Raw genomic sequence first — 57671 nt, 5'->3', positions numbered from 1 at the left:
CGCAATATCCTGACGCTGATTGAAACCGGGGCCATTGAAAATGGCAGCGGCTTGCCTTCAGAGCGTATGCTGGCGGAAGCACTGAACCTCAGTAGAACAACGGTGCGCCGCTGCTATGAAGAGTTACGTGCCAGTGGACAAATCGATAGCGATGGCCGTGCAGGCACACTGGTCAAAGCAGCGCCAAAAATCTGTCCGTCCTTGGGTAAATTAAAAGGCTTTACCGAAGAAATGCGTGAAGTAGGCATTACCGCTTCCACACGCATTGTTTCGCATGAGGTAGTCACTGACCGTACCATCGCCTCTATTTTCCAGCGTCCCTCTACCTCGACATTCTTGCGCCTGATCAGAATCCGCCTGGGCAATGAAGTGCCGATGACGCGCGAAGTGGCCTGGTATGATTTAACACTGGCGCCTGGCATGGCAGACTGGGATACCTCAGGATCGGCATACAACCACCTCGAGCAGCAATGTTGCATTAAGCTGAGCTGGGCAGAGCAGTCAATAGAAGCCGTGATGAGTAGCGATGAAGAGTCCAGGGTGTTTGATTTCAGGCAAAGCAGCCCGTGCTTGCTGCTCAAACGCAAGTCTTACTCGCAACAACAGCAACTGGTGGAGTACGTGGAGGGCACCTTCCGTGGTGATGCCTATACTTACCGGATCAAACTGGAAGTGTAGCCTGGCGCTGATGCATGAATGTGCTGACCTGCGCGGCGTCAGGCAAGGCGCCCAGCACGCCCGGCTGTTGGGCAACGATAGCGCCGCAAGCGTTGGCAAACTGTAATGCTTGTGGCAACGCATCTCCACGCGCCAAGGCCACACACAGCGCCGCAGCAAAAGCATCCCCGGCCCCCAGCGTGTCGACTGCCGCGACTGCAAACGCGGGTGAAATAATCCACTCCCCGGCGTGCGTCATGGCCACGCTACCCCATGCCCCCAGCGTCACCACCAGCAACTCGCCTGACCACGTTTGGTAAAACCGGCTGATCGCTTGTTGTAATGCATTGATTGCGATCTCAGGCGTCTGCGTCATAAGCTCGGCAGGCCATGCCAGCAACTGTGCTGCCTCAGATTGATTTAATATAAGCATGCTGGTCTGCGCAAGCAAAGCAGGCGAAATTGCCTGCCAGGGAGAAGGATTCAATACAGTCTGCCGCCGGGCTTGCCTGGCTAATGCAAAAGCGCTTTCAATCGCCGCCAATGAAGTCTCAAACTGTGCATAGACCAGTGTTGCCGCTTGTATAGAGGACGCCGCATTGGCAACATGCGCTGCCGTTAACAATCGGTTAGGACCAAGATAGACACTGACCATATTGGCGCCGTCGGCGCCAATCAAACCTGCGCCATGGCCTGATTGTGGCGACAGCCGATAAGCGTAAATCGGTGCAATAGCGTGTTGTTGCAACACTTGCAAAGCAGCCTCTGCTGCGGCATCTTCACCAAGCGCGATGATGACCGATACTGGTGCTCCCAGTCGACGGGCGGCCACGGCCACATTAAAGCCCTTACCGCCAGTCTCGCTAGCCATAGCAGTCGCTGCCACTGACTCGCCTGCCCGTGGCAAACGCTCAACCGACCAGCAGCAGGCCTGAATAAAGCTGGCAACAACAAAAAGTGACACGCTACGCGTCAATCTTCTTTAATGACATCCACATCATAAACATAATGACTGGTCTCGCCAAAGCAGCTTGAAGGCACGCCTTTATGCTCTTTGTACATGACGCGTACCCGCTCCCCGGCCAGTTGATTCACTTTGCTAATCACGGCAGGATCGCGCACAGTAAAGTAAAACTTCTCGGCCTGTGTGCCCGGCACAGTCACCAGTACCAACTCGCCTTCCCAGGTTTTACACACCCAGCCTTTATGAGCCAGTTTTTGCACATAGCCGATGCGCTCACCATCAGAGTAGACCCAGCTCAGGCTGCCCCAGGTATAGAGACCAAGCAAGACGACCGGCAACAGGATTATCCAGAAAACCCATTTTAAAAATTTGGCAAAAGCCGACATGTCACTACTCCGCAAGTTTTTTATCGTTTGTTCATCGCATTATCTTATAAAATGTTGCGCTGAACATAATAATTCCTGCCGATATCTATTCATGACTCTTGCTGCCAATCCCGACACCGCACCTGTGGTTCTCTGCGCCTCAGCACGCCTGGCGCAAGGTATCCGGCAATGGCTGCAACAGACGTATCAGCAACAAGGCCATGTACAGTGGCAGGCACCGCAGGTGTTTCCGTTACAAGACTGGGTGAATCAACGCATAGAACACGCACTATTGTGCGGGCAAATTGATATCGCCCAGGCGCCACTGGGCATGTTATCTACCACGCAGGAAGCCTTGCTTTGGGAGCAGGCGATTCAGCATTGTTTACGCCAGCATGCGGCTATCGATTTATTTAACACCAACGGCCTGGCCAGCGCCGCCATGGAGGCCAACCGCTACCTGATTGAGTGGAATATCAGCCTGGACATGGACGATGCCAGCGAAGAGACGCGCCAGTTTTTGCAGTGGCGCCAGCAGTTTCAATCCTTATGCAAACAAAGTGGCTACCTGGAGGGCGTACGTTACCAGACCTGGCAACTGGAACAACTCCATCAGCACACTTTGACCTTACCTGCCAGCATACAACTGGCTGGTTTTGACCGCATCAACCCGCATGTACAAACCCTCTTAGAAACGCTGCAAGCGGCAGGCGTGCACATTAGCGCCTTTGATCACGGCATGACCGCACAACACACACAGCGCATGACGTTTGCCGAGGCCATGGACGAAATGCGCGCGGCAGTGCACTGGGCACAACAGCAGTTAAGCGCTAATCCGCAAGCCACACTGGCGATTGTCGTGCCCGAGCTGGATAGCCTGCGTGACACCTTGGCCAACCTGCTGGATGACACCTTTCACCCAGAAGCGCTGCACCCTGCTCAGGCCGAAACGCCGCGCTGTTACGAGTTTTCGCTGGGTCTGCCACTGAGCCGCTGGCCGCTGGTACAGTGCGCATTGCATGTATTACGGCTAGCCTTTCAGGCCAGCCCCATGCCACAAGCCGAACTGTCGGTGTTGCTGGCCGATATTTACTGGTCGCAAGCGCTGTATGAAGCGGATGCGCGCGCTGCACTCGATGCCGAGATGCGCCGCCAGTTACCGCTGCAAGTGAGCGCGCAGACCTTCGCCCGCTTTGTCTCGCGCAAGCAGCAGGATGAATACCCGATTTTGTGCCCGGCCCTGCATGCCGATTTAACGGCTTTGCTGACACAAGCCAAACAAACACCGCGCAAACAAGTCCCTTCCGCCTGGGTGGCCAGCTTTACTGCATTACTGGCAGCCACACATTGGCCTGGCGAACGCAGCTTGTCCAGCCACGAACACCAGTGCCAGACCAAGTTTAAAAGCGTACTGACACAACTGGCAGCACTGGATGCCTGGCTAGGGCCGGTAGATGCCATGAGTGCGCTGCACAGACTCTCGCAGTTATGCCAGGCACAAATTTTCCAGCCACAAACCGTGCGGCAGCCCAACATCACCGTCATGGGCATGCTGGAAGCCAGTGCACAACCACTCGATGGCGTGTGGGTGATGGGCATGAACGACCATGTCTGCCCACCATTATCGCGCACCAATGCGCTGATCCCGGCTGAATTGCAGCGGCAGGCAGGCACCCCCAATGCGAGTAGCGAAGTGCAAATGGCCTTTGCCAGCCAGATTCACCAACGCCTGCTGCGCTCGGCCAAACAAGTCATTTTTTCATCGGCCCGGCAAGAGGGCGATCGTTTGTTGCGCATGAGCCCGCTGATACAAGCGATCCCAGAAGCCACCGAAACGGCAGGTGCCGCGACGCTGGCCGAAACCTTGGCGCGCAACAGCACGCAAGACTGGCAATGGCTGGATGACCACCAGGCACCACCTATACAGGAAGGTGAACATATTAGCGGCGGCACGGGTTTGCTACGTGCGCAAGCGCTGTGCCCGGCTTGGGCGTTTTACCAATACCGCCTCAAAGCGCGCAAACTGGACACGCCACACAATGGCTTGGACGCCATGCAGCGCGGTGACCTCATCCACCGCGTGCTGGCAGCTTTTTGGTCGCAGCAAACGACGCTGGATTGGCAAACGGTAGATGCCGACCACTTAAAAACCCAGCTAGACCAGATTGCCGCAGAGGTCATCACTGCCTTTAATAGCGAATTTGCCCAACCCTTCTCTGCCGTGTTTTGCCAACTGGAGGCAGAGCGTCTGAGCAAACTGGCACTGACCTGGTTATGGGAAGTGGAACGCGAACGTCCGCAAGCATTCGCCGTCACCTCGGTCGAACAAGTCTTCAAACCACTCATTGAAGGCATACAGGTCAAACTGGTGATAGACCGCGTCGATACACTGGCCGATGGCCGACTGGTGGTGGTGGATTACAAAACCGGCAGCATGCCTGACTTTAAAAACTGGGCGTCAGACAAAATCAGTGAACCGCAATTACCGATTTACGCCGCTTTTCTGCTACAGGATGCCGACATTGCAGCAGTGTGCTTTGGCAAGCTGCGCCTGACTGATGGCGGCTTCGCTGGCGTCGCCGCTGAAGATGACATCGTGCCTGGCATCAAAGCCTTTAACCACGAGAAAAACAAATTGTTTGACCCTGAGCAGTTCCCCGACTGGCGATCGGTACTCACACATTGGCACACACAAATCACGCGCACCGCCCTAGCACTTAAGGCCGGTGAAGCCGCCGTGGTGTTTGAGGCTGAACAAGACCTCGGTTATTGCGATGTACTGCCCTTGTTGCGCCTGCCCGAACGGCAATTGCAGTTTGAGCAGCTTCAGGCCGGAGGGGCAGTATGAAAATGACTGAGACTGACTTCCAGCAAGCCTTGGCGCTGGATGCTGCCAACCGCGAACGTGCGCTGGCTGTGGAGTCGTTTATTGTCGAAGCCCCGGCGGGTGCCGGTAAAACCGAGCTGCTGACGCAGCGCTTTCTCAAGCTGCTGCAAACCGTGCAGGCGCCCGAAGAGATTATCGCCATCACCTTTACCAATAAAGCCGCATCGGAAATGCGGGCGCGGATTCTCGATAGCTTATTGCTGGCAGACACGGGCGTGCCGCCAGAGGCGCCGCACAAACAAATCACTTATGCCTTAGGCCAACAGGCCTTGCGACGCTCGGCGGAACTGCAATGGCACTTGCTCGCCAGCCCGGCGCGGCTGCGTATTTACACCATTGACTCACTATGCGCCAACCTGGCGCGGCAAATGCCTTTACTGAGCCGATTTGGCACACAACCCGCCGTGACTGAAGATGCCTGGGCCTATTACCGTGAAGCGGCTGGCATGGCATTGCAAACAATGGATGACGAGCGCCTGGGCGAACCTGTGCGCCGCGTGCTGCGCTATATGGATAATGACCAGGCCAGGCTGGAAAGCCTGCTGATATCGATGCTGGCCAAGCGTGAACAATGGCTGCACTTAAGCCAGGCCAAAGACCATGAGCAAGCACAAGACGCATTGGTTTACCTGATAGAATCTGAATTGCAGGCAGTACTGACAGCACTCCCTGCCCGCCTGCAACAATCTCTGATGCCTATTGCGCGCTACGCCGCCAGCCAGTTGCCAGCTGAGCATGCGCTATCCGCTTTGCTGGACTGGCAAACGCCATTGACTGCCAACATAGAAAATTTACCAGACTGGCGTGCGCTGACCGAGCTGCTGCTCACCAGTAGCGGCGGTTTGCGCAAGCGGCTGGATAAAAACATGGGCTTAGCCGCCACCGACGAGGCTAAGCCCTATAAAGAAGCGCTGACCGAGATACTGGCGGGCCTCGCCCAACACGCTGACAGCGAGCGTAGCCTGGCACGCATCCGCCTGTTGCCGGATGCAAACGGCGAAGACGATGCCATGATCCAGGCGCTGAGCCAGTTACTCAATATTGCCGCCGCACAGCTATGGTTATGCTTTCAAGCGCAAAATGAAGTGGATTTCGTCGAAATCTCCCAACGCGCGTTTCAGGCGCTGCAAGAAGGCGATGAAGCCACCGAACTGGCCATGCGACTGGATTACCGCATCCAACATTTGCTGGTCGATGAATTTCAGGATACCAGCCCGATGCAGATTGACCTGCTTAAGGCACTGACACGCGGCTGGCAACCGGGCGATGGCCGTACGCTGTTTGCTGTCGGCGACCCCATGCAGTCAATTTACCGTTTCCGCAAAGCCAATGTCGGCCTGTTTCTCAATGCCGCCCTGCACGGCATAGGCGATATTGCGCTGACACCACTCAAGCTGTGGCGTAACAACCGCTCCCGCCCGCCGGTGGTGGACTGGATCAACCAGACCTTTCAAGGCATGCTGCCTGCAAGCGATGCGCCACAGCAAGGCGCGATTGCTTACCGGCCATTTGTCGCCACACGGGCCGAGGCCACGGGCGCAGGCGTATTTGTGCACCCCTTGATCACGCCAGTGAATAGCGAAGACGAAGAACCGGCCGATATCCGTCACCTCGAAGCTGAGCAGATTATCCGCATCATCCAGCAAACACGCGCCGACAACCCTGACGCGACCATCGCCGTGCTGGTGCGGGCGCGCAAACACTTGCATGCCCTAGTGACAGAAATGCGCCGCAATCATGCCGAGCTGAGTTTTCAGGCCGTTGAGATTGAAGAGTTGGCGAATCGGCAGATTGTGCAAGACTTGCTCACGCTCACGCATGCGCTGCATCAACGCGCTGACCGCGTGCACTGGCTGGCACTGCTGCGCGCACCCTGGTGCGGCCTGACGCTGGCCGATATGCATGCGCTCATCGGCCAGGATGGCCAGCGCAGCGTGCTTAGCTTATTGAGCGACGACCACATTCTCGCCCGTTTAAGTGCCGACGGCCAAACCCGGGCCCGCCATGTGCGCGAGGTGATGCAAAGCGCCTTGCAGTGGCGTGGCCGCACCACGGTCAGCCGCTGGGTGCACAACACCTGGCTGCGGCTGGGCGGCGCCAATTGTCTGTGGAATGAAAGCGACGTGCAGGACGTACAGGCTTTTTTTGCGCGTATCGCCGCACTGGAGCAACACGGCCAGTTTAACCCGCAAGCGCTGGCCGACGATGTACAAAAGCTCTACGCCGCGCCCGACGCTAAAGCGGACGCCAGCTTGCAGTTTATGACCATCCATAAATCCAAAGGCTTGGAGTTTGACACGGTCATCTTGCCAGGCCTGGATGGTAGCAATCCGCCTGATGATGCCAAGCTGGTGATTTGGGAAGAGGTTCCTATGGAAGACGGCCATACTGAACTGGTTGCCGCCCCGTTTGTGCCCACCGCACTCAAACGCCAGCAAGCGACGATCACTACGTATGACTACCTAAACGACCTGGACAAAACCCGCGCTGCCTACGAAGACGCCCGCGTGCTCTATGTCGCAGCCACGCGTGCCGAACGTCAACTGCATTTACTGGGCGCCGCCAAGCCGGACAAAAGTGGCGAACCGCAAGCACGTAAAAACAGTTTTCTGCATTTGTTATGGCCCGCAGTGCAGCAGTGGTTTAGCAGCGAACACGATATTGTCAGCCGCTACCCCAGTGCAAAACAAGAAGCGGATATCCGGCAGTTTGTGCCCAAGCTCATTCGTTTACGCGAAGCCAGCACTCCTGCCCTCTTGCAAACGACACACCACGAAACGCACACGGGTTATCAGGCCTCAACAGAAAACGATAGCGCCCACCGGCTGGAAGCCGATATTGGCACCCTCGCCCATTTGTACTTGCAACTCATCGCCGAGCAAGGCTTGGCCGCCTGGCAGACGCATGAAAAAAACGCATTCTTATCGCTGCAACACCCCATGCAACGCTGGTTTAAACAGCAAGGCTACAGTGATAGCGAAGCCAGCCTGGGCGCCAGCCACGTCGCTCAATTATTAACCACCACCGTGCAGTCCGAAGATGGCCGCTGGGTGTTACAGCCGCATACACAAGCGGCCTCGGAGTTGGCGATTGAGCAACTCAGCGCAGGTAAAAAGGTCATAGACCGGACGTTTGTCGCCGATGGCGTACGCTGGATTGTCGACTATAAATCCATGCCAGTATCAGCCAAGGATGATCTCACCGTATTAGCCAGCATATTCAAATTGCAATTGGCTGACTATGCGCAGTTATTCCAGGCAGAAGGCCTGCCGGTTAAAACAGCTATTTTGTTCTTAAGTGCAGGCAAGTTAGCGCCTGTCGATATCCATTAAGGAAACATGATGATAGAAAAACAAGCCATTTTAGACGCATTCAACTTCCGCCATGCCTGCAAAGAGTTTGACGCCAGCAAGCAGATTCCTGCCGAGGAATTTGAATTTATTCTGGAAGCCGCCCGCTTATCGCCGAGCTCTTTCGGCTTTGAGCCTTGGCACTTTATTGTCGTGCAAGACAAGGCGCTACGCGAAAGCCTCAAGCAACATGCCTGGGGCGCACCACTCAAACTGGATACAGCTAGCCATTTTGTACTTTGCCTGGCCATGAAATCACCATTTTTAGATCCCAAAGGCCCTTATTTGCCACAGTTTATGCGTGAGGTACAACATCACCCGCAAGAAGTGGCCGATATGCGCCTGGGCTTTTACACGCAGTTCCAGCAATCTGATTTTGACCTAAGTGACGAACGTAAACTGTTCGACTGGGCGGCCAAGCAATGTTATTTACCGCTGGCAAACATGATGACAGTCGCCGCCATGCGCGGCATCGATAGCTGCCCGATTGAAGGATTTAAGCAAAAAGAAACCGACGCACTACTGGCCGAACAGTTTGGTGTGAATCTGCAAGAGTATGGCCTCGCCTACATGGTGGCGTTTGGTTATCGCAAACACGAGCCGAGAGCGAAAACGCGTAGAGCCTTGTCGCAACTGGTCACCTGGAAGTAAGTTCGCGCTGTGACCGCGCAAATACCAACCTAGAGGACGCCGCTCACCTGGACACAACATTTAAATGGTTAAATCATTGGCCTTAAAGAGCTATTTAAATGACTTGCCTACCTTTGATACAGTCTGATTTCAATATAAAAAATCAGTGGGGTAATGGATGAAATCGGTATTAGCTCTGGTATTCGCTTACAGTGCACTTATGTTGGCGAGTATTGCCGCCAATGCAACTGTAGATAATGGGACCCTGGTGCGTGCCATTGGGCCTGCAGACCTCAGCCACAGCATGTTAAAGGTGATAGCCGTTGCGGATGATGATCAGGCTGACAGCTCAGAGGCAGAAACCATGCTCGCCTAAAAGCGGCAAGTGCTGCCATTGGTTGATGTTATAGATTAGACAGTTCAAATAAAAAGGCCGCATAACGGCCTTTTTATTTTTTTGAAGCCGACTGATTACTCAGCCTCATTTTTAAAATGCCTGCGCACATACCAGACCACGAATACCAGGCCCAATGCGGCAATCACATAATGCGACTCATGGAAGTACACTTTTAAATCCTCCCAATGCTCGCCTGCCTTCATGCCCACATAGCCAAGTACAAAGCACCAAATCAAAGAACCAACAAAGGTATATGCCACAAAGCGCGTCATATTCATGCGCGCCACACCGGCGGGGAATGCAATAAAGGTACGCACTGCAGGCAATAAGCGGGCAATAAAAATGATAATCTCGCCATGCTGCGCAAACCAGCGGTCAGCCATATCGAGGTCTTTTTTGCTGATCAGCACATATTTACCAAACTTCTCGACCAACGGACGACCACCATACATGCCCAGATAATAAGCCGGGATAGAGCCCACCACACAGCCAATTGCTCCAGCCAGCGCAATCCCCCACAAAGTCATTTCGCCTTTCGTCACCAAAAATCCGGCAAACGGCATGATGATTTCGGAAGGTAATGGAATACAGGCAGACTCAATCGCCATTAGTAATACGATACCGCCATAACCCATGGTGGAGATGACAGTAATGATCCAGGTGGCCACCGCAGCTAATAGTTTTTCCAACATTACATAAATTCCTTCAATAAAGTTTTGACTAATTCTACACGGTGATTGAGGTTACCCAATTGAACACTCACACGTAATTTATCGGGCCCATTCATGCGGCAGCGTTTGTCACGTTGCAGCAAGCTGATCAGCTTCATCGGATCCAGGTCAGCCTTGACATTAAACTGTAACTGGATGGCTGCATCTGAAGCATCAATCTTGATAATCCCCAATGGCTTGGCGGCGATACGCAGGCGGTGGCAGGCGATTAATGCTTCACCAGGCTCTGGCAGCAGCCCAAAACGGTCTATGAGCTCTTCCTGCATGGCGTCAAGTGCGTCGTCGTCTTCGCAGTTAGCCAAGCGTTTATAAATGACCAGGCGCTCGTGTACATCCGGGCAGTAGTTATTTGGCAACAGGGCTGGCGTATGCAGGTTGATTTCTGTCGTCACGCCGAGCGGCGCATCTAGGTCAGGTTCTTTACCAGCTTTGAGCTGTTTCACGGCATGATTGAGCATATCCGAATACAGGTTAAAGCCAATCTCTTGCATCTCACCGCTTTGGCTATCACCCAGCAGCTCCCCTGCCCCGCGAATTTCAAGGTCATGCATCGCCAGGTGGAAACCAGCCCCTAGGTCTTCCAGCAACTGGATCGCATCCAGGCGCTTTTGCGCTTGTGGCGTAATATTGCGGTCCGGGTCGGTCAGTAAATAGGTATATGCCTGATGGTGACTACGGCCCACACGGCCACGTAGCTGGTGCAATTGCGCCAAGCCGAACATATCAGCTTTGTTGATAATCATGGTGTTGGCGGTGGGTACGTCAATCCCGGTTTCAACAATGGTGGTACATAGCAGCAGGTTGGCGCGCTGCTGGTAAAAATCGCGCATAACATGTTCCAGTTCGCGCTCACGCAACTGGCCGTGACCAATCACGATACGGGCTTCAGGTACGATTTTCTCCAGTTTTTCCTTCATCACGTAGATAGTATCCACCTCGTTATGCAGGAAATACACCTGGCCACCACGCTTGAACTCACGCATGACTGCTTCGCGGATAATGCCGTCGGAATATGGCGTGTGGAAAGTTTTAATCGCCAGGCGTTTTTGCGGTGGTGTCGAAATCACCGAAAATTCACGCAAACCTTCCATCGCCATGCTCAGGGTACGCGGAATCGGTGTGGCGGTCAGCGTCAGCACATCAACTTCGGCGCGTAGCGCTTTCATCTGTTCTTTCTGGCGCACGCCAAAACGGTGCTCTTCATCTAAAATCGCCAGGCCCAGGTTCTTGAACTGCACGTCTTTCTGGATCAAGCGGTGGGTACCGATGATGATATCAATACTGCCATCAGCCAGGCCTTTGAGGGCTTCAGCTTGCTCTTTGGCAGTACGGAAACGTGAGATTTCAGCAATCTTGATCGGCCATTCGGCAAAGCGGTCACAGAAGTTCTGGTAATGCTGCTCTGCCAGCAAGGTGGTTGGCACTAGCACGGCCACCTGGCGGCCGCCCATGACGGCCACAAAAGCAGCACGCAATGCGACCTCAGTTTTACCAAAACCAACATCGCCACACACCAGCCTATCCATCGGGCGGCCAGACTGCATATCTTTGATGACATTTTCAATGGCTTCCAGCTGGTCTGGGGTTTCTTCAAACGGGAAGCCCTCACAGAACGCTTCGTAATCATGCAAACTGAGCGTAAATGCATGACCACGACGCGAAGCACGCTGGGCATACAAGTTCAGTAACTCTGCCGCCGTATCGCGAATCTGCTTGAGGGCTTTTTTCTTGGCTTTATCCCACTGGCCGCTACCCAAGCGATGCAATGGCGCGCTCTCTGGCGGGCCGCCAGAATAACGTGAAATCAGGAACAGTTGCGACACTGGCACATACAGCTTGTCATCGCCAAAATACTCAATCAGCAATAACTCGGTTTCGCCTTCGCCAAAGTCGATATTAACCAGGCCTTTGTAGCGCCCTACCCCGTGCTGCTCATGCACCACTGGGTCATCCAGCCGTAGCTCAGACAAGTCCTTAAGCATGCCTTCGGCATTACGCGCTTTTTCCTGGTTACGGCGGCGTTGTTGTCGCACAGTACTAGCATATAACTCAGCCTCGGTAATCACCGCCAGTTCGCCATCCACCAGGCCTTGATGCAGTGGTGCAACGCCCAGCATGACCTGAAAGGTGGACTGCGCAAAGCCAGCCCAGTCCTCAGTGAGGGAGAAAGTTAAACCATGCTCAGTAAATAGCTGCGCAATGGTTTCGCGCCTGCCCAGGCTCTCGGCAGCAATCAGTACACGCCCGTCAAACTGGCCAATAAAAGCCTGCAGTTTATGTAAAGGCTGTTCTGCGCGGCGGTCTACGTCGACAGCTGGCAGTAATTTCTGGAGATCAAACTGATGATTAACCAACGCAAAGTCATGCGTTTGCCTGAAAAACTCATCGGCTTTTTGCAGCAGACTTTCTGGCCGCATGATAGGTTTTTCGGGGTCGTATGCCATGAGCTTGTAGCGGCTATTGGCATCGGCCCAAAAGGTTTGGGCGGCTTTATCGAGGTCACCATGCAGGCACAACACAGTTTGTGCGGGCAGGTAATCGAACAAGGTAGCCGTTTGTTCAAAGAACAAAGGCAGATACCACTCTACACCGCCGCTAGGTGTGCCTTTGCTGACGTCCTTATAGATTTTTGCACGTTGAGGATCGCCCTCAAAATACTCCCTGAACTGGCTGCGGAAACGTGTAATCGCCGCCTCATCCATCGGGAACTCGCGCGCAGGCAACATGCGGATTTCTGGCACGGGATAGACGCTGCGCTGGGTATCAATATCAAACGTGCGTATGGTCTCGATTTCGTCATCGAACAAATCGATGCGATAAGGAAATGCACTGCCCATAGGATACAAATCAACCAGACCGCCGCGTACGCTAAATTCGCCTGGCCCCATGACCTGGCTGACATGATGGTAACCTGCCTGAGCACACTGATTGCGTAAGGCGTCGACGTCCAGCTTCTGCCCTTTTTTGAGCATAAAAGTATGCGCCGCCAAATAAGCGACCGGTGGCAGCCTGAGCAGCGCCGTCGCCATCGGCACAACCACGATATTGCTTTGATTCTGACTCAGTTGATAGAGCGTCGCCAGGCGTTCGGAGGTCAAGTCCGGGTGGGGCGAAAACACATCGTAAGGTAAGGTTTCCCAGTCTGGCAGCAAATGTACCTGAATATCTTTGCCAAAAAATGGAATCTCGTCCATCAGGCGTTGCGCTTCAAACGCACTCGCCGTCAGCACCACCAGCGGCGTATTTGTTGCTTTTAAACCACAGGCCAGTTCGGCCAATGCCCGGCTATCCAGGCCCTGACTTTGAAAAGAAAAACGCTGTGGATGCCCGATGACGGGGAGTGAAACTGCCATAAAAAATTAAAATCTTATTGCTCAGGTTAGACGAGTATTTCTTGGCGAATCTGCCGAGTTTGCTATTATAACTGCAAGCGTCCACAGACAGTGACTGAATGACACGCAAGACGCCCGAGCGAACCAGAGATACCAGCACGGAGAACAATATATGAACGACAAACAAGCCGTCGCGCTGGAAGCCGCCAGCTACGTTAAAAACGACATGATCGTAGGACTCGGCACAGGATCCACAGCCAATTACTTTATCGATGCACTGGCCGAACGCCAGCGCACTGAAAAATTACGCATCACCACCGTTGCCAGTTCCAATATCAGCATGATCAAGGCGCAATCCGCCGGACTCATCGTGCTGAGCTTATCCCAACTCAGCCAGATCGACCTGTATGTGGATGGTGCAGACGAAATCACACCAGACAATGCTTTACTCAAAGGCCGTGGCTACGACCTGGTGATGGAAAAACTGCTGGCCAAAGCGGCCAAACAGTTCATTGTAGTTGCAGATAAAAGCAAACTGGTCAGCCGCATAGGTGAAAATTTTGCCATCCCGATTGAGGTGATGCCGTTTGCCTGGCAAGCCGCCAAGCGCAGTCTGGAAGCCATTGGTGGCGTTGGTGAGTTACGCCAGAATGTGGCCAAAGACGGTTTATCTATCACCAGTTACGGCAGCCTGGTGCTCGACATGCGCTTTGACGCCAGCCTGGATGCTGACCGCTTGAATGCCTTGATTAACAATATCCCAGGCGTCGTTGAACACGGCATTTTTTCCAAACTGGCAAGCACCATCCTGATTGCAGACCAAGGGCAGATTGAGACACGCGTGTAAACGCCACTCAGGTCTTATGCAGTTCTGTTCAGGCAAGTCTGTGTGGTCAGTATGGTTAAAAACCATGCTGGTCGGGCTATGCGCAACCCTGCTCGCCTGTAGTGACAACAGTAGCCAAAAACACCTGGCGCCCCCCAAGCCCAAGCCAGATCCGTATACCATCCGCTTTGTCACCATCAACAGTCCTAGCACTTACTTTATCGACAGCCAGAATAATTATGCCGGCCTGGAGTATGATCTGGCCAAACGCTTTGTCGAGTTTCTAGGCCCTCCCTACAAACTCGAATTCATTGTTGTCGACAGTTTTGCCAAAGTGTTCCCAACACTACTGAGGGGCGATGCTGACATTGCCGCGGCTGATATCAGCATCACACCTGCACGCAAACGCCAGGCACTGTTTGGCCCAGCATTTAACCAAGTGCAGGCCATGGTGGTGTATAACCGTGACAAGAATAGTGAGCCCAATAACGCCGATGCCTTATTTGAAAAACGCATTGTGCTGCCAAAAAGCACCAGTTTCGTTGAGCGCATGCGTGAGTTGCAATCAAAAGCCCCCGCCCTGACCTGGAAAGAAACCGACAAACTCAGCTCGGAGCAACTGATCGAAGCCGTAGCTCGTAACGAGATCGACTTTACGGTAGCAGACAATCATCTCATCGCCATCATGCAATACAATTACCCGCAACTGGATGCAGGCATGATGCTGGGCCAGGCCGATAAAATTGGCTGGGCGCTCAACAAGCTACATGGTGAAGAACGACTCAAACAAGTACAGGCCTTTTTCAAGAAAATCGAAAAAGATGGCACCCTGCGTAACCTGCTGGACCGTTACCATGGCCACACCAAACGCTTGAAACCTGTAGATGTCACCACGTTTTTAAGTAAATCACAAACCCTGCTGCCCAAGTATGTACGTTTATTTAAAGGCGCACAGGAAATCACCGACATAGACTGGCGCCTGCTGGCGGCATTAAGCTACCAGGAGTCACACTGGGACAATTACAGCACCTCGCCAACCAATGTACGTGGCCTGATGATGCTCACCGAACAAACCTCCAACATGATGAATGTCACTGACCGGCTCGACCCCAAACAAAGCGTGATGGCGGGCGCCAAATTCCTACTGTGGATGAAAGACCGTATTCCCGCCCGTATCCCCGAACCAGACCGCACCTTTATGACACTGGCCGCCTACAACAATGGCGTTGGCCACCTCGAAGATGCCCGGATTATCGCGCAAAAACTGGGCTTGAACCCCGACAGCTGGGCCGACGTAAAGCGTGGCTATCAACTGCTGAATGACCCGGCCTATTACGCCAACGCCAGACATGGTTACTGTAGCTGTGGTGCACCTGTGATTTACACCGAGCTGGTGAGAAGTTACTACCAGATCATGCAGAAATACTTCCCGATTTACGATCCGGGCGTAGACCCATACAAGATTGCAGACATAAAAATGCCCTGGCTGTTAGCCAAGGCATCTTAATGACTCTGTAAGAATGGATTAGACAGTCAGTGCTGTTTTACCGCCCATATAAGGCTGTAAGGCCTTAGGAATTGTCACGCTGCCATCAGCATTCTGGTTATTCTCCAGCACGGCCACCAGCGTACGGCCCACGGCTAAACCAGAACCATTTAAGGTATGCAATAACTCAGGCTTACCATTGGCATTACGGAATCGGGCCTGTAACCGACGCGCTTGGAATGCTTCACAATTAGACACTGAAGAAATTTCACGGTAGGTATTCTGCGCTGGCAACCAGACTTCGAGATCGTAGGTTTTGGCCGCGCCAAAACCCATATCGCCAGTACATAATGAGACGACGCGATAAGGCAATTCCAAGGCCTGCAAGATGGCTTCTGCATGGCCGACCATTTCCTCTAGCGCCTGATAGCTGGTGTCAGGATGCACAATCTGCACCATTTCTACCTTATCAAACTGGTGCTGGCGGATCATGCCCTTGGTATCACGGCCATAAGACCCGGCCTCTGAGCGGAAGCAAGGCGTATGTGCGGTTAATTTAATCGGCAAACTGTCCGCCGCTACAATCTCGTCGCGCACGGTATTGGTCAGTGTCACTTCAGAAGTGGGGATCAGGTACAGCTTGCTGTCATTATGCGGCGTCGCAAACAGGTCTTCTTCAAACTTGGGCAATTGACCAGTGCCGACCAAAGTTTCGCGGTTAACCATATAAGGCGTGTAGCACTCGGTGTAGCCATGCTTCTCGGTTTGCGTATCCAGCATAAACTGGGCAATGGCACGGTGCAATTTGGCAATCTGCCCTTTCATCAGCGTAAAGCGCGCACCTGACAATTTGGCACCAGTATCAAAATCCAGGCCCAGTGGCGCACCGACGTCAGCGTGGTCTTTGACTTCAAAGTCAAAGCTACGTGGTGTGCCCCAACGACGTGCTTCCACGTTCTGGCTTTCATCCTGGCCAACCGGCACGCTTTCGTGTGGCAAGTTAGGCACATTGAGCATCAGCGCCTGCATGCTGGCTTGAATATCATTCAACTGCGCTTCTGCTGCTTTCAACTCATCGCCCAAGCCCGCCACTTCAGCCAGAATGGCACTGGCGTCTTCGCCTTTAGACTTAGCAATGCCGATTTGTTTGGACGCTGCATTACGCTTGGCTTGCAGGTTTTCGGTGTTGGTCTGGATGATTTTACGCTGTGCTTCCAGTGCCTTGAACTCTTCGGCAGGGAACACAAACTTACGTGCTGCCAGACGGGCAACGACATTGTCCAAATCGTTTCTAAGCTGTTGAATATCTAACATTATTTTTTCGCTTTGCTATATAAGTATTGCTGATCAAGGTCTTTGAGGTGATTTAATTTTTCGCCTATTTTACCTTCCAATCCGCGTGGCGTGGGTTGGTAAAAAGGTTGTGGTTCTAAATCATCTGGAAAATATTGTTCGCCCGCGGCATAGGCGCCAGGCTCATTATGCGCATAACGATACTCTTTACCGTAATCGAGCGCTTTCATCAGTTTGGTTGGCGCGTTCCTGAGATGTAGCGGCACCGCGCGCGACTTGTCTTGCGCAACAAACGCTTTGGCTTGATTGTAGGCCATATAGCCAGCATTACTTTTGGCCGCCACGGCCAGGTAAATCACCGCTTGCGCGATGGCCAACTCGCCTTCCGGGCTGCCAAGGCGTTCAAATGTCAGTGCTGCATCGTTGGCAATCTGCATGGCACGCGGATCAGCTAAACCAATATCTTCCCAGGCCATGCGGATAATTCTGCGCGCAAGATACAACGGGTCTGCGCCGCCATCCAGCATGCGCATGAGCCAATATAACGCTGCATCCGGGTTCGATCCACGCACGGATTTGTGCAAGGCAGAAATCTGGTCGTAAAAAGCTTCGCCACCTTTGTCGAAACGGCGCATTTTGCTGGCCATGGTCGACTGTAAAAACGATTCATCAATCTCACTCACCTTGGCAGCCACGGCCCCGTTAAACAAGCCTTCGGCAAAGTTGAGCAAACGTCTGGCATCGCCATCAGCATAGGCCAGCACCTGTTCGGTGACAGATTCGGTCAATTGCACGTGGGGGGCCACTTTAAGCCGTGCGCGCTCTAACAGCTCGGCCAATTCTTCCTCAGTCAATGCATTGAGCACAAATACCTGGGCGCGACTCAGCAAGGCGCTATTCACTTCAAAAGAAGGGTTTTCAGTCGTGGCTCCAATAAAGGTAATCAGCCCGCTTTCAACAAACGGTAGAAAAGCATCCTGCTGGCCTTTGTTAAAGCGGTGCACTTCATCGACAAACAAAATGGTATTGCGGCCAGTTTGCTGCAAGGTCATCTCAGCCCGTTCAACGGCCTCACGGATATCTTTAATGCCAGACAACACGGCGGACAAAGGCACAAACTCAGCATCAGCGGTTTGTGCAATCAGGCGTGCCAAGGTGGTTTTACCCACGCCCGGCGGGCCCCATAAAATCATGGAGGGCAGTTTGCCGGACTCGAAGGCGCGGCGCAGTGGTTTGCTTTCACCCAGCAAATGGGTTTGGCCAACCACTTCATCCAGCGTTTTTGGCCGTAATTGCTCGGCCAGCGGCACGGAGGAAGGGGTTTGTGGTTCAAACAGGGAGGACATGGTTGCTGTTGATGCGCAAGCGATTATTCGCCAACGACATCCACCCCTTTGGGAATCGAGAACAAGAACTGATTGGTGTTGAGGCTGGGATTCACTTCAACATTCGAAAAAACAATATGCGTGCTTTGACCAAACGCATCTACCAGGCGCATTTCGGCCAGTTTGCTATGGTCAAACGAAATAATTACCACCTGGAAGCCGCTGTCTTTTTGCTTGGGCTTGGCTTGTACGCGCTGCATGCCTTCAAAATCCAGCAACCGGGTCAGGCGAAAACTTTCTTCGACATTTGGCCCACCCGCCAGCAATGCGGCAGGACTGGTGCCCAACACTTTATCCACCGTGCGTACGGTCACTTGTTGCAAGTCGATATCAAACAGAAATACCTGGCGGCCATCGCTGATGATCTGCTGCTCATACGGTTTCTGATAGTCCCAACGGAATTTATTAGGCCGCTGTAACAACATGGTGCCGTTGACCTCTTGCAGCTTGCGCCCTTTTTGGTCAAACACGGTTTGCTTGAAATTGGCACGCATAGCCTGTGTGCTTTGATAAAACTGCTTCAAATCGTCCACACCATCGGCCAAGGCAGCGGTCATGACACTCCAACTGCACAATGCCAACAATGTTCTGGTGAATACTTTACTCATGGTCTCCTCCGGCCTTCACTAATACCTCACGGTTGCCATTGCTTTGCATGGCAGAGACCAGTCCGGCACGTTCCATATCCTCAATTAATCTGGCTGCACGGTTATAACCGATGCGCAGTTGACGTTGCACCGATGAAATCGACGCACGGCGTGTTTTTAACACAATCGCCACGGCTTCGTCATACAGAGGGTCTTTTTCACCACCAGCATCACTGCCACCAGGCAAGGCGTCAAGATCGCCGCCCTCAGTCTCATTGGTGAGAATACCTTCGATGTAGTTTGGTTCGCCCTGCGCCTTGAGGAAGTTAACTACATTGTGCACTTCACCATCGCTGACGAACGCACCGTGGATACGTTGCGGGTAACCGCTACCCGGTGGCAGATACAACATATCACCCTGCCCCAGCAAGGTTTCTGCGCCCATCTGGTCCAGAATCGTGCGTGAGTCAATTTTGCTGGATACCTGGAACGCAACACGCGTTGGCACGTTGGCTTTAATCAGGCCGGTAATCACATCCACCGAAGGACGTTGCGTGGCAAGCACCAGGTGGATACCAGACGCTCGCGCCTTCTGCGCCAGGCGTGCAATGAGCTCTTCTACCTTTTTGCCCACCACCATCATCAAGTCAGCCAATTCATCAATCATCACCACGATCAATGGCATTTCTTCCAATGGCTCTGGCTCATCCGGTGTTAAGCTGAAAGGATGCGGAATCGACACGCCCTGCTTTTTCGCTTCCTGGATTTTCTGGTTATAGCCTGCCAGATTACGCACACCCAGTGTGGACATGAGTTTGTAGCGACGTTCCATCTCGGCCACGCACCAGTTCAATGCGTTAGCCGCCTGGCGCATATCGGTCACCACAGGTGCCAGCAGATGCGGGATGCCTTCGTACACAGACAGTTCCAGCATTTTCGGGTCAATCAGAATCATGCGCACGCGGCTCGCTTCTGACTTATACAACAAGCTCAAAATCAGCGCGTTAATCGCCACCGACTTACCGGAACCGGTAGTACCTGCCACCAGCACATGTGGCATTTTCGCCAAGTCAGCCACAATGGGCTTACCGGCAATATCTTTACCCATGGCAATGGCCAACGGAGAATTCAAATCTGCATAGGCCTGGCTACCCATGATTTCAGACAGGGAGACAATCTGGCGTTTGGGGTTGGGGATTTCCAGGCCCATAAAACTCTTGCCTGGAATGGTTTCGACCACACGCACACTGATCACAGACAAGGCGCGCGCCAGATCTTTGGCCAGGTTGGTGATCTGGCTACCTTTAACACCAGGCGCAGGGTCCAGCTCATAACGCGTAATCACCGGCCCGGGCTGCGCGGTAACGACTTTGACTTCAATACCAAAGTCCATGAGTTTGCGCTCGATCAGGCGTGAGGTGAAATCCAGGGTTTCAGCAGATTGCAACTCAACCGACTGGTTAGGCACATCCAGTAAATGCAACGGCGGCAGGCCTTCCTGCTCGATGGCGGCAAATAACACTGCCTGCTTCTCTTTGACCACACGTTCGCTGGGTTCAATCACCACTTCCGGCACCGTAATTTCAACCGGCTTGCGGTCTTCAACCCGCTTGCGCTCGGCCTCAACAAACTCTTCGCGCGCCTGCAGTACCTGCTTACCGACTTTACGGTCTTGCCAGTCCTGGTATTTGAGCTGGCTCCACTGATAAAACTGGATCACCCACTCGCCCAATTGCTCGCTCATAGCAATCAGTGACCAGCTGGTAAACAGGCTGAAAGAGATGGCAAACAACACCAGCAACAGCATGGTAGAACCAGCAAAGCCAAACATATTGCGCAACAGATGATCAATACCGCTGCCAATCACGCCGCCTTGCTTGAGCGGAAAATCGGCTGGAAAACTGACCAGGTGACCGGACTCAAGCGCTGCTGACGCCAGTAGCATCAAGGCAAAACCGACACCATTCAACCACCAGTCATGTTTTTCAACCGGGTCCAGATGCAGGCGCTGGTACATCAGCCAGACCATGTAAAAAGCCAGCACCACAAACCACCATGAGGAGAAACCAAACAGGGAGAGGAAAATATCTGACACCCAGGCGCCCACAGTCCCACCCGCATTGTGGATGATGTCATGCTCGCCAATCGCATGTGTCCAACCTGGATCTTCATGCGAATAAGTCGCTAAAATCACAGCCAGAAACACGCCGAGTGCTGCCAGCGCAATCCACGACACCTCACGCAGCAACTTGGCATCACGTAGCTGTTTCTCCGTCGAAACTTTTTCCAGACGGACGTTAGCAACTTTTTTCTTATTAAAAAACAATATGTTGTCTCTTTCTCTGCAAGAGTGAACTTAAATGATTATAACAAAATCAAATTGCACACAGCCATTCTAGCTTTTAAAATACATTCCACGACAATAAGGAGACATCCATGGACATTGGTATCAATAACGAAGACCGTCACCAGATTGCTGACGGTTTATCAAAATTGCTGGCAGATACTTACACCCTGTATCTGAAAACGCACTACTTTCACTGGAACGTCACCGGGCCCATGTTCAACACCTTGCACCTGATGTTTGAAACCCAGTACACCGAGCTGGCACTGGCCGTAGACCTGGTGGCGGAGCGTATCCGCTCACTAGGTGTGTATGCCCCTGGCACTTACGCCCAGTTCTCCAAACTGACCTCGATTGATGAGACTGTGGATGTGCCCAAGGCAAATGACATGATCCGCGAACTGGTGGCGGGCCATGAAGCCGTCTGCCGTACGGCACGCAGCGTGTTCCCGGCGGCAGAAAAAGCCTCTGACGAAGCCACTTCTGACTTGCTGACCCAACGTTTGCAACTGCACGAGAAAACTGCCTGGATGCTGCGCAGCCTGCTGGAATAGTCTTCAACACTTTTCTTTTAAGGTGGGCATTTAAAAAAGAGTGCCCACCCCCATCTACATAAAAATAATTCACCCGACTGGAAATCTCATCATGGCAACAAAACATGCCCGTTTAATGATTCTTGGCTCAGGCCCTGCTGGTTATACCGCAGCGGTTTATGCTGCCCGTGCTAACCTCAACCCGGTGCTCATTACCGGCCTGGCCCAAGGTGGCCAGCTGATGACTACCACCGAGGTGGATAACTGGCCAGCCGATGCCAATGGCGTGATGGGCCCTGAACTGATGGCGCGCTTTCAACAGCATGCCGAGCGTTTTAATACCGAGATGATTTTTGACCATATCCACACCACGCATCTCAAAGAAAAACCTATCCGGTTGGTAGGTGATAACGGTGAATATACTTGTGATGCGCTAATTATCGCCACCGGTGCATCTGCCAAGTATTTAGGCCTGCCAAGTGAAGAAGCCTTTGCTGGTAAAGGCGTGTCTGCGTGTGCAACGTGCGATGGCTTCTTTTACCGCAACCAGGAAGTTGCCGTCATCGGCGGCGGCAATACGGCTGTGGAAGAAGCGCTGTATCTGGCCAATATTGCCAGCAAGGTCACGCTGGTTCATCGCCGCGATAAATTCAAGGCCGAAGCCATCCTGGTCGACAAACTGATGGACCGCGTCAAGGAAGGCAAGATCGCCCTGGAAACCTTCCATACATTGGATGAAGTATTGGGCGACAACACCGGTGTGACCGGCATGCGCCTGAAAGATGTCAACGCTGGCACGACCAAAGACATTGCGCTTAAAGGTGTGTTTATTGCGATTGGCCATCAGCCAAATACACAGATTTTTGAAGGCCAGCTAGAAATGGAAGGCGGTTATATTGTGACGCAAACCGGCCGTCAGGGTAATTTTACCGCCACCAATATTCCTGGTGTATTTGCTGCCGGTGACGTGCAAGACCATATCTACCGCCAGGCAGTGACCAGCGCTGGCACCGGTTGTATGGCGGCATTAGATGCCGAGCGTTATTTGACCAGCCTGGAGTAAATCCACAGGCGGGGCATGAAGAAGCGCACCCCGGTGCGCTTTTTTATTTTAAAATTGGCATATGTCACAAGAGTTACCGGACAACGATGAGGATGATATTTCACTGTTCCACGAAGCAGTGAAAGGCGCGCGCCCGGTGAAAACCAACCGCATTTCTCACGCGCCGAAAAAACCCAAGCCTATCCCACGTCAATTGATCAGGGACGAACAGCAGGCGCTGGTCGACTCACTCAGCGATCATTACATTCCAGCCCACGAACTCGAAAGCGGCGAAGAATTATTGTATTTGCGTGAAGGCCAATCCCCTATGGTGCTGAGCAAGCTGCGCCGTGGCCATTGGGTGGTACAAGCGCATATAGACCTGCACGGCCTGATCAGCGACGAAGCCCGTTTGTATGTTTCAGAGTTTATTGCCGACTGTAAAAAACGCGGCTTGCGCTGCGTGCGCATCGTGCATGGCAAAGGCCTGGGCTCCCGGAATAAGGAGCCGGTACTCAAACACAAATTACGTAACTGGCTGATGCAAAAAGATGAAGTGATTGCCTATGCGCAGGCACGCGCCACGGATGGCGGCAGCGGCGCAGTGATCGTGCTGCTTAAAGCATAATAAGCGTAATGCCATTCACTGGCATCGCGCTTATTCATCACACCTCATTACCAATATTGACGATGCTGGTGCGGCCCACGACCTCGCATCGCCGCCGGACGATAGCCAGGCGCTGGCATAGGTTGAATCTGCACCACATTCGGTCTGACTGACACGGCCACATCCAACACCGGGCCTGGGTCGCGGTCCATCATGGTTGAATATTGACGGCCCTGATATTCGTAATTCACCATATAACCTGTGGTCACCGTTTGCCACTGGTCTACCATCACACATTGCTCAATCGGGCGCGTGACAATGCGTTCGTTACCATAGGCATTCTGGTTACCGACACGGTCACCCACAATCGCACCGACACCGGCACCTACCGCAGCGGCGGCGATACGGCCGTTACCGCGACCGATGGTGCTGCCCAATAATCCACCGGCCACACCACCGACAATTGCGCCAGTATTGGATCGATTAGATTCATATACGCTTTCACGCACATATTCGGTGTGGCATTCCTGGCGTGGCTGGTTGATTTGCTGCACTTGCGGTGCGACCGACAGCACCCGCGCCCGGTCAATATATTCTGCATCGGCAAACGCTGCCTGGCTCGCTGCCATCATCACCATGCTGGATAAGATTAATTTACGCATGCTCGTTTTCCTCTCTTGAAGCACACTGCTCACTGCAGTTATCTCGTTAACGTGCATTCAATCATGAGAGATGACGCGGGGATGTATCAAAGCCTGGAGAATTTTGTATCCAGCCAGATACGAAGCTACTGGCCGCTATTAGCCAGTTTGAGCAATTCGCCGCGCTGCTGGATTTCGATGACGCCGCGCCCCATGGTCAACCAGCCTTTTTGCTCCAGGCGTTTCAACTGGCGGCTAATGACCTCACGCGCGGTACCCAACTCATCGGCAATTTGCTGGTGCGTGCGTTGAATGGTGTTATTACCCATATCGAGCAACCATTTGGCTAAACGCGCATCCAGCGTTTGAAAAGCAACCTCATCCAGCAACACGATCAAATCACTGATCAGCGCGCCATAGTTTTGCATCACATATTGCCGGAACACCGGCGAGTCAATCATCAGCTTATGAAAAGTCGTGTCCGGCACAATCACATCCTGGATTTCCTCTTCAACAATGGTCGAAGCCGGATACTGGCTATTGCCTAGCAAACAGGTCGTAGTGATGACACAGGTTTCACCGGCGCCGACGCGGTACAACACGATTTCGCGACCACTGGCCGACATCTTATAGACACGAGAGCGGCCTTTAAGCCGTAATACATAGCCGCCACAGTGGTCGCCTTCGCGATAACCGATGGTGCCAATAGGCGCCTCCACAATACGCGCATATTGCGTGAGCAGTTTTTTAGCCGTGTCTTCCAGCGCTTCCAGTTCTGGAAACAAGCTGATCCATGAAAGTGATTGCATCATCCCGATAATCCCCAGTGTTTTTATTGTGATTGTGAAGACCGTCGCAGCGGCGCCTCACTTTTAATTTGTGCGACAAACTTTACCATAGATTGATTTCAAATCATGCTCACGGTCAATCACTCAAGTGTTAAAGCGTACACAATCTGTGACAACAGGTTTATGATGGAATTTCAACGTATAAATGAAGTATAAAAATAAATGATGATTCTAGGGGTATTATGCAAACGTCGGATATTGCGGTGGATCTTTTTGACCAGTTAAGAGCTTCGGCCGATCAGGCCAGCCAGTTGATGAAAGCAATGGCGAACACTGATCGGTTGATGCTGCTATGTCAATTATCACAGGGCGAGAAATCGGTCAGCGAGCTGGAAACCAGGCTGAATTTAAGGCAACCCAGCCTGTCGCAACAATTAACGGTGTTACGCGAAGCGCAACTGGTGAGCACGCGGCGCGAAGGCAAAAATGTGTTTTACAGCATAGGCAGTCCAGCCGCCCTGGCGGTGATTCAGGTGCTACATCGCGAATTTTGCCAAAAGCAGGCGTTTTCCCAAAAGACAGACACCGCGCAACTCAAAAGCGCATAGGCACTTTAAACATAGATTTGAAAACGCAGGACATTAAAACATATGGATATTAAATCAATAGATCAACGCTACAGTGTCAGCGACCAGTTAACCGAATCTGATTTAGACACACTGGCCGCACAAGGCATCACACTGGTGGTGAATTTCAGGCCAGATGGCGAAGGTGGTGAATCGCAACCCACCAGCGCCACCCTCGCGGCAAAAGCAGCGAGCCTGGGCATCGCCTATGCACATATCCCAGTGGTGCCTAATCAGATTCAACCCGCACATGCGCAACAGTTACAGACATTATTGAGCGCACATCCCGGCCCAGTAGTGGGCTTTTGCCGCACGGGCAACCGGGCTAATCAAGTCTATCAACTGGCATCACAGGCACCAGCAGCAAGCAAACCCGCCTGTTGCAGCCAGCCCGCGACACAAGATGGCTTGATCAATAAAGTCAAAAGCTGGTTTAACGATTAAATAACAACAACGCAGAAAGCAAGATCAATCAATACCATGAGCACATCCAAATTCGACATTGTCATTGTAGGCGGCGGTGCCGCTGGCTGCGCCATCGCTGCCAGCCTGAAAAAACGCGCCCCAGCACTCAACATTGCCATCATAGAACCGTCTGACCAGCATTTTTACCAGCCTGCCTGGACACTGGTCGGTGCCGGTGAGTTTGATGCTCAAAAAACAGTGCGCGCCATGGCTGGCTGCATTCCCTCGGGCATCACCTGGTTGCAAGCCGCAGCGACCAAGTTCGAACCAGAACAAAAACAGGTCATTACCGACAAACTGGGCACGATTCAATATGCGCAATTAGTGGTTGCGGCTGGCTTGACGCTCAACTGGGCAGGCATCAAGGGCTTGCCAGAGACACTGGGCAAACACGGCGTGACCTCTAATTACCGCTTTGACCTGGCGCCCTACACCTGGCAACTGGTGCAACAATTGCAGTCAGGCAAAGCCCTGTTTACCCAACCACCAATGCCGATTAAATGTGCTGGCGCCCCACAAAAAGCCCTGTATTTATCCTGTGCAGAATGGCTGGGTAAAGGTCGTTTAGGCAACATTAAAGCCTCGTTCTACAGTGCGACACCGACCCTGTTTGGCGTGAAAGAATATATAGAGCCTTTAATGCAGTATATCCGTCGCTACCAGGTGGACTTGCATTTGAACAGCACGCTGGTCGAGGTCGATGGCCCGGGCAAAACAGCCTGGTTTAATATCAAGGATGCCGAAGGCAATATCAGCCGAGTCAGTGAGACGTTTGATTTGCTGCATGTGGTGCCACCACAGATTGCGCCGGACTTCATCAAGCAAAGCCCTCTGGCCAATGCCGATGGCTGGGTAGAGGTTGACCAGCACAGCCTGCAACATGTGCGCTATCCGGACATTTTCGGCGTTGGCGATTGCACCAACACGCCGAATGCTAAAACAGCCGCTGCGGCGCGAAAACAGGTTGTCATCGCTGCCGAGAACCTGCTGGCAGCGCGTGCCGGGCAAGCCCTGCCTTCACGTTATGATGGCTACGGCTCTTGCCCTCTGACGGTAGAAAAAGGCAAAATCATCCTGGCCGAATTTGGCTATGGCGGAAAAATCGTACCAACTTTGCCGTGGGACTCTACCAAACCACGCCGTAGCGCCTGGTTGCTCAAGAAATATGTGTTACCACCGCTTTACTGGCACCTGATGCTTAAGGGCCGTGAGTGGCTGGCGCGCTGCGGTGCCTGCGGTTAACGCCCTTTGCCTGCCATAAAAGCCTGTAGCCATTGCAAGGTAAGCGCGACGCCAAATCCGTTCACCTCGCTGGCCACGGCGCCCAGGCCATCTTTATGGCTGTAAGACGACAGATCAATATGGCACCAATCCACGTCGCTCTCAATAAATTTGCCTAAAAAGCGCGCCGCCAGCATATGGTCGGCATCGCTATCCATGGTGCACTGCTTGATATCAGCAATGTCACTATCCAGTTCGCTGTCGTAATCCTCAGCATAAGGGAAAGCCACCACGCGCTCACCACTGGCTGCGCCCGCCTCCACCATTTGCTGCGCCAACCCAGGCTGATTCGCGACGATCCCGCTCATACGTGAGCCCAACGCGGTTTGCATGCTACCTGTCAGCGTTGCATAATCAATCATCACATCGGGTTTGCCGCGGCTCGCCAGCGTTAAGGTATCCGCCAGCACCATCCGACCTTCGGCATCGGTGTGCACGATTTCAATCGTCATGCCATTCAGGGCAGTGATGACATCATTCTGTTTATAAGCATTGGGGCCAATATGGTTTTGCGCCAGGGCCAGCCAGCAATCGACATTGATTGGCAATTGCTGCGCACTGATGGCCTGTAACACCCCCACCGCCACCGCGCTGCCGTTCATATCCTGGTGCATGCCCTGCATATATTTGGCTGACTTTAAATTGTGGCCGCCGGTATCAAAACAAATGCCTTTGCCCACCAACGCCAGTGTTTTTCCGGCTTGTGGATGTCGGTAAGACAATTTAACGATGGCGGCGTCTTGTGGCTCAGAGCCTTGCGCAACAGCCACAAAGGCACCCGCACCTAATTGCCTGAGCGCATCGGTGTCCCATTCAGCATATTGCCAGCCTTTTTCACTGGCCATGGTTTGCAAACATTGCCGGTAAAGCGCGGGCGTCAACATATTGGGCGGCGTCATGGTCAATGCGCGGCATACCGTGTTCCCAGCGACCAGCGCAGTCACTTCTTCTTTCCAGTCGATATCTGCAACACCAAACACACCGATGTCACGCAACTTTTGGCTGGATGTTTTTTGTTTTAACACTGGCAGCGCCTGCGCATTCACCAGCGTGACATAGGCAGCCAAGCTGGCAAACAGGGATATCTGTTTCTTGGCAATCACTGCCAGTGCGATCCGTTCCGGATGCTCGGCCAAGAGTGGTTTGACTGCCGCACGCAGTGCCGTGGCCATGGTAAATGTAGGTGCCGTTGCGTCTAACTGGCACAGGCTAACCAATGCACCGTCTGCCAATTCCAGTGTCAGTGGCTTGTCTTTTAAATCTACCACGGTCATGCCGGCACGTTGCAACCGGCTTGCCAGGCCATCAGCAAATGGCACAGAGGACAGTAATTTTTCTTCAAACACGACCAGAATATGCCTGGCGTAGCCTGACAACAAGCTTGAATTCACTTCGGAAGTTTGGGACCACTCTATGCGCATATTGTTATAAAACACTCTTATATAAAACATTAAATAAACGTAGCAAATGTCTATGGACAAGCCTGTAATCAAGCAAGTCCAACACATGCAAAACTTGACCAAAAGCGCCAAAAAAGAGACACTTACAGTTGATAGCTAGGTTGCTGGGACTCATCCATAATATTCAGCAACGTGATACCATAAAAGCAGTATCCAATTTCGGAATCCCTTCTTGGTAATCAATACTTTCTCAGCGCTAGGCAAGGCCCAGTGCTTGATGCTAAGTGCTAGATTATACGCATAGCGACTTAAAACTCGGAGAATCCTCACGCATGGCAACGCATTCGCAAGCACACCTCAATGAAACAGACGCACAGGAAACGCAAGAATGGCTAGAAGCCCTCAGTGCCGTCATTGAGAATGAAGGGCCAGAGCGCGCCCACTTCCTGCTGGAAGCAATGATTGATCAGGCTCGCCGTTCCGGTGGCCATTTGCCTTACAAGGCAACCACCTCTTACGTTAACACCATCCCTACCCACTTGCAGGGCAAACTGCAAGGTGACCCGGAGATGGAACGCCGTGTACGTGCACTGATTCGCTGGAACGCGATTATGACCGTATTGCGCGCCAACGAAAAATCGCCAGGCATTGGCGGCCACATTGCCAGCTTCCAGTCAGCGGCAACGTTGTACGACGTTGGTTTTAACCATTTTTTCCGCGCGGCCAACGAAAGCTTTGGCGGCGACTGTATTTACTTCCAGGGTCACTCCTCCCCAGGCGTGTACGCACGTGCTTTCCTCGAAGGCCGTATCTCTGAAGAGCAAATGGACAACTTCCGCCAGGAAACCGGCGGCAATGGCTTATCCAGCTACCCACACCCTTGGCTGATGCCAGATTTCTGGCAGTTCCCAACCGTGTCCATGGGCCTGGGCCCATTGGCGGGTATCTACCAGGCACGCTTCCTCAAGTACCTGCATAACCGTGGTATCGCCGATACAGCTGACCGCAAGGTATGGGTATTCTGCGGTGACGGCGAGATGGACGAGCCAGAATCACAAGGCGCAATCTCACTGGCTGCACGTGAAGGCCTGGACAACCTGATTTTCGTCATCAACTGTAACTTGCAGCGTCTGGATGGCCCAGTACGTGGCAACGGCAAAATTATCCAGGAACTCGAATCCAACTTCCGCGGTGCGGGCTGGAACGCGATCAAGGTCATCTGGGGCTCCTACTGGGACCCGCTGCTGGCCATGGACAAAGACGGCATCCTGCGCAAGCGCATGGAAGAATGCGTGGATGGCGAATACCAGAACTTCAAGCAAAAAGGTGGCGCCTACACACGTGAGCACTTCTTTGGCAAATATCCTGAGCTGCGTGAAATGGTGGCGGCGATGTCCGATGCGGATATCTGGCGCCTGAACCGTGGTGGTCACGATCCGCACAAAGTATTTGCGGCTTACCAGTCTGCAGTGAACCATAAAGGCCAGCCGACCGTCATTTTGGCCAAAACAGTTAAAGGCTATGGCATGGGCGAAGCTGGCGAAGGTCAGAACACCACCCACCAGCAAAAGAGCATGGATATCGCGTCACTGAAGGCTTTCCGTGACCGTTTTGACCTGCCATTAACTGACGAACAAGTAGAAAACCTGTCTTACTACCGTCCGGCTGAAGACAGCCCGGAAATCAAGTACATGATGGAACGCCGGGCTGCGCTGGGTGGTTTTGTGCCTAGCCGCCGCCGTAAAGGTAACGAGCTGACCGTGCCTGAACTGTCTGCATTTGAAAACATGCTGGGCGCCACCGGTGAGCGTGAAATCTCTACCACCATGGCGTTCGTACGTATCCTGTCTACGCTGGTACGTGACAAGCAAGTCGGTAAATATGTGGTGCCTATCGTGCCGGATGAAGCGCGTACCTTCGGTATGGAAGGCATGTTCCGTCAATTGGGTATTTACTCTTCTGTCGGCCAACTGTATGAGCCACAAGACTCTGACCAGGTGATGTTCTATAAAGAATCACAAAGCGGCCAGATTCTCGAAGAAGGTATTAACGAAGCAGGCTCATTCGCTAGCTGGCTGGCAGCGGCGACGTCTTACAGCGTCACCGGCACGCAGATGATTCCGTTCTACATTTACTACTCCATGTTCGGCTTCCAGCGCATTGGCGACTTTGCCTGGGCTGCTGGCGATAGCCGTGCACGTGGCTTCCTGTTGGGTGCCACCGCAGGCCGTACCACTTTGAACGGTGAAGGTTTGCAGCACGAAGATGGCCATAGCCACCTGATGTCTGCGACGATTCCAAACTGCGTGTCTTATGACCCAACGTTTGCTTACGAGCTGGCTGTGATCATTCAGGAAGGCATGCGCCGCATGGTGCAAAACCAGGAAGATGTGTATTACTACATCACCCTGATGAACGAAAACTACACTCACCCAGCCATGCCGGAAGGCAGTGCCGAGGGTATCCTCAAAGGTATGTACAGCTTCAGCAAGTCCAAAGCTAAAGGTCCTAAGGTACAACTGATGGGTTCAGGCGTGATTCTGCGTGAAGTGATTGCCGCCGCCGAGTTGCTGGAAAAAGACTGGGGAGTGTCTGCCGACGTATGGAGCGTGACCAGCTTTACCGAGCTGCGCCGCGACGGGATTGATGCCGAGCGTCATAACCTGCTGAACCCGGAAGCCAAACCAAAACTGAGCTATGTCGCTCAAGCGCTGGCAAAAGCAGAAGGTCCGGTCATTGCCTCCACTGACTACATGCGTTCGTTTGCTGACCAGATCCACAACTATGTGCCTAACCGCTTTGTCGCCCTGGGCACCGATGGTTATGGCCGCTCAGACTCACGCGAAGCCTTGCGTAGCTTCTTTGAAGTTGATCGCTACTACGTGGTACTGGCTGCCTTGAAAGCACTGGCGGATGACGGCAAGCTGCCAGCAAGCAAAGCGACCGAAGCGATCAAAAAATATAATATCGACATTACTCGTGCCAACCCGGCCACGATCTAAGGTCACGACATAAGGAAAGTATAGAATATGTCTATCAAAGAAGTACTGGTGCCGGATATCGGCAACTTTGACAGCGTCGACGTCATTGAAGTCTTGGTCAGCGTAGGCGACACCGTCGCCAAGGAAGACTCACTGATTACCGTGGAGTCTGACAAAGCCTCCATGGACATCCCTTCCTCACTGGCAGGCGTAGTCAAGGAAATCCACATTAAAGTGGGTGATAAAACCAAGCAAGGTGCACTGATCCTGACGCTGGATACCGCAGGTGAAGCCGCGCCAGCAGAAAAAGTAGCCGCACAACCGACAGCCACCCCAGTGGTCGCGACAGTCACTGTAGACGAAGCCAAAGTGGCGATTCCTGAGCCTACCCGCCCTGTGGCTGAAGTCCCGCAAGTGATTCAGCCACAAGCCACGCCGAATCCGGTAGCGGCTAGCAGCGTAGGTAGCAGCGGTAAACTGGCGCACGCCAGCCCATCTGTACGCAAGTTTGCGCGTGAATTGGGCGTCAACCTGTCACTAGTGAAACCCACAGGTCCCAAAAACCGTATTGTACAAAGCGATGTACAAGCTTACGTCAAAGGTGAGTTGTCCAAGCCGCGTTCAGAAAATATGGGCGGCGGCTTAAGCACCTTGCCGATGCCAGTGATCGATTTCAGCCAGTTTGGCACGATCGAAACCAAGCCACTGTCACGCATCAAGAAACTGTCTGGGGCCAACCTGCACCGTAACTGGGTCACTGCCCCGCATGTGACGCAGTTCGATGAAGCCGATATTACGGACCTGGAAGACTTCCGTAAGTCCATGCTGGCCGAAGCAGAAAAACGTGGCGTAAAACTGACGCTGCTGGCTTTCCTGATGAAAGCCGTGGTCAATGCGCTGCGCACCTACCCTAACTTCAACGCGTCACTGTCCCCGGAAGGCGATAGCCTGATCCTCAAGCAGTATTACAACATTGGCTTCGCCTGCGATACGCCGGACGGCCTGGTAGTACCTGTGGTACGTGATGTGAACCAGAAAGACGTGATGGACATTGCGCGCGACCTGGCAGACCTGTCAGCCAAGGCCCGTGAACGCAAACTGAAGGTGGAAGAAATGCAAGGCGGCTGCTTTACCATTTCCAGCCTGGGCGGCATCGGTGGTACCATGTTCACGCCGATTATTAATTGCCCTGAAGTGGCAATTTTAGGTGTATCCCGCGCAGCCATGCAGCCAGTCTACAACAAAGACACCGGCGGCTTCGACCCACGCCTGATCATGCCATTGTCACTGTCATACGATCACCGCGTGATCGATGGTGCAGATGGCGCAAGATTCACCAGCCACCTGGGTGTGATGCTGAGTGATGTCAGAAGGTTGTTGCTCTAATCATCTGGGCGATGCAAAACAAAGGGCGCTTGAAGCGCCCTTTGTGTTTAGGTAATCTGGGTGTTTTAGATCATCTAACTGTTTTAGGTCATCAGTGCCTGCTGCATAAAATCTCCTGTGGCTATTCTTGCCTTATCCACCAACGGCCATTGATACAAGTAAATCCACACCGGTTCTAATACACTCCCATCCATGGCAAGAATGTGTGTTTTAACCCGTTGATATTCGGCAGGTTGCGCATGCTGAGTACCGCACTCCTCGTAATCATCCAGCACGGCCAGTACGGCTTGCGCATCCTTGAGACGGTAGACTTCACCAAAAACACGGTCATCAGCCTGATCAGAGGCAATCACGCCAGGATAATAGCTGATCTGATACATTTGTCCTTGGAACCAGCCACCAGTGACAAATTCGGCATGCGCAGCAAGGTAAGCCGCCATCGCGTTTTTATTCCCCTGACGCAAGGTGCCATAAACAAATAACAAATCAGGCATGATGATTAAAACAATGTGAGTTGTGGACTCTTCGATGACTGCCGCCAGGCATCCGGCACCTTGAATAAATCGGTGCGAAAACCCAGCCGTTCGCCTGACATGCCCAGCTTCTGACAACTGAGTTTGAAACGATGCGCAAGCAGATCGGCAAATACGCCTTCGCCACGCATACGCTGACCAAAGCCGCTTTGATAGGTTTTGCCGCCGCGGCTTTGTTTCACAATACTCATGACGTGGCTGGCTTTAAGCGGAAAATACTGTTGCAGCCATTGCTCAAACAAATCACTTAACTCATGCGGTAGGCGTAAAAATACATAACCGGCTTTTCTGGCACCAGCCTCATGCGCTTGTCGCAGAATCTGCTCCATATCGCAATCAGTTAATGCCGGAATTACAGGGGCTACCATGACACCGGTCGGGATTCCCGCCTCGCTCAAACGGCGCAACGTTTCAAAGCGGCGTTCTGGTGCGGCCGCACGCGGCTCTAAGCGGCGCGCAATTTGCCTATCCAGTGTGGTGATACTCAGGTAAATACTGGCCAAGCCTTTGGCAGCCATAGGCGCGATCAAATCGATATCCCGCTCGACCAGCGACGATTTGGTCACCAGGCTAAATGGATGATTCGCTTCAGCCAATACCTGAATGACTTTTCGCGTTAACTGGTATTCTCGCTCTATGGGCTGGTAGCTATCGGTATTCATCCCTAATGCAATCGGCCCACATTGATACCTGGCATGTGCCAGCTCTTTCTTGAGTAACTCAGCTGCATCGGCTTTCATCAACAAACGAGACTCAAAGTCGAGCCCAGGCGACAAGCCTAAATAAGCATGCGTAGGACGTGCATAGCAGTAGATACAGCCATGCTCGCAGCCGCGGTAATGGTTGAGGGTACGGTCAAAAGGCAGGTCGGGAGACTGGATATAATTGATGACGGTTTTCGCCGCATCCAGCATGACTTCGGTACGCAAGGCCGGGGCGTCTTCATCCAGGCTACCCCAGCCATCATCAATGGCTTGCCGCGTGTGTGGATCAAAGCGGCTCACCTGGTTGCTGTGCGCCGCCCGTCCCTTGTAAAGCAGGGGCTTTTCAATAATAGAAGGAGATGGCTCCCCTTCTGCTTCTACTTGCGTTCTGATATCCATTGACATGCCAGCGCACTCCAGTACGGTAGCGATTGCAAGGCCAGCATGGACACCCATAATTGTGCATCCAGGTTGCTGAAACCGCGCGCATACAGCATGGCGGCGGCACAAAGCAGCAAGGAAATCAGAATCGTCAGCTCTTCTTTAATCGGTGCAATCAGCTGCCAACTGCTGAGTTTAGCTTTCGTTTTATTCGTTACCACAAACACGCCAGCCTTGTGCGTCAAGCCACTGATGATGCCTCTGGCAATTGCATGCGACAAGCCCAAACTGGCCAGCGACGCGCCAAAAATATCCATCCAGCTGCAATGCATGGTTTTGCGGTACAGCACCGGCCCCAGGATCGCCTTGATCGCCAGGAAGCACAGAATAGGCACAATCATCACCACCACTGGCAAACTGAAGTATTTAGGGAACGCCAGCATGGCAATGGTCCAGCCGATAGAACCGATGGTGAACAACAGTTGCAACGCTTCTCCGAACCAGCCAAACCAGCCAGTGAGGAAGTGATAGCGCTGGCTAAAGTCCAATGTTGATTTGCCTATGAGCTTGGGCATATGGTGCTTGAGGATTTGCATGGCCCCAAACGCCCAACGGTTACGCTGCGACTTGAGTGCTTTGAAGTTGGCGGGTGTCAGGCCACGACCAAAAGTCTCATCGATGTACCGTAGCTCCATTTTGTTTTCAAGCAGACGTAAACCGAGCTCGGTATCCTCACAAATACACCATTCCGACCAACCACCAAAGCCTTTCAAAGACGCTGCACGAATCAAGGTCATGGTACCGTGTTGAATCAACGCATTGCGCTCATGCCTGTGATGCATGCCAATACGGAAAAAGCCTTCAAACTCCCAGTTACACATGCGATGGAAGAAATGATTTTCCCACTCACGGTGCGCTTGTGGCGCTTGTACCACCGCTACTTGAGATTCCTGGAAGTGTGGCACCAGGTCAGACAGCCAGTCCGGTGTCACCACGTAATCGGCATCCACCACGCCCACCACCTGCGCATCAGGATGTGTTTTCTCCAGCGCAAAATTCAATGCACCGGCTTTAAAGCCTGGCCAGGAAGGCAAATGGTAGAAATGGAAATTATCCGGCATGGTCGCCATATAAGTTTCCAGTGGTTTCCACTTAGCTTCATCTTTGGTGTTGTTGTCCACCACAATCACTTCGTAATGCGTGTAGTTAAGATTGCGCAAACTATCAATCGTGGCAATCACCATTTCCGGTGGCTCGTTGTAGCACGCCAGATGAATAGAGACAAACAACTCCTGGTCGGCTGGCAATGGGGTTGCACGCTTGAACAGCCGGCGCCAGGCAGGTTTAAACATCACCTCGCTAAACTCGGCGGCATAAATCATCAGCACCATAGAGGTCAATGCAATACCCAGGATCAGGCCGATGAGCACCACAAAATCACGCAGGGTGTAGTAGTAATCGCCAGGCAGGTTCCAGGCAATGGTGAGTGTGGTAATACAGGCCTGGAACAGCACGGCCATCGACAAGACACCGCCTATGCCCCAGTGTTTAAAGCGCCATGCAATTAACATCAGTGGAATAAAGGCCAGCAAGCTAGACCAGGTCGCTTTCGCAATCCAGCGCGTACTCGGTGGCACCGCATCTTGCAGCGAATATTTCTGGTGACGGTCGGCGTTATACATGCCCCAATACGCCCCCGCCCAACCTTCCAGCGCGACTTTCCAAGGCTGGTCAAAGGCTTCCATCAGGTAAAAGTCGAGGTCTTCAATCGAGTTACGCGCTAAAAACTCGCGAATAAAGCGCGCCTGGTTGACTTCACTGGCGACAGAAGCACCAATCGCCGGTCCGCGGCTAGGCCAGCCCACCTCGGTAATCACGATCTTTTTGCGTGGATAGGCTTGCATGAGCTGGTTGTAACGCTCAATCGTGTATTGCACGGCTTTTTCCACCGGCACACCTTCGTGGTATGGCAGCAAATGCACGGCGATATAATCTACATGCTTGACGAGTTCCGGGTGCTTGAGCCAGACATGCCAAGGCTCTGCGGTTGATACCGGCACATTGCTGTGCTCACGGACAAAATCCAGGTAGCCGATCAGGGACTGTACTGGCAAATCGTTACGCAATAAAGATTCGTTACCGACAATCACGCGGTCAATATTGCTGTAGTTTTCCAGTTTTTCCAGCAACGCAGAGATCTCGCGGGTATTTTTCTGGTTGTCGGTATCAATCCAGGCCCCCGCAATCACGTTCATATTGCGTCTGGCCGCCAGCGGCACGACTTCATTCAAGTCAAGCGATGAATACATGCGGATATGACGTGTGTGCTTATGCATCAGATCCAAGTCTTGTGCCAGCTCGGCCGTATTTGGATGCTGCCCATCCAACGGGCTTTGATTGGCGCGATAGCCAGAATAGGCAAATCCATTCACCGTAGGTTTCACGCTAATCAGCGGCAACGCACGGTTAGCCAGCGCCCAAAGGCCGAAATGCAGCGCCGAGAACAGGATGGCAAACACCAACCCGGGTACCAGTTTTTTAAACCAAGAAACGATCACTTCTCACTCTTTCCATCATGTCTGATGTATTTATTTAAATTTTTATTGGCTAAGTTGCAGGCTTCTGGCAGGCAGCAAAAACAGCGCCCAGCCACATGCGGCACACCACCACCAGGCAATCACATTGCCAGGCTCTGACATGGCCACCGCAATCGCCATCGTGGCCGCAAGCACCAGCATCACCGTTGTCAGCCAAATACCCACCGCAGGCAAGGCTGACTGGGCTCCGGCACGCAAAGGCGTGGTGATGATTGAAATAGCAACAGTCACCAATGGCAAAGCAACCAGGATCAGCGGAAAATCAAGATAACGCCCATTAATCGCCAGACCGGCACTGGTCAGCAAAAATGCCAGCGCCAATAAGCGCAGCAGTGATTGCTCTGCGCAAGGCTTGGTGCCTAAATCCAGCCATTGCCGTAACTGCATCAGCACTAATGTCCAACCCAGCAATACCAGGCCACCCAACATGGCATACTCACCACTATTGCGCGCAGCCAGCTGCACATAACCCACCTGCAAATAGGCGTGCAAGCCGACTACACCGCCAGTCAACGCCAGCAACAACATTTGGTTTACAGGGACGCGTTTATATTGTCCCCAGGCGACCGCGGCCACAGCAAGCAGCAACGCAAACAAATAAGGTTTAAAGCCATCGGCACGTTCTGCCACAGGGCCTTGCAAGTTAAATTTAGGCTGCAAATCGGTATCCAGCACGCCCCAATAACCACCAACCGTGCCTTCCAGCTCACGCTTCCATGGCTGATCAACCGCTTCAATCACGTTGTATTGCCAATGATTTACGTGCGCCGCTTGTAAAAACTCACGCATGTAACGTGCCTGGTTGATCGCACTCGGCTTGGACCAGAAGCGTTGGCGTCCTTGTGATGGCCAGCCGGTCTCACCAATCAGAATCGGCTTTTTAAATACTGTGCCCAAATGCCCCATGACAGATGCCGTATGCGCGACGGCCTGCTCAATCGCCACCGGCTTGTCTTCCCAATAAGGCAAAATATGCACAGTCACAAAGTCGACATCCTGCTCCAGCGTCGGATGCTTGAGCCAAAACTCCCAGACATCTGCATAAGTAATGGGCGCCTTGGTATTCGCTTTGGTCCATTGCAGATATTCATGCATTTTCGGCTCGGTTTGTTCACCGCGCAGCAACACTTCATTACCGACCACCAGGCCACGCACGGTATCGGGGTATTGGTTAGCCTGTTGCACTGCCAATTGCAATTCAGACTGGTTGAGCGCATCCACCCAGCCGATCCAGACACCTAGAATGACCTTCATGCCCAATTTTTGCGCCGCTTTTGGCACATAATCCAGCCCCTGGCCAACCGAATAGGTGCGCACGCAGCGCGTGACTTTAGATAGCGCCTGTAAGTCTTGCTCAATCTGCAGCGGATCGACAAAACTATCTTTAATCGTCGGGTTCATGCCAGGTTTGTAATACGGCGCATAAGAAACGCATTGCAAGGGCAGCGCCTCTGCGGCCACTTCTACCAGCGCTTGCGGCTGTTGCAAGCGCCAGAGATAGAAAATCGACCCTATCAGGAACAGGGCTAGCCAGACAACTGGTGAAATTCGAGATAACAAACGCTGCAACATGATCCCCTGAAACGGAATTCCTTAAAAAATAGCTTGCATTCTCTCACAAATACCCCCGGGATGCGTCCTACAAACCCTGATAAAACCTCAGAAATATTCCAAAAGAGACTTGGTAAATTAGGCAATTCGACTTATGATGAAACGTATTCAAAAGTCAGGTTAAAAACCCTGGCTTTTAAACAATTTCACGCCAAAAATAACCATCTCAGAAGTCATATGAACGTTAAATCCTGCTTGACCACACTCGTGTTGCTCTCATCCTTTTCCGTGCCGGCATTTGCTGCGCCTGTTGCCAGCCTGGACTACAGCGGTGAATACCTCTGCAAAGGCAACAACGTCACCGTCGGTGACTATGAAGTGACCATTTATTTGAAAAAAAATCGACGCAACAGCACGTCTCAAGTGTCTGTATACGACCTGGCAACACACACGGAAAACAAGCAAAGCTACACAGGTCAAGCCATTACACGTGGCAAGCAACTGGCCATGACATTTAAACTGTCTGATGCCAAATATGCCGAGTTCTCCACTGGCATGGGCCAATTCACCAAGGTCGGCAAAAATGGCTGGACCTTCAAAAACGATTATTACGAACCAGATGACACAGGCGGCAACTACGGTCATGAAACCTGCACAATGAGACCAGTGCCAGCCACACACCCTGCGAGCAGCGCGACTAGCAGACATTAGTCTGTATAGACAGCCCCAAAGTGATCTTGTTCTTTTGGTGATAAAATAGCAAAACTAATCGGAATATAAGGTTTTCATGAGTCAAATGGTTGAAATATTGGTGCCGGATATCGGCAATTTTGACAGCGTCGATGTCATCGAAGTGCTGGTGGCCGTGGGTGACACCATCGCCAAAGAGGATTCTCTGATCACGGTAGAATCTGATAAAGCCTCGATGGACATCCCCTCCTCACATGCAGGTGTCGTTAAAGAGCTCAAGGTTTCAGTTGGTGACAAGGTCGCCAAAGGCAGCCTGATTTTAGTGGTAGAAAGTGCCCAGGCCGCGACGGCTGAGTCCAACCCTGCCGCTGCTGTTGAAGCCACTGCCCCGACAGCCCAAACAACCGCACCAACAGCCCCGGCGCCAGCAGCTGCAACAGGCAATAATGACGTAAGCTGTCAGGTCATGGTGCTAGGCTCAGGCCCTGGCGGCTATACCGCAGCCTTCCGTGCCGCAGATTTAGGCTTGAAAGTCGTGCTGGTTGAGCGTTATCCAACCCTGGGCGGTGTTTGCCTGAACGTGGGTTGCATCCCGTCCAAAGCGCTGTTGCATACAGCCAAAGTCATTACCGAAGCCGAAGAAACCGAGCATCACGGCCTCAGTTTCGGAAAACCGAATATCGACCTCGACAAACTGCGCAGCTGGAAAGCCAACGACGTGGTCGGCAAGCTGACCGGTGGCTTGGCACAAATGGCCAAAGCGCGTGGCGTCACTGTCGTGAGTGGGGTCGGCAAGTTCACTAGCCCTAACCAGATTGCCGTGACTGCGGCTGACGGTAAAGTCACCCTGGTTGGCTTTGAAAACGCGATTATCGCAGCCGGTTCACAAGCGACTAAATTCCCTGGCGCGCCAGAAGACGAGCGCATTATGGACTCGACAGGCGCACTCGCATTGGCTGATATTCCGAAACGTATGCTGGTCATTGGTGGCGGCATTATCGGCCTGGAAATGGGTACGGTATATGATGCGCTGGGCACCAAAGTCAGCGTCGTCGAATTTATGGATGGCCTGATTCCAGGGGCAGACCGCGACCTGATCCGCCCCTTGCAAAAGCGTATGGAAAAACGCTTTGAAAGCATCTTGGTTTCAACCAAAGTATCCAAGCTGGAAGCCAAGGCTGATGGCATTTACGTCGATTTTGAAGGTGCTAACGCGCCGAAAGAAACACAGAAATACGACCGCGTCTTGGTGTCCATTGGCCGCCGTCCGAACGGTAAAAACATAGGTGCAGAGAATGCAGGTGTGATTGTGGATGACCGTGGCTTTATTGCAGTCGACAAACAAATGCGTACCAATGTGCCGAATATTTTTGCCATCGGTGACATTGTCGGCCAACCCATGCTGGCACACAAAGCAACCCATGAAGCCAAAGTAGCTGCTGAAGTTATTGCTGGTCATAAAGTTGAGTTTGTCGCCAACGTGATTCCTTCTGTTGCTTACACCGATCCTGAAATCGCCTGGGTGGGCTTAACCGAAACAGAAGCCAAGGCCAAAGGCATAGAGATCGAGAAAGCCAGCTTCCCGTGGGCAGCCAGCGGCCGCGCATTATCGATTGCCCGCACCGAAGGTGCCACCAAGCTGATTTTTGATAAAGACACGCATCGTGTCATTGGCGCTGGCATTGTCGGCATCAACGCCGGTGAATTGCTGGCTGAAGCTGTGCTGGCGATTGAAATGGGCGCAGACGCGCATGACCTGGGCCTGACCATTCACGCCCACCCTACGCTGTCTGAAACTGTTTGCTTTGCCGCAGAGCTTAAAGAAGGCACCATTACCGATATGTTGCCGCCGAAAAAGCGTTAAGTTTGAGATTGCGCAGTACAACAAAAAGCCCGCTAAATGCGGGCTTTTTGTTAAGTCTAATAACAACCAAGGTTAGTTATTCTACTCAAATTACTTTTGACGACGACGGCCGCGTGCGACAACTAACGTTGCCAAGCCCATAGACATTAAAGCAATGCTTTCTGGCTCAGGTACGGCCCCAACTCGCCACACATAGTTAGTTGCATTGAAGCCATCAGTGACATAAGCTGAATAAGCAGAGAAGAAACAGTCCGTACCAGCGCTTTCACAACCGTTATAACCCAGACCTGTTGAATCTAGTTTGTAATTCTGGGCAAACTCTTTACCCGCATGATCACCCCAACCATCGTACCAGGCAGTAAAGGTAATGGTGCTGGCATCTAAAGAAGCATTGGTAGAAATCACATAGTCTGAAGCAGTACCACCAAACAGCAACGCTGCGGCATCCAAACCTGAGTAAACCTCTGGATTAGTTGTCCAATGTGGCGCTGAACCGCCGCCATTTGTATCAAATGATCCTACATAGGTATAAGTAACAGCCCCTGCATGGGTCGAAACCAACATTGCTGCAGCAACTAATAAGTTTTTTAACATACCCCACTCCCTTTAAATTATATTGATATAAAATTAACATAACATAAATTATGTTGTGGGACTTTAACAGCCCGACAAGTAAAGATCAATAGCCCGTTAGGAGCTCTGCAAAAGTGGGGGAATGCATCACTGACAGGAGATTTCTTTGAGCACCGTATCCGGGAAATGTGAGCGGGATTTTTGCAAGCTGGCGAATTGTTGTGGTGACACTTGCTGTAGTTTGATGACCGCCTGCCCGCCATTGCGTGTCGCCTTGATCAGTAACTTCACGCCTTTGTTTTTCAAGTCGGCCATGAGCTTATCTGCCAGTTTTTCGTCACGGAATACGCCAAACGAAATCGCGTTACGCCACTTGGGATCATCCTGCACAATAAAAAAGTCTTCAACGCCCAGTTTGCGCAATTCATCTGCCTTGGTCTGCGCGGCTTCGGCCGTCGCCAGGGGCGGTTTATAAATCCAGTAGCGCACACTCTCCTGGCCGGTGCTGGTCATATTGGTTTGCGTTTTTATGTTAATTTGCTGCGCCAAACTGGCGGCTTCAGTCACCCGCGCCATATTAAAACCACTCCACTCGTAACACGCGGTCTGGACTGCTGCATGTGTTTCGGCTGGCTTAGCTGCAGGTGCTTTCTCCGCAGCTGTTTTTTCAGTAGGCTTAGGTTCAACCGGCTTTACGTCACTGGTCTTGTTTTCAGGGGCCTTATTTTCCGGAGCTACAACTTCTGTTTTAGACACATTAGGTGTCATGGCAGATGAGTTGCTAGCCGCCTCAGGCGCTGAAACAGGCTCGGGCGTAAGTGCGACGACTGCCACAGTGCGCTTAGGATAAGACGCCAGCGCCTGCGCATTGAGTAATTTTATTTGTTCGGGATGTAGCTCAGGTTTAAGGCTGCTAACTGCGGACAACGATGCGTCATGCTTGAAATAAGCAAACACGGCCACGTTGGCTAACAGCAATACCCAGAATAGTCTTTTCATTGTTGTGCGCTTTTCATTCGTCTGTATTCTCAGCCAGGCAGGCCAACCCCTTTAAAACCAGATTATCCACAATAATCGCCTGCGCTGACAATGTGTCCGGCAAATATCTATGCAATAACTGTGCATCACCGCCAGTGAGTATCAATAACGGCGTTGCGTCGACCATTGCCAACATTCGCTCAAACTGCGCCGCCACTGAAGCGGCAAGTGCCTGCACACAGCCCAGCCACATAGCCTGCTGGCTGTCTTGCGCAAAACCTGGTAGCGCAGCCTGCTCAAGTGGGTATGCATAGTCCAGTTGCGCCGCACCTTGTTGCAAACTCTGCCACATCAAATGCAAACCCGGTTGTATGGTGCCACCAGCAAACCTGGCCCCAGCCTTGCTCACCATGAGGGCATCTATGGTCAACGCCGTGCCGGCAGTGACTACCAGCGCTGACTGACCAAATTGCCGCCAAGCAGCAAGCACACTGCACCAGCGGTCACTCCCCAGCTGCGATGGTTGCTTATAGCTATTTTTCACCTCTAACGCAGTCGCTGCGGATTGCACCAGTTGTAATTTATCGTCAAGGTCAGGCAATGCCTGCATCCAGCCACTACCAGCCACATTGCTTAACCAAACCTGCTCTGCCTGCGCGATCGCCTGCAATAATCGCGCTGCCTCAGCATCACCGTGTAGCCACTGTTGATAATCTAAAGCATGCACCTGCCACGCTGTAGATGCATGCAATGAATCCTGCGGCCACCATGCCCATTTGATGCGTGTGTTGCCTGCATCAATCAATAATTTCATGCAGCACTCCGCACGCTGATTTCACCTGCATTAAACCGCTGCTGGCCAGCCGCAGTCTCGACCAGCAAACTACCCTCTTCGGCCACACCCAGCACCTGGCCAGGAACCGTCTGGCCATTGGCCAGCAACAAATTGACCGGCTGATGGTGAAACGCATGCACGGCTGTCCACTCGTGTTGAAAATAGGCAAAGCCTTGTTCGGCAAACTGATTTAAGTGAATGGCAAGCTGGCTGAGGCAGCGGCCGAGTAAGACATTCGGGTCCAAGGCCTGTGCAGACAAGGCATTCAGGCCTAATACCGGCTGATCAATATTTTGCCGCATCTCAGATGCGATCTCGAGGTTCAGCCCAATACCAATCACGGCAGCACTCGGCCCTTCCATATCGCCTTGCAGCTCGATCAAAATCCCGCCCAACTTGTGCCATTGTCCTTGATGCTGTACCAGCAAATCATTTGGCCACTTTAACTGTATCTCCGCCAGGCCCAGGGAGTGCAAGGCACGCACCAGCGCCAGGCCAACTACCAGGCTGAGGCCAGACAAACCTGCAGCTCCACACTGAAAGCGCCACAACAGCGAAAAAGTCAGGCTACCCCCCAACTGTGACAACCAGCTCCGGCCACGGCGCCCGCGTCCCGCAGTCTGGATATGAGCAGCGACGCAAGTGCCATGCGCAATTCCCCGCGCACTTTCCTGCATGAGGTAGCGGTTGGTCGAATCCACCTGCGCCAGCACTTGCACATGAAACCAAGAGGCATATTCACCGCAAGCCTGCACAATGGCATCCACATCCAGCAAAGTCACAGCCTTGGGCAGTCGATAACCACGTCCGCGCACGGAGAATACGGTAATCCCCAACGCTTCTACAGATTGAATGGCGTTATAAACCGTCGCCCGCGTCACGCCAAAGCGTTGCGCCAGCGCTTCACCAGAGTGAAACTTGCCATCGGCCAGCACGGCCAATATCGGGAATGCCAGTTTGTTCATCGAATGACTGTTTTAAGTGCATCAAGGGCTTTAATCATAGCCCGCAGTGTAGCATACCCGCTTGGCGCCACTGGTCAATCAAGGCTTGAAATACTGCGCATTAAGCGTTTTGGGGCGCAGCATGAAGCGTGTAAAATAGACATACTTTAGAAACCTCAAGAACCGCCATGTCGACAGAAAAAGAACCGATTCCAGCCGCCTCCAACTTTATCCGTGCCGTGATTGATAAAGACCTCGCAGAAAACAAATATGCGAGCAAAAAATGGGCGGGCTCGCCCGGTGATGCAAAACATCAGGCCAGCGGCCAGGTAGATTTTGCCAAAATCCGCACACGTTTTCCGCCCGAGCCTAACGGTTACCTGCATATTGGTCACGCCAAATCGATCTTTTTAAACTTTGGCCTGGCGCGTGATTACAACGGCGTCTGCCACTTGCGTTTTGACGATACCAATCCTGAGAAGGAAAGCCAGGAGTATGTAGACAGCATCTCTGACATGGTGCAATGGCTGGGCTTTGGCTGGGATAACAGCACGCCTAGCGGCGCTAAAGAAAACAACCTGTACTTCGCTTCTGACTATTTCGATGTCATGTACCAGGCAGCAGAAGCACTGATCCAGCATGGCCATGCGTATGTTGACGAGCAAACAGCCGATGAAGTGCGTATCAACCGCGGCACATTGACCGAGCCTGGCAAGGACTCGCCTTTCCGCAACCGCAGTGTTGAAGACAACCTGCGTATTTTCCGTGAAATGCGGGATGGCAAGCACGCTGATGGCAGCATGTTGTTGCGCGCCAAAATTGACATGGCGTCACCTAATATCAATATGCGCGACCCGGCCATTTACCGCATCCGCCGTGCGCATCACCACAATACTGGTGACCAATGGTGCATTTACCCGATGTACACCTTCGCCCACCCGATTGAAGATGCGCTGGAGCAAATTACACACTCCATCTGTACGCTGGAGTTTGAAGACCAGCGCCCGTTCTACGACTGGCTGATGGCAAGACTGGTTGAAGCTGGCTTGCTGGCAAACCCGGTACCTTATCAATATGAGTTTGCGCGCCTGAACTTAACTTATGTCGTGCTCTCCAAACGTAAACTGATTCAATTAGTGGAAGAAAAACATGTGAGTGGCTGGGATGACCCTCGCCTGCCAACGTTAGCGGGCGCGCGCCGCCGTGGCTATACACCAGAAGGGTTCAAGCTGTTTACGGATCGCATCGGTGTTTCCAAGGCTGACTCCTGGATTGATTACAGCATCCTTGAAGACTGCATGCGCGAAGTGCTCAACGAATCCGCACCACGCAAAATCGGCGTGCTCGACCCGATCAAACTGGTCATTGATAACTACCCGGAAGGTCAAGACGAGGATTGCTACGCACCTAACCATCCGCAAAAACCGGACTTAGGTAAGCGCGTGGTTAAACTGTCGAAAGAGTTGTGGATTGAGCGTGAAGACTTTATGGAAGAACCCAGCAAAGGTTACTTCCGCCTGTTCCCTGGCAATATGGTGCGCCTGCGCTACGGCTATGTCGTCAAATGCCTTGGCTGTGAAAAAGACGCCGCTGGCAACGTCACCACCGTGCATTGCGAATACCTGCCAGACACCAAATCCGGCACACCAGGCTCAGACAGCGTCAAGGTCAAAGGCAATATTCACTGGGTGAGCGCTGCACATGCTTACACCGCCGAAATCCGCCTGTATGACCGCCTGTTTAAAGACGCCCACCCAGGTAGCGGCGACAGAGACTTCTTGGATGATATCAACCCAAACTCAGTCACAACGATTACTGCACAATTGGAACAAGGTGCGCAAGACGCGCAAGCAGGCGACATTTACCAGTTTGAGCGCCATGGCTATTTTGTAGCAGACCGTAAAGATAGCGTGGCTGGCAAACCGGTATTTAACAGAACGGTGACATTGAAAGATAACTGGCAGAAATAAGCATTGTGATGCAATCAGTAGACCTCGCAAAAGCCTTTCGACTGCTCAATCACGGCCCGACCACCCTGATTACCTCTGCCCATGCTGACCAGCGCAATATCATGGCGGCGGCCTGGGTGTGTGCCCTGGACTTTAACCCGGCAAAAGTCACGGTAGTGATTGATCGTAATACCTATACGCGTGAGTTGATGGAGGCAGAAGGTACGTTTGCCATTAACCTGCCCTGTGTGCAACAGATTGAGATGGTGAAACAAGTAGGTGCGATCAGTGGCCGCGATTTGCCTGGCACAGACAAGTTTGCTGAATACGGCATAGCAACATTTGCTGCACACAAAATCAGTGCACCATTAGTAGAAGGCTGTGAGGGATGGCTGGAATGCAAAATCATCCCGGAGCCACACAACCAGAACACTTACGATTTATTTATTGCCGAAGTCGTGGCAGCGCATGCCGACGAACGTGTGTTTTCGGATGGCCGCTGGCACTTTGATGGCCACGATGAATTGCGCACGGTGCACCATATTGCCGGTGGTGTTTTCTTTGCCACCGGACAATCCTGTTGATTGCAGCCCGGTAACACAATCAAGCCCTGTGGACCTCACAGGGCTTTTTTATTGCCTGCTTGTTAATGAAAAATTTGAAACTTTCCCTTTTGCATTGATGTCAATTTAATAACCTGTAGTTAAAACAGGGGTATTTACAGGCCCGATATCCCGCATATTTCCGTCACGGAACACGCTGATGCGAACAGCATCTTTCAATCATATGGGAACTAAAATGTTTTCCATGCATGCCATTTCATGAATTGTGGTTGCAATACAGGCCTGCGTTTTTACGATTGCTCAACCACGCTCATGACTGAGTGGAGGAGCCATGCGTTTAAATACATCCGAACCATCAGATCAGTTATATGTGTTATTGATTAGCGTACACGGCCTGATTCGTGGCGAACAGCTTGAATTAGGTGTGGATGCCGATACCGGCGGCCAGTGCACCTATGTGCTGGACTTAGCCAAAGCACTGGCTGAACATCCAGCAGTGGGCAAGGTAGATTTAATGACGCGCCTGATTGAAGATCCAGACGTGGCTGCCAACTATGCGCAGGCGGAAGAAAAACTCAGCCACAACGCACGCATTATCCGATTTCCGTGTGGCCCCAAACGCTATATGCGCAAGGAAACCTTGTGGCCGCACCTGGACCAGATGGTGGATCGCTGCCTGCATTATTTACGCCAGCAAGGTCGCTTGCCGGACGTGATTCACTCGCATTATGCTGATGCCGGATACGTCGGCCGTCAGCTCTCAATGTTGCTAGGTATTCCGCTTATCCACACCGGGCATTCTCTGGGTAAACCCAAGCAGGAAAAACTGCTCTCCAGTGGCCGCAAAGCCACCAATATTGAAAAGCAGTTTAACTTTTCGCGACGCATTGCCGAAGAGGAAGCGCTAATCCAGCATGCTTCCATGATCGTGACCAGCACACGGCAGGAAGTGGAACTGCAATATGGCATGTATGCGCAACCAGATGCTAAAAAATTCAGGATCATTCCGCCAGGCACCGATACCTCACGCTTTTCACCGCCAGGTCGGCGGCCGATTGCAGATAGTGTAGAACAAAGCATCGCGCGCTTTTTAGAAAACCCTAAAAAGCCGATGATTCTATGTATCTGCCGACCGGAAATGCGTAAAAACATCCAAGGCCTGGTGGCCGCTTATGGCAATCACCCTGCCCTGCAAAAGCGTGCCAACCTGGTGCTGGTCGCAGGTAGCCGGGAGAATATCCGTGACCTTGAAAAGTCACAGGCAGCAGTGCTCAATGAATTACTGCTGGATATTGATACCTATGACCTGTGGGGCAAAGTGGCGATCCCCAAAAGCCATGCACAAGAAGAAGTGCCTGAGCTTTACCGACTGGCGGCCAAAAGCCGCGGTGTGTTTATCAATGCTGCTTTTACTGAGCCATTTGGGCTGACGCTGCTGGAAGCCGCCGCCTGTGGCTTGCCAGTGATTGCGCCAGATGATGGTGGCCCGCGTGACATCCTGGCTAATTGCCATCACGGCTTGCTGGTAGATACGCTCAATAGCGATGCCATCGCCGAAGCGCTATTGTCTGCACTCTCCGACAGGCCACGCTGGCGCAAATGGGCCAAGAGCGGGGTATTAAACGTCAAGCGCCACTATACCTGGGCGGGTCACGTCAACAAATACGTCAAGGAGGTCCGCTCTCTATTGCGCAAGCAACGTAAAAACCTACGCAAACAGCAGGTCGCGTTGCATAGTGGCAAATCAGTGATCCCCCTCGCGCAGCATGCATTTATCACCGATATCGATAATACCTTGCTCGGCCAGCGTGACGGGCAGGAAGCGTTGGTGCAATGGCTGATCGACAATGTCGGCTACACCATTTTTGGCATTGCTACCGGCCGCCCGCTGGAGAGTGCGATCGATATATTGCGCAAAAACCGCATTCCGATTCCTGATGTGCTGATCACTTCGGTCGGCTCAGAAATCCACTATGGCGTACGCCGTATTCCGGATATTGGCTGGGCCAACCATATCCGCCACTTATGGCGGCGCGACGATGTGGTCAAGGCCATGCAAGAGATTGCGGGGATACGTCTGCAGACGGCTGACAACCAGCGGGAATTCAAAATCTCTTACCTGGTGGACCCACAAACCATGCCCGCAGTAGAAAAAATCAGCCAACATTTACATGCCCACGGTTTGCATGCACAGATCATCTACTCGCACGGTGAGTTTCTTGACCTGCTACCCATACGCGCCTCCAAGGGACACGCCATCCGCTACCTGTCCTATAAATGGGGGTTACCATTGGCCAGTTTCCTGGTCTCTGGCGATTCTGGCAACGACATTGAAATGCTGGTGGGCGATACCATGGCAGTAGTGGTTGGCAATTACAGTGAAGACCTCACCCACCTCAAAGGAGTACCACGTATTTACTTTGCCCAGGCGCAATATGCACATGGCATTTTAGAAGGCATGCAACACTATAAATTCGGTGTGAACCGCAGCAAAAATCAAGAAGCCATCTCTGAGGAAGCTTAATTATGTATGAGCAAATTTCGCATTCTTTGCTGAACGACATCCTGACGCAATGCAAGCAACCCAAAGGCGAAGATTGGCAGCATTTCTATACCCGGCTTGGCGCCAATTTTTATGCCATACACTCCCTGTTTCAACACTTGTATGGCCAACGCGAAGACTTTAAAGCACAGCTGGGCAAGCTGGTGACCTTGCTGACGCAGCAATACGCACAACGGGCCGCACACCTGAGAGCCAAGGATCTCGAACGCGAAAAGAACCATGACTGGTTCATGCAGCAAAAGTGGGTAGGCATGGCCATGTATTGCCAGGGCTTTGCTGGCAACCTGGCCAATATGCGTGAAAAATTGCCTTACCTGCAAGAACTAGGCATTAACCTGCTGCATATTTTGCCGATTTGTGACTGCCCTGAGTTACAGAATGATGGCGGCTATGCTGTGCGTGACTTCAGGCAGGTCGATGCGCGTAACGGCAGCATGGCAGACCTGGAACAGTTAATCGCCGCCATGCAACAATCTGAGATGCTGCTGACGCTGGATGTGGTGGTCAACCACACCTCGGATGAACACGCCTGGGCCAAACAGGCCAAGCTTGGCGATCAGCAGTATCAGGACTACTACTATATGTACCCTGACCGTACGATCCCGGATATGTTCGAGGCCGCCATGCCAGAAGTATTTCCCGAAAATGCGCCGGGCAGTTTTACCTGGAACCCAGACACCGGTAAATGGGTGATGACGGTGTTCAACCAATATCAATGGGACCTCAACTACAGCAACCCGGCGGTCCTGGTTGAAATGGTAGACATCATTTTATTCTGGGCCAATAAAGGTGTGGATATTCTGCGCCTGGATGCCGTGGCTTTTTTATGGAAGAAAATAGGCAGTAGCTGCCAGAATGAACGCGAAGCACACCTGATTCTGCAATTGCTCAAGGACTGTTGCCAGGTCACTGCCCCCGGCGTGATTTTCATTGCCGAAGCGATTGTGGCACCGATAGAAATTATCAAATATTTTGGCGAGGACGCCATTAATGCCAAAGAATGCGAAATCGCCTATAACGCCACCTTGATGGCACTGCTGTGGGATGCGGTTGCCACCAAGCAGACCGTGCTACTAACCAAAGGCGTGGAAGACCTGCCGGAGAAACTGGACCGTGCGACCTGGCTCAATTACGTACGCTGCCATGACGACATCGGCCTCGGTTTTAGCGACCAGGCCATTATTGCCGCCGGATTCGAGCCCGTCTCCCACCGCCGCTTCCTGGTCGACTATTACACCGGCCATTACCCTGAATCCAATGCGCGTGGCTTTGCCTTTGGCGTGAATAAAAAAACGGGGGATGCCAGAATCTCTGGTGCGCTCGCTTCACTGGCCGGACTGGAAACTGCCCTCGCCAACCAGGATCAGCCTGCGATAGACAACGCTGTCCTCACGATCGTCTTGCTGCATAACCTGATCATGTCGTTTGGCGGCATTCCGCTGCTTTACTATGGCGACGCCGTCGGCACCTTGAATAATGACAGTTATCTGCAAGATGAAAACAAAATGCACGATAACCGCTGGGTACACCGGCCAACACTGGATTGGGAGGTGCTAGCACTGAAAAATGAACCAGGCAGCGTGCAACAGCGGCTGTTCAGTCAAATCAAGCAACTGATTGCTATCCGCAAGGAAATTTCCGCTTTTGCCGATTTAAATAACCGCGAACTAATCGCGCTTGATAATCCACATTTATTCGCTTTTCATCGTTATGTGCAAACTGGCATGCATCCCAAAGTCGTGGTCATTGCCAATTTTGATACGGCACCCCAAACTGCGCCTTTGCAGGCATTTAGGCAAAAAGGCTTGTTTAAAACCCCGGTCTTGACTGAGTTATATAGTGGTCAAACACTGCCTACCGATACAGACAGCATCACCATCCCACCCTTAACCGCTTACTGGTTATCGACTTAAATCACTTGAAAGGAATATAAAACACAATGTCTTGGCTTACTTATTTGGGCATCGAAAATCCGACTGAAATGCTGGCACTGGTTAAAACCCTGCTCCGTATTTTTGTCATTGTCGGCATCGCCTACTTTCTCAACCGCCTAAGCAAACAACTGATTGTCAAACTCAGGGACCAATTGAACGCACGCAGTGCTGACAATACTGAAGAGATTAAGCGCATGAATACGCTGAGCATGGTGCTGCGTTACATCGTTACCACCGTGATCATGGCCATTACCATTGTCGAAATACTGCATGAATTAGGTATCTCCATCGCGCCCGTACTGGCGGCCGCAGGCGTTGTCGGCTTGGCGGTCGGCTTTGGCGCACAAAGCCTGGTCAAGGATTACTTCAATGGCTTTTTCCTGCTGCTGGAAAACCAGATCCGTAAAGATGATGTGGTTGAGATTGCCAATAAATCAGGCCTGGTGGAGGAAATTACACTACGTTATATCAAGATGCGTGATTACGAAGGCAATGTGCATTATGTGCCCAATGGCCAGATCACTACCGTCACCAACCGCTCACGCGATTTTGCCTATGCCGTGATGGATATCCGCGTCGGCTACGACGAAAATATCGCCAAGGTCATGCAGATCATGCACGAGGTCGGCGCCAGCATTCTGCAGGATACGCAATTGCAGGACAAAGTACTGGATAAGCTGGATATTGCCGGGGTCGACAATCTGGCAGAATCTGCAGTGATTATCCGCTGCCGCATGAAGGTGCGACCTTTGGAACAATGGGCGATCAAGCGTGAATATTTAAAACGGATTAAAAACGCATTCGATGCACAACAGATTGAAATTCCATTCCCGCATCTCACTGTTTATCAAGGCCCAACGGCCGAGCCGCTTGCGGCTTAATAAAAAAGCGGGCACCCTGCCCGCTTCACCATGCCCGTTTTTTATTACCGCTGAGCTTGCCGTTTTTGCCTGTAACGGTAGGCCAGCAGAATGATGATGCCTGCCACATTTGGCCACCAGATATACCAGTGAGACCAGGGAATACCATCGACTTTAAAATCTGAAATCGGCCAGAACATGGGCGTGGCAAAGTATTGCAAACTATGGAACGGGAAATCCAGTGTGATATGAAACGGCCAGGCAAGCATGGCAAAGGCAATATCTTTACGCCAAACAGCCACCAGGCCGATCACGACAAAGGCAATCACAAAGCTGTGGCCAACCGTGTAAGCCGGGTAAATCCAGCTGGGTAAGGTAGCCAGTGCGGGTTTGCCGAAGCTGTAATTGCCTTCTATGACCCGCAGTAACAATAAGGCACCGAAAGAAATCAGGTCAGGCATGGCCCCCATAAGCGCAGCAAATTTGGGATATTTGCGAAAACCAAACAGGCCATATCCCCATAAAGCGTGACTAAAGGTGTCCATGCATGCCTCCTGAAATTAAGCAGCCAGCTGGCGGATGACCTCGGCAAGCTGTTCTGCCTGTGCTTGCACCAGGCCCTGATTCAAACCTTCGACCATGACGCGGATTTTGGGCTCGGTGCCAGACGCACGCAGCAATACGCGGCCTTCACCATTCAAGGTGGTTTCCGCCTGCTTGACGGCAGTTTGTACGGCATCCTGGTTCAAATCCAGCTTTTGTTTGGTGGTGACATTAATCAGCACTTGCGGATACAAGGTCAAGTCTGCGCCCAGTTGCTGTAGTGTTTTACCACTTTCACGCACGGATTGCAGCACTTGCAACGCCGCAATAATGGCATCGCCACTTGTATGTTTATCCAGCGTCAGGATATGGCCGGAATTCTCGCCGCCCAGTTTCCAGTTTTTATCTTGCAATAATTCCAGCACATAACGATCACCGACTTTGGCGCGGCCAAACGGAATCTGATGTTTTTGCAGGGCATGTTCCAGGGCCAGATTGGTCATCAAGGTACCGGCGACGCCCCCTTTGAGCTTGCCTTTGGCATACAGGCCCATGGCGATGATATACAGCAACTGGTCGCCATCGAGCAGGTTGCCTGCACCATCCACCATCATCACACGGTCGCCATCGCCGTCAAAAGCAATGCCGAGGTCGGCTTGATGCTCAACCACGGCTTTTTGCAAGGCCTGCGGATGCGTGGAACCCACGCCCTCATTAATATTGAGACCATCCGGCTGGTTGCCAATGGCAATCACATCGGCACCTAGCTCATGGAATACCGGCGGTGCCACATGGTAAGTCGCGCCATGCGCGCAATCCAACACGATCTTGAGGCCACGCAAATCGAGATGATTAGGAAAAGTACTTTTACAGAATTCGACATAACGGCCAGCGGCATCATCGACGCGCTTGGCCTTGCCTAATTGCGCTGACTCCATGACCTGCATGGGTTTAACCAACTCAGCTTCAATCGCATGCTCAATGTCATCTGGTAACTTGGTGCCTTGGGCGGAGAAGAACTTGATGCCGTTATCGTAATACGGATTATGCGAAGCCGAAATCACAATCCCAGCCTGTGCACGCAAGGCACGCGTCAGGTAAGCCACCGCAGGCGTTGGCATGGGCCCGGTCAGCAACACATCCACCCCCGCTGCCGACAAGCCAGCTTCCAGTGAAGCCTCCAGCATATAGCCAGAAATGCGCGTGTCCTTACCAATCAGCACCGTTGGGCGTTTGCCTGCGGGCAAATGCTCATGACTGGCTAATACGCGCCCGGCAGCATAGCCCAGCTTCATCACGAATTCGGGGGTAATCACCGACTCACCCACACGACCACGAATACCATCGGTGCCAAAATACTGTTTACTCATCGCTCTTATCCTTCTCTTGCCTATTCTTTTGTATATATGTTTATTGCAATGCTGACACGACCTTAAGTGCTTCAACGGTCGCCTTGACATCATGCACACGTAATAAATGTGCACCCTGCATGGCACTGATTACCGCTGCAGCCACGCTGGCATGCAAGCGTGCATCGACATCATTACCGGTCATTTGCCCTAAGACTGATTTACGCGACAATCCGACCAGTAAAGGACAATCCAGGTCCAGCAACTGGGGTAAGGCTTTGGCTAATGCAATATTGTGCGCACGGGTTTTACCAAAACCAAAGCCAGGGTCCAGCATGATACGTTCCTGCGCAATGCCCGCAGCCAGGCATGCATCCCGTTGTTCGTGTAAAAACTGTTTTACCTCAGCCACTACATCCTCATAATGCGGTTCGAGTTGCATGGTTTGCGGTGTGCCCTGCATGTGCATAATACACACACCGACATCACTGTTAGCCACGGCCTCTAAGGCCCCCGCCTCCTGCAAGCCACGCACGTCATTGACCATGCTGGCGCCTGCGGCAATCGCGGCACGCATGACCTCGGGTTTGTAAGTGTCTATCGAAATCGGCACAGGAATATCGCGCGCAACCAATGCTTCAATCACCGGGATCACGCGCTGCAGCTCTTCCGACAACGGCACTGGCGTCGCATTCGGCCGCGTAGACTCACCACCAATATCCAGCACTGCAGCGCCCTGCTCTATCAGAGTCAAGGCATGTGCCACGGCAAAATCCACCTGGTTAAACTGGCCACCATCGGAGAAAGAGTCTGGCGTGACATTGATAATCCCCATGACCTTGGGCGTATCCAAATCGAGGCGAAAACGGCCACAGTGAAATTGCATGTGCGATTGATTTTCCAAAAAATAAAGGCTGGCAAATGCCAGCCTTGTTATTTTAACTGAAAGCCCGGTTGCAAAATACCCGGTGAATCAATGTTAGGGATTACTTTCAGTGTCATCACCTTTTGCCGTGGGTTGCGGCGTCGGGTTTACCATGGTGCCTGACCCACTACCACCTGAGCTCACAGTTGGGCCATTTTTAGGCTTAGGTGCACGCACTGGCAAACCAGCCATAATGTCATTCACCTGATCGGCATCAATGGTTTCAAATTCCATCAAGGCTTTGGTCATGGCTTCAACTTTATCGCGGTTGTCTTCCAGCAATTTGCGGGCGATACCATATTGCTCGTCCAGAATGCGGCGGATTTCAGCATCCACTTTTTGCTGAGTGGCTTCAGACACCGTACGCGAAGACATGCTGCCCATCCATGAGTCTTGCTCGCTACCGGCATACACCATCGTACCCAGCGTATCAGACATCCCGAACTTGGTCACCATATCGCGTGCCATTTTCGTGGCACGTTCAAAGTCGTTCGACGCACCGGTAGACATCTGATTCATAAAAATTTCTTCGGCAATACGGCCACCGAACAAAATCGAAATATCTTCCAGCATCTTGTCTTTGTAGTTGCTGATACGGTCATGCTCAGGCAACTGCCAGGTCAGGCCCAACGCCCAGCCACGCGGCATAATCGTCACTTTGTGTACCGGGTCAGCCTTAGGCAGCAACTTGGCAACGACCGCATGGCCAGATTCGTGATAAGCCGTATTCAAACGCTCCTCTTCACGCATGACCATAGACTTTCGCTCAGGACCCATGAAGATTTTGTCTTTGGCATCTTCAAAATCCTGCATGTCGACAGTACGCTTGTTACGGCGCGCAGCAAACAAGGCTGCTTCATTCACCAGGTTAGCCAAGTCCGCACCGCTGAAACCAGGTGTACCACGGGCAAGGATGTCCGCTTTCACGTCCGGATCAATCGGCACCTTACGCATATGCACATTCAGAATCTGCTCGCGGCCTTTAATATCTGGCAAGCCCACCATCACCTGACGGTCAAAACGGCCTGGGCGCAGCAAAGCTTTGTCCAACACATCGGCACGGTTAGTCGCAGCAATCACAATCACGCCGGAGTTGGCTTCAAAACCATCCATCTCCACCAGCATCTGGTTCAGGGTTTGTTCACGTTCATCATTACCACCGCCAGTACCGGCACCACGATGGCGGCCAACGGCGTCGATTTCGTCAATAAACACGATACAAGGCGAGTTTTTCTTGGCGGTTTCAAACATGTCACGCACACGCGCAGCACCGACACCGACAAACATTTCTACAAAGTCAGAACCGGAGATACTGAAGAACGGTACTTTAGCCTCACCCGCAATGGCGCGTGCCAGCAAAGTTTTACCTGTCCCTGGCGGGCCAACCATCAATACGCCACGTGGAATACGGCCACCCAGTTTCTGGAATTTGCTTGGGTCTTTGAGGAACTCAACCAGCTCGGCCACTTCTTCCTTGGCTTCATCGCAACCGGCCACATCAGCAAACGTCGTGCTGTTGTTGGATTCATCTAATTGACGCGCCTTGCTCTTGCCAAATGAGAATGGACCACCGCCCTTGCCGCCACCTTGCATCTGGCGCATAAAGAAAATCCAGACGCCGATCAGGAGAATCATCGGGAACCAGGAAACGAAGATGCTCATGAGCATGGATTCATGCTCTTCTGGTTTGGCTTCGACGATCACATTGTTTTTCAGCAGGTCAGACACCAGCCATGGATCAGAAGGCGTGAAGGTATCGTAGTTTTTACCTTCGTTGGTCGTCACATGTAATGAGCGGCCATCAATCTGGACTTTTGCAACACGGCCATCCCTGACCTCTTGCATAAACTGTGAGTAAACCACTTGACCACTACTTCTGCCGGTGCCGTTAAATTGATTAAATACCGTCATCAGCAACAAGGCGATCGCTACCCAAATCGCGATATTTTTCAATAGATTATTCAAGGTGGTTCCTTAATTTAAAATCGAAAGGCAGGGAAGTCCCTATCTGGAACAATGGAGGCAAAACCAAACTTTTCAAGCCTTTGATGGCATTGTATACCCAATTTTTTGCTTATGCGACGAAACTAAACGCAAAAAAGCATTGCAATTCAAGGTTTACGTTGCAATCCCAGCAAATACACTTCACTGCTGCGATCACGCGAGGCTTTAGGTTTACGTGTCACCACTTTTTCAAATTGGCCACGCATTTGCTTCACAATTTCGTCAAACCCGCTGCCAATAAATACTTTGACCAGGAAATTGCCCCCCGGTTTCAGCCATTGCTGACAAAAATCCAGCGCCAGCTCGGTGAGGTAGGTCGCGCCCGCTTGGTCAACATCTTTCAACCC

46 protein-coding genes (2 of these 46 only partly in view) are annotated in these 57671 nt (G+C 52.3%); 22 read left to right on the top strand and 24 right to left on the bottom strand.

Annotated features, from left to right (window positions below; translation table 11 throughout):
- Nucleotides 1-678, top strand: partial view of a GntR family transcriptional regulator gene (locus INP79_RS10200; protein ID WP_194754175.1) — the 3' portion only. 78 nt of this gene lie to the left of the window's left edge; only the last 678 of its 756 coding nucleotides appear in the window; its start codon lies off the left edge, out of view; its stop codon occupies nucleotides 676-678.
- Here INP79_RS10200 and INP79_RS10195 read toward each other — a convergent pair.
- The gene (locus tag INP79_RS10195; protein ID WP_370583255.1) at nucleotides 662-1621 is read right to left on the bottom strand and encodes a ribokinase; all 960 of its coding nucleotides are present in this window, start codon (nucleotides 1619-1621) and stop codon (nucleotides 662-664) included. The two genes, INP79_RS10200 and INP79_RS10195, sit on opposite strands and share 17 nt — an antisense overlap.
- A gap of 8 nt (nucleotides 1622-1629) precedes the next feature.
- Nucleotides 1630-2007, bottom strand: coding sequence for a hypothetical protein (locus INP79_RS10190; protein WP_047517420.1), 378 nt, complete (start codon nucleotides 2005-2007; stop codon nucleotides 1630-1632).
- Between the two features lie 91 nt (nucleotides 2008-2098).
- On the opposite strand from INP79_RS10190, the gene INP79_RS10185 reads away from it, so the two are divergent.
- The 4 genes from INP79_RS10185 (at nucleotide 2099) to INP79_RS10170 (ending at nucleotide 9229) form a co-directional block, all read left to right on the top strand.
- Complete coding sequence (locus INP79_RS10185; RefSeq protein WP_194754173.1) at nucleotides 2099-4834, top strand: PD-(D/E)XK nuclease family protein; 2736 nt, start codon at nucleotides 2099-2101, stop codon at nucleotides 4832-4834.
- Nucleotides 4831-8205: an exodeoxyribonuclease V subunit beta gene (locus INP79_RS10180; protein WP_194754172.1), complete on the top strand. Its 3375-nt coding sequence runs from the start codon at nucleotides 4831-4833 to the stop codon at nucleotides 8203-8205. Before INP79_RS10185 ends, INP79_RS10180 begins: the two co-directional genes overlap by 4 nt.
- 6 nt (nucleotides 8206-8211) lie before the next feature.
- Entirely contained in the window at nucleotides 8212-8874 is a 663-nt protein-coding gene (locus INP79_RS10175; protein WP_228519856.1) for an NAD(P)H-dependent oxidoreductase, read from the top strand.
- Between the two features lie 157 nt (nucleotides 8875-9031).
- Entirely contained in the window at nucleotides 9032-9229 is a 198-nt protein-coding gene (locus INP79_RS10170) for a hypothetical protein (RefSeq protein WP_194754586.1), read from the top strand.
- A 95-nt stretch (nucleotides 9230-9324) separates the two neighbouring features.
- Here the strand turns inward: INP79_RS10170 and INP79_RS10165 are convergent, their stop codons facing one another.
- Together INP79_RS10165 and mfd are read right to left on the bottom strand one after the other, a co-directional pair.
- On the bottom strand, nucleotides 9325-9942 hold the full coding sequence (locus INP79_RS10165; protein ID WP_194754171.1) for a DedA family protein: 618 nt from the start codon (nucleotides 9940-9942) through the stop codon (nucleotides 9325-9327).
- Complete coding sequence (mfd, locus tag INP79_RS10160) at nucleotides 9942-13334, bottom strand: transcription-repair coupling factor (RefSeq protein WP_194754170.1); 3393 nt, start codon at nucleotides 13332-13334, stop codon at nucleotides 9942-9944. Before mfd ends, INP79_RS10165 begins: the two co-directional genes overlap by 1 nt.
- A 151-nt stretch (nucleotides 13335-13485) precedes the next feature.
- Between mfd and rpiA the strand changes: the two genes are divergently transcribed.
- Both rpiA and mltF read left to right on the top strand, forming a co-directional pair.
- A complete protein-coding gene (gene rpiA, locus INP79_RS10155; RefSeq protein WP_194754169.1) occupies nucleotides 13486-14160 on the top strand; it encodes a ribose-5-phosphate isomerase RpiA in 675 nt (224 codons plus the stop codon).
- Nucleotides 14161-14176: 16 nt separating this feature from the next.
- Nucleotides 14177-15646: a membrane-bound lytic murein transglycosylase MltF gene (gene mltF / locus INP79_RS10150; protein WP_194754168.1), complete on the top strand. Its 1470-nt coding sequence runs from the start codon at nucleotides 14177-14179 to the stop codon at nucleotides 15644-15646.
- 18 nt (nucleotides 15647-15664) lie between these two features.
- Here mltF and serS read toward each other — a convergent pair whose 3' ends face one another.
- Genes serS through INP79_RS10130 form a run of 4 tightly spaced genes read right to left on the bottom strand, consistent with a single transcriptional unit; the run spans nucleotide 15665 to nucleotide 21216 of the window.
- Entirely contained in the window at nucleotides 15665-16939 is a 1275-nt protein-coding gene (serS, locus tag INP79_RS10145; RefSeq protein WP_194754167.1) for a serine--tRNA ligase, read from the bottom strand.
- Nucleotides 16939-18264: a replication-associated recombination protein A gene (locus INP79_RS10140; RefSeq protein ID WP_194754166.1), complete on the bottom strand. Its 1326-nt coding sequence runs from the start codon at nucleotides 18262-18264 to the stop codon at nucleotides 16939-16941. Before INP79_RS10140 ends, serS begins: the two co-directional genes overlap by 1 nt.
- A gap of 23 nt (nucleotides 18265-18287) precedes the next feature.
- Nucleotides 18288-18911 (bottom strand): outer membrane lipoprotein chaperone LolA, encoded by a 624-nt coding sequence (lolA, locus tag INP79_RS10135; RefSeq protein WP_194754165.1) that lies wholly within the window; start codon nucleotides 18909-18911, stop codon nucleotides 18288-18290.
- Nucleotides 18904-21216 (bottom strand): DNA translocase FtsK, encoded by a 2313-nt coding sequence (locus INP79_RS10130; RefSeq protein WP_194754164.1) that lies wholly within the window; start codon nucleotides 21214-21216, stop codon nucleotides 18904-18906. The genes lolA and INP79_RS10130 overlap by 8 nt, the downstream gene beginning before the upstream one ends.
- Before the next feature lie 110 nt (nucleotides 21217-21326).
- Here INP79_RS10130 and INP79_RS10125 point away from each other — a divergent pair, with 110 nt between their 5' ends.
- From INP79_RS10125 to INP79_RS10115, 3 genes are all read left to right on the top strand, one after another.
- Nucleotides 21327-21788, top strand: a complete 462-nt coding sequence (locus tag INP79_RS10125; RefSeq protein ID WP_018986535.1) for a Dps family protein — start codon at nucleotides 21327-21329, stop codon at nucleotides 21786-21788.
- Nucleotides 21789-21879: 91 nt separating this feature from the next.
- Nucleotides 21880-22830 carry a thioredoxin-disulfide reductase gene (gene trxB, locus INP79_RS10120; protein WP_194754163.1) on the top strand — a complete coding sequence of 317 codons (951 nt, stop codon included), beginning with the start codon at nucleotides 21880-21882 and terminating at the stop codon, nucleotides 22828-22830.
- 61 nt (nucleotides 22831-22891) lie between these two features.
- Nucleotides 22892-23437: a Smr/MutS family protein gene (locus INP79_RS10115; RefSeq protein ID WP_194754162.1), complete on the top strand. Its 546-nt coding sequence runs from the start codon at nucleotides 22892-22894 to the stop codon at nucleotides 23435-23437.
- Nucleotides 23438-23484: 47 nt separating this feature from the next.
- Here INP79_RS10115 and INP79_RS10110 read toward each other — a convergent pair whose 3' ends face one another.
- Nucleotides 23485-24078, bottom strand: coding sequence for a glycine zipper 2TM domain-containing protein (locus INP79_RS10110; RefSeq protein WP_194754161.1), 594 nt, complete (start codon nucleotides 24076-24078; stop codon nucleotides 23485-23487).
- Between the two features lie 125 nt (nucleotides 24079-24203).
- A complete protein-coding gene (locus tag INP79_RS10105) occupies nucleotides 24204-24869 on the bottom strand; it encodes a Crp/Fnr family transcriptional regulator (RefSeq protein WP_019882736.1) in 666 nt (221 codons plus the stop codon).
- Nucleotides 24870-25087: 218 nt separating this feature from the next.
- Between INP79_RS10105 and INP79_RS10100 the strand changes: the two genes are divergently transcribed.
- The 3 genes from INP79_RS10100 to INP79_RS10090 are packed head-to-tail and all read left to right on the top strand — an operon-like array spanning nucleotide 25088 to nucleotide 27178.
- The gene (locus tag INP79_RS10100; RefSeq protein WP_194754160.1) at nucleotides 25088-25453 is read left to right on the top strand and encodes a helix-turn-helix transcriptional regulator; all 366 of its coding nucleotides are present in this window, start codon (nucleotides 25088-25090) and stop codon (nucleotides 25451-25453) included.
- A gap of 42 nt (nucleotides 25454-25495) precedes the next feature.
- Nucleotides 25496-25915 (top strand): TIGR01244 family sulfur transferase, encoded by a 420-nt coding sequence (locus tag INP79_RS10095; RefSeq protein WP_194754159.1) that lies wholly within the window; start codon nucleotides 25496-25498, stop codon nucleotides 25913-25915.
- Between the two features lie 36 nt (nucleotides 25916-25951).
- Nucleotides 25952-27178, top strand: coding sequence for an FAD/NAD(P)-binding oxidoreductase (locus INP79_RS10090; RefSeq protein ID WP_194754158.1), 1227 nt, complete (start codon nucleotides 25952-25954; stop codon nucleotides 27176-27178).
- Here the strand turns inward: INP79_RS10090 and INP79_RS10085 are convergent.
- On the bottom strand, nucleotides 27175-28638 hold the full coding sequence (locus tag INP79_RS10085; RefSeq protein WP_194754548.1) for a leucyl aminopeptidase family protein: 1464 nt from the start codon (nucleotides 28636-28638) through the stop codon (nucleotides 27175-27177). The two genes, INP79_RS10090 and INP79_RS10085, sit on opposite strands and share 4 nt — an antisense overlap.
- A 311-nt stretch (nucleotides 28639-28949) precedes the next feature.
- On the opposite strand from INP79_RS10085, the gene aceE reads away from it, so the two are divergent.
- Nucleotides 28950-31619: a pyruvate dehydrogenase (acetyl-transferring), homodimeric type gene (aceE, locus tag INP79_RS10080; RefSeq protein WP_194754157.1), complete on the top strand. Its 2670-nt coding sequence runs from the start codon at nucleotides 28950-28952 to the stop codon at nucleotides 31617-31619.
- Between the two features lie 27 nt (nucleotides 31620-31646).
- On the top strand, nucleotides 31647-32984 hold the full coding sequence (aceF, locus tag INP79_RS10075) for a dihydrolipoyllysine-residue acetyltransferase (protein WP_194754156.1): 1338 nt from the start codon (nucleotides 31647-31649) through the stop codon (nucleotides 32982-32984).
- 83 nt (nucleotides 32985-33067) lie between these two features.
- On the opposite strand, the gene INP79_RS10070 is transcribed toward aceF, so the two are convergent.
- From INP79_RS10070 to INP79_RS10055, 4 genes are read right to left on the bottom strand one after another with little or no spacing between them, the layout of a single operon-like run.
- Nucleotides 33068-33478: a gamma-glutamylcyclotransferase gene (locus INP79_RS10070; protein ID WP_194754155.1), complete on the bottom strand. Its 411-nt coding sequence runs from the start codon at nucleotides 33476-33478 to the stop codon at nucleotides 33068-33070.
- Nucleotides 33479-33483: 5 nt separating this feature from the next.
- Nucleotides 33484-34626 carry a PA0069 family radical SAM protein gene (locus INP79_RS10065; RefSeq protein ID WP_228519855.1) on the bottom strand — a complete coding sequence of 381 codons (1143 nt, stop codon included), beginning with the start codon at nucleotides 34624-34626 and terminating at the stop codon, nucleotides 33484-33486.
- Nucleotides 34599-37160, bottom strand: coding sequence for a glycosyltransferase (locus tag INP79_RS10060; protein ID WP_194754154.1), 2562 nt, complete (start codon nucleotides 37158-37160; stop codon nucleotides 34599-34601). Before INP79_RS10060 ends, INP79_RS10065 begins: the two co-directional genes overlap by 28 nt.
- Before the next feature lie 42 nt (nucleotides 37161-37202).
- Entirely contained in the window at nucleotides 37203-38771 is a 1569-nt protein-coding gene (locus tag INP79_RS10055; RefSeq protein ID WP_194754153.1) for a hypothetical protein, read from the bottom strand.
- A 216-nt stretch (nucleotides 38772-38987) separates the two neighbouring features.
- On the opposite strand from INP79_RS10055, the gene INP79_RS10050 reads away from it, so the two are divergent.
- Nucleotides 38988-39461, top strand: coding sequence for a hypothetical protein (locus INP79_RS10050; RefSeq protein WP_194754152.1), 474 nt, complete (start codon nucleotides 38988-38990; stop codon nucleotides 39459-39461).
- A 76-nt stretch (nucleotides 39462-39537) separates the two neighbouring features.
- Nucleotides 39538-41304: a dihydrolipoyl dehydrogenase gene (lpdA, locus tag INP79_RS10045; RefSeq protein ID WP_194754151.1), complete on the top strand. Its 1767-nt coding sequence runs from the start codon at nucleotides 39538-39540 to the stop codon at nucleotides 41302-41304.
- Nucleotides 41305-41394: 90 nt separating this feature from the next.
- On the opposite strand, the gene INP79_RS10040 is transcribed toward lpdA, so the two are convergent.
- From INP79_RS10040 to INP79_RS10025, 4 genes are all read right to left on the bottom strand, one after another.
- Complete coding sequence (locus tag INP79_RS10040) at nucleotides 41395-41898, bottom strand: PEP-CTERM sorting domain-containing protein (RefSeq protein ID WP_194754150.1); 504 nt, start codon at nucleotides 41896-41898, stop codon at nucleotides 41395-41397.
- 126 nt (nucleotides 41899-42024) lie between these two features.
- On the bottom strand, nucleotides 42025-42876 hold the full coding sequence (locus INP79_RS10035) for an SPOR domain-containing protein (RefSeq protein ID WP_194754149.1): 852 nt from the start codon (nucleotides 42874-42876) through the stop codon (nucleotides 42025-42027).
- Between the two features lie 13 nt (nucleotides 42877-42889).
- The gene (locus tag INP79_RS10030) at nucleotides 42890-43669 is read right to left on the bottom strand and encodes a type III pantothenate kinase (RefSeq protein ID WP_194754148.1); all 780 of its coding nucleotides are present in this window, start codon (nucleotides 43667-43669) and stop codon (nucleotides 42890-42892) included.
- Nucleotides 43666-44655, bottom strand: a complete 990-nt coding sequence (locus INP79_RS10025; protein ID WP_194754147.1) for a biotin--[acetyl-CoA-carboxylase] ligase — start codon at nucleotides 44653-44655, stop codon at nucleotides 43666-43668. The genes INP79_RS10030 and INP79_RS10025 overlap by 4 nt, the downstream gene beginning before the upstream one ends.
- A 167-nt stretch (nucleotides 44656-44822) precedes the next feature.
- Between INP79_RS10025 and INP79_RS10020 the strand changes: the two genes are divergently transcribed.
- The 5 genes from INP79_RS10020 to INP79_RS10000 all read left to right on the top strand — a co-directional run bounded on the left by INP79_RS10020 (nucleotide 44823) and on the right by INP79_RS10000 (nucleotide 52524).
- Complete coding sequence (locus INP79_RS10020; protein ID WP_194754146.1) at nucleotides 44823-46604, top strand: glutamine--tRNA ligase/YqeY domain fusion protein; 1782 nt, start codon at nucleotides 44823-44825, stop codon at nucleotides 46602-46604.
- Nucleotides 46605-46612: 8 nt separating this feature from the next.
- Nucleotides 46613-47167 (top strand): flavin reductase family protein, encoded by a 555-nt coding sequence (locus INP79_RS10015; protein ID WP_194754145.1) that lies wholly within the window; start codon nucleotides 46613-46615, stop codon nucleotides 47165-47167.
- Between the two features lie 310 nt (nucleotides 47168-47477).
- Nucleotides 47478-49670, top strand: coding sequence for an HAD-IIB family hydrolase (locus tag INP79_RS10010; protein ID WP_194754144.1), 2193 nt, complete (start codon nucleotides 47478-47480; stop codon nucleotides 49668-49670).
- Nucleotides 49671-49672: 2 nt separating this feature from the next.
- On the top strand, nucleotides 49673-51622 hold the full coding sequence (locus INP79_RS10005; RefSeq protein WP_194754143.1) for an alpha-amylase family protein: 1950 nt from the start codon (nucleotides 49673-49675) through the stop codon (nucleotides 51620-51622).
- Nucleotides 51623-51648: 26 nt separating this feature from the next.
- The gene (locus INP79_RS10000; RefSeq protein WP_194754142.1) at nucleotides 51649-52524 is read left to right on the top strand and encodes a mechanosensitive ion channel family protein; all 876 of its coding nucleotides are present in this window, start codon (nucleotides 51649-51651) and stop codon (nucleotides 52522-52524) included.
- Nucleotides 52525-52568: 44 nt separating this feature from the next.
- Here the strand turns inward: INP79_RS10000 and INP79_RS09995 are convergent, their stop codons facing one another.
- From INP79_RS09995 to rlmE, 5 genes are all read right to left on the bottom strand, one after another.
- The gene (locus tag INP79_RS09995) at nucleotides 52569-53048 is read right to left on the bottom strand and encodes a hypothetical protein (protein ID WP_194754141.1); all 480 of its coding nucleotides are present in this window, start codon (nucleotides 53046-53048) and stop codon (nucleotides 52569-52571) included.
- Between the two features lie 15 nt (nucleotides 53049-53063).
- A complete protein-coding gene (gene glmM, locus INP79_RS09990) occupies nucleotides 53064-54416 on the bottom strand; it encodes a phosphoglucosamine mutase (protein ID WP_194754140.1) in 1353 nt (450 codons plus the stop codon).
- A gap of 40 nt (nucleotides 54417-54456) precedes the next feature.
- Nucleotides 54457-55281 (bottom strand): dihydropteroate synthase, encoded by an 825-nt coding sequence (gene folP / locus INP79_RS09985; RefSeq protein WP_194754139.1) that lies wholly within the window; start codon nucleotides 55279-55281, stop codon nucleotides 54457-54459.
- Nucleotides 55282-55374: 93 nt separating this feature from the next.
- Nucleotides 55375-57285, bottom strand: coding sequence for an ATP-dependent zinc metalloprotease FtsH (gene ftsH, locus INP79_RS09980; protein ID WP_194754138.1), 1911 nt, complete (start codon nucleotides 57283-57285; stop codon nucleotides 55375-55377).
- A 146-nt stretch (nucleotides 57286-57431) separates the two neighbouring features.
- A protein-coding gene (rlmE, locus tag INP79_RS09975) for a 23S rRNA (uridine(2552)-2'-O)-methyltransferase RlmE (RefSeq protein WP_194754137.1) crosses the window boundary here: on the bottom strand, nucleotides 57432-57671 show its end. The gene runs 381 nt beyond the window's last position; 240 of the gene's 621 nt are visible here — the last part of the coding sequence; its start codon lies beyond the right edge, outside the window — the gene reads right to left on this strand; its stop codon occupies nucleotides 57432-57434.

The sequence above is a fragment of the Methylophilus sp. QUAN genome (genome assembly GCF_015354445.1).
GTDB lineage: Bacteria > Pseudomonadota > Gammaproteobacteria > Burkholderiales > Methylophilaceae > Methylophilus.
Note: the sequence above shows the minus strand (reverse complement) of the source record. Positions and strands in the feature narration are given on the sequence as shown.

Excerpts from the sequence above, each read along its gene's own strand:
- INP79_RS10165 (WP_194754171.1), bottom strand. The coding sequence starts at position 9,942 with ATGTTGGAAAAACTATTAGCTGCGGTGGCCACCTGGATCATTACTGTC.
- trxB (WP_194754163.1), top strand. The coding sequence starts at position 21,880 with ATGGCAACAAAACATGCCCGTTTAATGATTCTTGGCTCAGGCCCTGCT.
- INP79_RS10030 (WP_194754148.1), bottom strand. The coding sequence starts at position 43,669 with ATGAAATTATTGATTGATGCAGGCAACACACGCATCAAATGGGCATGG.
- INP79_RS10015 (WP_194754145.1), top strand. The coding sequence starts at position 46,613 with ATGCAATCAGTAGACCTCGCAAAAGCCTTTCGACTGCTCAATCACGGC.
- INP79_RS10105 (WP_019882736.1), bottom strand. The coding sequence starts at position 24,869 with ATGATGCAATCACTTTCATGGATCAGCTTGTTTCCAGAACTGGAAGCG.
- aceF (WP_194754156.1), top strand. The coding sequence starts at position 31,647 with ATGTCTATCAAAGAAGTACTGGTGCCGGATATCGGCAACTTTGACAGC.
- INP79_RS10125 (WP_018986535.1), top strand. The coding sequence starts at position 21,327 with ATGGACATTGGTATCAATAACGAAGACCGTCACCAGATTGCTGACGGT.
- rpiA (WP_194754169.1), top strand. The coding sequence starts at position 13,486 with ATGAACGACAAACAAGCCGTCGCGCTGGAAGCCGCCAGCTACGTTAAA.
- INP79_RS10035 (WP_194754149.1), bottom strand. The coding sequence starts at position 42,876 with ATGAAAAGACTATTCTGGGTATTGCTGTTAGCCAACGTGGCCGTGTTT.
- INP79_RS10090 (WP_194754158.1), top strand. The coding sequence starts at position 25,952 with ATGAGCACATCCAAATTCGACATTGTCATTGTAGGCGGCGGTGCCGCT.
- INP79_RS10020 (WP_194754146.1), top strand. The coding sequence starts at position 44,823 with ATGTCGACAGAAAAAGAACCGATTCCAGCCGCCTCCAACTTTATCCGT.
- lpdA (WP_194754151.1), top strand. The coding sequence starts at position 39,538 with ATGAGTCAAATGGTTGAAATATTGGTGCCGGATATCGGCAATTTTGAC.
- INP79_RS10055 (WP_194754153.1), bottom strand. The coding sequence starts at position 38,771 with ATGTTGCAGCGTTTGTTATCTCGAATTTCACCAGTTGTCTGGCTAGCC.
- INP79_RS10070 (WP_194754155.1), bottom strand. The coding sequence starts at position 33,478 with ATGCCTGATTTGTTATTTGTTTATGGCACCTTGCGTCAGGGGAATAAA.
- lolA (WP_194754165.1), bottom strand. The coding sequence starts at position 18,911 with ATGAGTAAAGTATTCACCAGAACATTGTTGGCATTGTGCAGTTGGAGT.
- folP (WP_194754139.1), bottom strand. The coding sequence starts at position 55,281 with ATGCAATTTCACTGTGGCCGTTTTCGCCTCGATTTGGATACGCCCAAG.
- INP79_RS10115 (WP_194754162.1), top strand. The coding sequence starts at position 22,892 with ATGTCACAAGAGTTACCGGACAACGATGAGGATGATATTTCACTGTTC.
- INP79_RS10085 (WP_194754548.1), bottom strand. The coding sequence starts at position 28,638 with ATGCGCATAGAGTGGTCCCAAACTTCCGAAGTGAATTCAAGCTTGTTG.
- INP79_RS10175 (WP_228519856.1), top strand. The coding sequence starts at position 8,212 with ATGATGATAGAAAAACAAGCCATTTTAGACGCATTCAACTTCCGCCAT.
- glmM (WP_194754140.1), bottom strand. The coding sequence starts at position 54,416 with ATGAGTAAACAGTATTTTGGCACCGATGGTATTCGTGGTCGTGTGGGT.
- INP79_RS09995 (WP_194754141.1), bottom strand. The coding sequence starts at position 53,048 with ATGGACACCTTTAGTCACGCTTTATGGGGATATGGCCTGTTTGGTTTT.
- INP79_RS10005 (WP_194754143.1), top strand. The coding sequence starts at position 49,673 with ATGTATGAGCAAATTTCGCATTCTTTGCTGAACGACATCCTGACGCAA.
- mfd (WP_194754170.1), bottom strand. The coding sequence starts at position 13,334 with ATGGCAGTTTCACTCCCCGTCATCGGGCATCCACAGCGTTTTTCTTTT.
- aceE (WP_194754157.1), top strand. The coding sequence starts at position 28,950 with ATGGCAACGCATTCGCAAGCACACCTCAATGAAACAGACGCACAGGAA.
- mltF (WP_194754168.1), top strand. The coding sequence starts at position 14,177 with ATGCAGTTCTGTTCAGGCAAGTCTGTGTGGTCAGTATGGTTAAAAACC.
- INP79_RS10190 (WP_047517420.1), bottom strand. The coding sequence starts at position 2,007 with ATGTCGGCTTTTGCCAAATTTTTAAAATGGGTTTTCTGGATAATCCTG.
- INP79_RS10185 (WP_194754173.1), top strand. The coding sequence starts at position 2,099 with ATGACTCTTGCTGCCAATCCCGACACCGCACCTGTGGTTCTCTGCGCC.
- INP79_RS10010 (WP_194754144.1), top strand. The coding sequence starts at position 47,478 with ATGCGTTTAAATACATCCGAACCATCAGATCAGTTATATGTGTTATTG.
- serS (WP_194754167.1), bottom strand. The coding sequence starts at position 16,939 with ATGTTAGATATTCAACAGCTTAGAAACGATTTGGACAATGTCGTTGCC.
- INP79_RS10110 (WP_194754161.1), bottom strand. The coding sequence starts at position 24,078 with ATGCGTAAATTAATCTTATCCAGCATGGTGATGATGGCAGCGAGCCAG.
- INP79_RS10100 (WP_194754160.1), top strand. The coding sequence starts at position 25,088 with ATGCAAACGTCGGATATTGCGGTGGATCTTTTTGACCAGTTAAGAGCT.
- INP79_RS10180 (WP_194754172.1), top strand. The coding sequence starts at position 4,831 with ATGAAAATGACTGAGACTGACTTCCAGCAAGCCTTGGCGCTGGATGCT.
- INP79_RS10025 (WP_194754147.1), bottom strand. The coding sequence starts at position 44,655 with ATGAACAAACTGGCATTCCCGATATTGGCCGTGCTGGCCGATGGCAAG.
- INP79_RS10170 (WP_194754586.1), top strand. The coding sequence starts at position 9,032 with ATGAAATCGGTATTAGCTCTGGTATTCGCTTACAGTGCACTTATGTTG.
- INP79_RS10000 (WP_194754142.1), top strand. The coding sequence starts at position 51,649 with ATGTCTTGGCTTACTTATTTGGGCATCGAAAATCCGACTGAAATGCTG.
- INP79_RS10140 (WP_194754166.1), bottom strand. The coding sequence starts at position 18,264 with ATGTCCTCCCTGTTTGAACCACAAACCCCTTCCTCCGTGCCGCTGGCC.
- INP79_RS10065 (WP_228519855.1), bottom strand. The coding sequence starts at position 34,626 with ATGTCAATGGATATCAGAACGCAAGTAGAAGCAGAAGGGGAGCCATCT.
- INP79_RS10050 (WP_194754152.1), top strand. The coding sequence starts at position 38,988 with ATGAACGTTAAATCCTGCTTGACCACACTCGTGTTGCTCTCATCCTTT.
- INP79_RS10095 (WP_194754159.1), top strand. The coding sequence starts at position 25,496 with ATGGATATTAAATCAATAGATCAACGCTACAGTGTCAGCGACCAGTTA.
- INP79_RS10040 (WP_194754150.1), bottom strand. The coding sequence starts at position 41,898 with ATGTTAAAAAACTTATTAGTTGCTGCAGCAATGTTGGTTTCGACCCAT.